Below are 57,671 nucleotides of genomic sequence, written 5' to 3'. Positions count from 1 at the left end.
CGAGTGATTCGTCCAAGCGTTGGAAACTCGCGGATTCTGGTTTGCTGTCACTCGGATTTGTATGGCGCGACGAATTTGAAGCCTTGGGTAAAGGGCAAGAGTTATATCGTTCGTTGCGGGATCAGGTTACGTGCCGAGGAGCGTTTGTTCATGACGCCCACACGTTGGCAGTCCCTGCTGCAAAGTACGTGCACCGATCCCAAAAGAGTGTCACGGTGCAGGCGTGGACTGGATTGTTTTATCTTGGTGACCTCATGGGCCCTTCGACCATCGTCGCGGTTGGACAATCACGTCACCTGGGCGGAGGGCTGTTGGTACCGCGTGATATTCCTGAAGATTTTGCACGAGCAATTATTGCGCTTCATGAGGAGTCTGAAGATGCAGCAAACTAAGTCACTTTCCATCAATCATTTTGACCAGTTTTTTGCAGCACTCAATGGTGGCCATGCACCGTTTTCGTGGCAGTGTGAATTGCTGCGTATGTTGGCAGAAACGGGGAAATGGCCTGATCGGATCGCTGCGCCAACGGGAGCCGGGAAGTCGTCGGTAGTAGATATTCACCTGTTTGCTAATGCGCTTTCTGCTGTCGGAGGCGGGGCACGCGTGCCGCGTCGGCTTTCTGTAGTTGTGAATCGTCGTGCACTTGTGGATAACCAGTACATGCGTGCGCAAAGCATTTTGGAAACAATGCGCCGAGTGCTATGTCATGGTGGCAATAATGAAGATGAAACATTGTTGCTAGATGTTGCTTTGGCACTGCAATCATTGCGTTCTGTAGAAGATGACGTTGTTGACCCCTTTGTTGTGGGGCATTTGCGTGGTGCTCTGAGCAGTAGAACAATTCCTGTTGATGATCCGAGTAGCGCTGCAGTGATAGCAGCAACTCCAGATATGTGGGGATCGCGGTTATTGTTCCGTGGATATGGAAGTGGGAAGCGGTCACGTCCTCGCGAAACTGCCATGGTTGCTATGGATTCCGTGCTGGTGCTGGATGAAGCGCACCTGAATAATCAGCTTCTCCATACCGCACGTAGAGTACGGGAACTTCAGGAGTATGGTGCTGAACTAGGCATTCCCAAATTACAGGTTGTTGAGACTACGGCTACGCCAGAGCATTCTGAAACCTTTAGCACCATCGGCGTCGACTCAAGCCAAGTGAATTCTGAGCGTGATGCTGAGTTGAAACGGCGAATGACTGCGCATAAAAAGCTGAACTATATGGGCGTCGATAAGTGGAATGGAAAGCCCGCGAACTCCCCTGTGGTCAGTGCAATTGTGGAGGAAATACAGCGTCTGCGGGAGAGCATTGGATGTTCCGGCACAATCGGGTGCATTGTAAACCATGTGGATACAGCAACAAGAATTACAGCAATGTTGCGTAAAGCAGGGTTGGCAGTGGAAATCCTTGTCGGAAGAATGCGCCCAGCAGATGTGGAAGCACTGAAACGACGCCGAGTGGGTCTGTTTACACCGGCTGGCGATCCAAATGTAGATGTGGTTGTGGCGACACAAACCATAGAAGTTGGCGTTGATATGGATTTTGCCGGGATGGTTACCGAACTGGCGCCGGGTTCGGCATTGGCTCAGCGCTTTGGTCGGGTAAATCGTCTAGGCAAACGCGATGAAACTGAAATCTCTGTTGTCGGACCGACCGGCGAAAAGTTGATTAAGGATGCGCATCCACCTTATCGAGGTGATGATCTAAAAACGGCACTGGTTTGGGTGCAGAAAATGTTGGATGTTGGCCATGTGAATCCTGGAACTGTGCAGAAGTACCCACCACCAGCGGCATCGACAAATAGGCTGTTGTTCCAGCGTCTAGAGTTTATTGAATTAATGAACTACGCACGTACAAGCGATGAGCTATTTGCTGAACAAGATCTTGGTTTGTGGTTGCGGGATTCACTTGAGACAGACACTATTGGCGCTGGAATCATTGTGAGGTCGCCTTTGCCTGATAGTGACGCTGCGTGCCTTGATCTATTGGCGGCCATACCGCCGAAAGATTCGGAAGTATTTCCAGCATCGCTAAAAGTAGTCAGGTCGGTTCTTGATGACCTGGTGATGCCAGAACATGAACGTTTCAAAGCCGAGTTGAAACAGCCGGAATTGCGTAGACGCGCATTCCTATACCGGGAAGAAAAAGTTGCTCTTTGTCTGCCCGGGATGGAGCTCCAGCCTGGGGACGTAATTATTATCGATGCGGGGCTGAAGTTTACTACCGAATGGGTGGCCGACCTTAAACCGCAAGATAAGCAGTCTCCAAATCCAGTTGAAGACCCTGAATGTGAGGTGTTTTTCTGGGGGAAAAGCGAAGGACAGAATGCTAGCTCATGGTTCCGGAAGTTCGCTGGATTAAGCCCTGATGAAGCGACTGAACTCTGGCGAGAAGCCGGGAACAATGATAGTGAGATTCTTATCCCCTCAGCGGTTATTGAATACCCTGGTATAGGGCAGGTAGTCGAGTGGTATGCGGTGCGGAAACGCTCGATTGAAACCGACGAAGAAAACCAGCAAGTGTGGACTTCTTCGAAAGAAATAGTTTCGCTGGAAAGTCATCAATCTAATGTGAAGCAGCGGGCTGAATCTTTGTGTCAAAAAATTGGTTTAGCAGAGGTGTTTGCTCAGGACGTGGTTTTTGCCGCTGCGCATCATGATGATGGCAAGGCGGATAAGCGATTCCAAACCATGCTTGGACGCCAGTTAAAGGATCCAGAATTAGCTAAAAGTGTAGACAGAACCCAGCAACAGGCGGCAATTGCGCGGCATCGAAGCGGTCTTCCACAGGGTTGGCGACATGAACAAATGTCGGCGCTACTGGTGTCTACAGATCGTCGACAGCACATTGAGGATATGGATTGTTCGGATGTGGCATTGCGAATCATCGGCTGCAGCCATGGGTGTGGACGTTCCGGTTTCCCTCATGCGTACGAGAATTTTCTACTACCAGAAACCGAGCCTGCATTACGGGAAGAAGCAAGGCGGCTGTTTGTGGAAGGCGAGTGGGATTCGATGATCTGGCATACCGATAAAGAATTCGGGCCGTACCAGATGGCCTACCTTGAGTACATTGAGCGTGCAGCTGACGCTCAGGTTTCAAAGGAGGGGCGGTAATGGCTACGCTTATGATCGGTGACGGTATCCAGTCTGCGTTGTCTCACTTTGCAATGTACGGGCTCGCGCTGCTTTGTGAAGAGAAATGGCCCGGTAAGGCCAGAATGCGGTGGACAAACGAAGAAAAACCTCTGGGAGAACTATCCGTTCCGGATGTAACTGAAGAAGCGATCGCTGAACTGCTTCTTGAGTATGCAACACACCTTGCAGCTCCCGATGCTTGGCCGCAAGTGCGTCATACATATGGAGCGAAAAAGAAAGCTGTTGAATTATCGCCAATGTCGCCTCGAATACGGGCAATGGATCCAATCGCAGATAGCGGCGATTGGCGGGAGCATCAGAAGCTTCGGCACCGTGCGATCGATGTGTGCTTCGAGTCCGCGGATTATGCTTCGTTGCAATGGATTGCTGCCCTAGGAGAAGCCGCATATTGGCGTTGTGATGGCAAAAGCAATCGACCAGATGAAGGTGCGTCTCGTTGGGAAATGAAAACGCGCAATCGTGGTGAAGAGTTCGTCAAAGATCGGTTGAGTCCTATGGTTAAAGAGCTCAGCCAATGGGATGTAAGCAGGATTTTTGCTGGGATTACAGGGCGAAGTGTTGACGATACGATCGGAAAGCAGAAAGTTGATTCACGTACCTCCACAGGATTGACGTCGCCAGCACCGACGGATGTGGCGTTAGCTTTTGCGGGTTTGCTAGGCATTGCTGCGTTTCCGTTGGTACACAATTCGGGCGGAATTTCTGTAACTCCTGGTGCCTGGCACCGAACAAGACTCCACCCAAGTCGGATGATTCTTCCGGTACCAACTGAGCCAATGAGTTTGGCACGATTGCGATCCATCCTCATGTCGGGTGAGTTAGCGCTAGTTACAGACAATATTGGCTCGATCCTGGAAGGGACTTCAAATACTGCACAAAACTCTCTTGAAGTAAAAGCAGCAATGCAGTGGCTTCGATTACGTGGAGTGACGGTAATAACCGTGTTTCCGATTCTTAAAACAGGGAGTAGCACAGCACCTGAACGCCAAGTTCAAAGAGGTGAATTGTGGCAGCTGTGAGCGCACAGAGCCAGGTTCGGGACACGGACGTCATTCCGATATCACTGGTTGTGCACACTGTGTTTTGCCCACGGCGAGCGTGGCTTGAAACCAACGGTGAGCAAACTGATACTGCACAGATGCAGCATGGACATTCCGCTCATAAAAATGTTGATCGTGTATCGACGTCGCGGAAGCACCAACAGCGTTCAGTTCCGGTGAGCTCGCCCTCACTGGGATTAGTCGGCAGATGCGATGCTATTGAAGAAATGTCAAATGGGGAGCTGCGTGTTGTTGAATACAAAGCGACGCCAATTAAACGGACCCCAAAAGTCACTGAAGCCAACAGAATGCAATTGGTTTTGCAAGGGATTTGCTTGACAGAAGAAGGCAGGAAAGTGACTGAATATGCAGTTCACTTCACTGATCACCATAAAACTGTATCTGTTGACATTGATGACGATGATCGTCAGAGAGCGCTTGAGTTTCTTCGGCGAACAAGAAAAATCGTTGAATCTTCCGTAGCTCCTCCGCCCCTTATCGATTCGCCTCTATGTAACTTGTGCTCGCATATTTCGGTTTGCTTGCCGGACGAGCACCATGGAAAAGTGCTCGAACGAAGAGTTCTTGCTTCTAATCCTGACAGTCAGATTGCGCATATCACTACTCAAGGCGCTCGAGCTTCAGTTCAGCGCGGGCGATTGCGAGTTGTCAAAGGTGACGAAGTGATAGGCGATGTTCCAATGGAACGTATTCAAGGCGTGGTTGTGCATGGGAACATTGATTTGTCGAGTGCCCTTATCCGAGAGTTGTTATGGCGGAATTCCACAGTTGTATGGTGTTCTAGCAGCGGTAGAGTCTACGGTTGGTCAAAGCCAGCGTACGGTCCGAATGGTCTAGCGCGCCTTAAGCAGCATGTGATGTCTGACCGTGGCAACTTGTTGATTGCGTCGGAAATGATTTCGTGCAAAATTGCTAATCAAGCCACACTTTTGCGGCGCAATGGACATGATTCTGAAACTGTAGAAACGCTTCGGAAACTTCAAAAGGATGTGTTAGAAATTGCCTCGCAACAAGAGCTTTTTGGACTCGAAGGTGAAGCTGCAAGTTTGTACTTCAGTTCCTTTTCTTCAATGCTCCGAGAAAAATCGTTACAAGAGCTCGATTGGCAGTGGATCGGGAGACATGGTCGTGGTGCAAATGACCACATCAATATTCTTCTGAACTACACATACGCGTTGCTTGTCTCTGAGTGCATCCGTGCGATCTTGAGTTGTGGTTTAGACCCGCATGCTGGTTTTCTCCATAGCAGTAATCGAAATAAGCCTGCGTTGGCACTAGATTTGATGGAAGAATTTCGTGCGCCTATAGCAGATTCTGTGGTCATCACACTAATCAACCGACACCAGTTAAGTAAGCGTTCCTTTTCTCGGATAGGTAATGTTCTGCGTCTATCAGAAGACGGGCGAAAGGCTGTTATTTCTGCATTTGAGAAACGTATCAACACGGAATTCCGACACCCTGTCTTCGAATACTCCGTCACGTGGCGAAGAGCAATAGAAGTTCAAGCACGTTTAGTGCTTGGCGTCATTGATGGTACTCAGAAGGTTTATCGAGGTGTGAAAATACGATGAGACGGAATGATGTGAGGAGGACACTAATCGCTTACGACGTCCCAGATGACCGGCGGCGAACGCGATTGGCGAAAAAGCTCCTATCATATGGTGACCGAATTCAATACAGTGTTTTCGTTGTAGATGCCATTCCTGCAAAAGTTATTCGACTGAAAGACGATATCCGGGAGATAATCGACAACACAGAAGACTCTGTTCTGCTTTGTGATCTCGGATTACTTCCTGATATTGGAGAGTCTCGTTTCAGCTACATCGGAGTAACACGACCAGTAACGGATAATGAAGCCATTATCATTTAAACCGAAAAGTGACCTGCGAGTGCCAGTAGCTCCACGTGAATCTCTGGGGCTGGCTCGCAGGAGCTTTTGCCAGCTCAACGTCATCGGTTCGATTTGACTAACGTTCTCGAAGGCGCGGCTCTCCAAAGTTAAGAAGGTTGCTCGCGGGCTGTCAGTTTTCCCAAAGGTCAGGCATAGTATAAAATCAGGGCAGTTTCCTCTACTTTTGTAGAGGACTTTCATTGAGGCTTCGCCTGAGCAATTCATTGATTCCGACACTCTGGCGTTTCCTCTACTTTTGTAGAGGACTTTCATTGAGGCACAAAGAAAAAGACGGCCAAAGATTCGTTGACCTAGTTTCCTCTACTTTTGTAGAGGACTTTCATTGAGGCTCGTCTAATCATTCGGGACGAATGTCTTACAGGGGAGTTTCCTCTACTTTTGTAGAGGACTTTCATTGAGGCTTGGCTTGGTACGCGGTAGCCATAGCCAGCCACTGCGTTTCCTCTACTTTTGTAGAGGACTTTCATTGAGGCCCGCTGTTGTTATTGATTTGCTACCTGCGAGTGAGGTTTCCTCTACTTTTGTAGAGGACTTTCATTGAGGCCGAGGACCCGGACACTTTTGAGCCGTGGGTGGACCTGTTTCCTCTACTTTTGTAGAGGACTTTCATTGAGGCTGGCGTTGCAATAGGGAAGAGGCGGACAGCATAGAAGTTTCCTCTACTTTTGTAGAGGACTTTCATTGAGGCACCGGATGCTGCGCCCTCAACGTTTTTGATGCGCGCGTTTCCTCTACTTTTGTAGAGGACTTTCATTGAGGCATCGGACAATTTCCAGCGGTGCTCAATAGCCGCATGTTTCCTCTACTTTTGTAGAGGACTTTCATTGAGGCGTGAACCGTTGGAACACTTTCTCAGAATCATGTGCGTGTTTCCTCTACTTTTGTAGAGGACTTTCATTGAGGCCCGCTGACTGCAACTGATTCCGCATTACGGTTTGTGAGGTTTCCTCTACTTTTGTAGAGGACTTTCATTGAGGCAGCGGAGGAATGTCGAAGGGCGAGTTATGGAAGATCAGAGTTTCCTCTACTTTTGTAGAGGACTTTCATTGAGGCCCGGCTTGTGCGGTGGTAGGGCCCCATAGTTCACGTTTCCTCTACTTTTGTAGAGGACTTTCATTGAGGCTTGGGTGAGCAAGGGACCATGAAGCAGATAATCGCCTGTTTCCTCTACTTTTGTAGAGGACTTTCATTGAGGCCAGCACGACCCCTTACGAACCAGCATTCAGACAAAAGTTTCCTCTACTTTTGTAGAGGACTTTCATTGAGGCGTATCAGGCACAGCCACAGTTTGTGGAAGTGCGGTGTTTCCTCTACTTTTGTAGAGGACTTTCATTGAGGCCCGTAAGCAAACTGTGCGGGTTGGTGTGGAGTTGGAGTTTCCTCTACTTTTGTAGAGGACTTTCATTGAGGCTCGATCTTGCAGGGTCCACGCGTGATATGAGTTTGGTTTCCTCTACTTTTGTAGAGGACTTTCATTGAGGCATCTACAATCTGTTCATCACTAGCCTTGAGGTGCAGTTTCCTCTACTTTTGTAGAGGACTTTCATTGAGGCCTATGCCAGAAGGTGTGGACGAAGAATAAGAAAACACGTTTCCTCTACTTTTGTAGAGGACTTTCATTGAGGCGCGGAAATGGCCACCCGAACCGCCGCCAACAACCTGTTTCCTCTACTTTTGTAGAGGACTTTCATTGAGGCCCGATAATTGGCTTGCCGTAACCGCGAATCTTGTTCGTTTCCTCTACTTTTGTAGAGGACTTTCATTGAGGCTCGGTAGCGACAGGTGAATTGCTCGATTCTATTGAGGTTTCCTCTACTTTTGTAGAGGACTTTCATTGAGGCGAGTCGAATCCCAGATGCACCACGCGTGGGGATTTGTGTTTCCTCTACTTTTGTAGAGGACTTTCATTGAGGCCCCGCTTGGTGTGGGTAGCCTCATAGCCGGGTCGGAGTTTCCTCTACTTTTGTAGAGGACTTTCATTGAGGCACGAAAAACGCCCTGTATGAGCGGATTCCTCAGCAGATGTTTCCTCTACTTTTGTAGAGGACTTTCATTGAGGCAGTGAAGGCAGTTCTCTCCAGCGCACGACGTTGGCGTTTCCTCTACTTTTGTAGAGGACTTTCATTGAAACATTTTTTAGCATGAATATTGGTTCGATTTCGGATATTCTATGCCCACTAAGCTTGTTGCACTTGAGAAGTTTGGTGAAGCGCAGGTGATGGAGGGGTCGTATCAAGCTGCCTTAACTTTCATCAGGCTCGCTAAAAGCTGAAATCGTTGACTAACTCGAACTCAGTTGATGTAGGTAGCGAAAACCTAAGCCTTAAACAATGAAACACCCCACACAAAAACATGTGCGGGGTGTCCACTTCGGGGTGGCTGACGGGGCTCGAACCCGCGACAACCAGAATCACAATCTGGTGCTCTACCAGCTGAACTACAGCCACCATTGCTGTATTTAGCAGCGAGGACTATAGTAACCCACTTTTGTGTTATTGCAAAAACTGCTGGTAGGTGTGGGTGGCATCGCGGGATGCTTGGAGTGCTTGGTCGGTGGTGAGCCCGGGGGTGGGGGTAAAGATGCTGCGCCGGTAGTAGTCGAGTTCGCGTATTGATTCGACAATATCGGCGAGCGCCCGGTGTGCCATACCTTTGGTTGGTTGGTTGTAATAGGCGCGCGGGTACCAGCGGCGGGCGAGTTCTTTAATGCTGGAAACGTCGATCATTCGGTAGTGCAGCGCGGCGTCGAGACGCGGCATATGGTGGCGTATAAATGAGCGATCGGTGGCAATGGAATTTCCGGCAAGCAGGGGTTGGGGTTCGCAGTGCTTTTCGACGAGCGCGACCACGGCGTTTTCGGCATCCTGCAGGGTGGTATTGGATTCGCGGATTTCATCTACGAGTCCGCTATTTAGGTGCATTTCCGTAACAAAGCCATCCATTTCTCGTAGTTCTTCTTCGGTGGCGTGAACTACAAGGTCTATGCCTTCGCTAATGATATTGAGTTTGGCGTCGGTAATTATGGCGGCGACTTCTACAATTACGTGGCGTTCCGGGTCCAGGCCGGTCATTTCCAGATCGATCCATACCAGGCGATCGTTTTTTGCGGTGATTTCCGAGCTCATTTATTGATCCATTTTCTTATACACTCGGCCCACCAGTGGGGCGATAATGCTTGTTGGGAACACAACGGTAATAATGTGCATTAACTTGGACAGCGGCCCGGGCACAACGCGGCGTCGATTAGCGGCAAGGGCGGCCAGGGTTTCTACTGAGCATGATTCGTAGGTGGTCCATAAAAACCCTGGTACTACACGATCTACAATTGTGATTTCTTCTGGTGGTATATAGGCCTCCCGCACGGGGCCAGGGGCAAGCAATGTACAACTTACGCCGGTACCACGCAGCTCATAATGCAATGCTTCCGTAAACGTATTAACTCCAGCTTTGGTAAATACATAGGTTGCATTATTTGGAATAGGCACATTCCCTGCAGTTGAGCCCACATTTAAAATCGCCCCGGTGTGGCGCTCTAGCATTCCCGGAAGCACTGCCTGCGTAAGCTCAAATACGGCGGTGGCATTGAGCTCAAATTGTTTCTGTTCGGCGTCCCAATCCTGTGTAATAAATGGGCCAAATGTAGCAACCCCAGCAGAATTTACAATAATATTAATTTCTCGTTGCTTGATTTCTTGAATTAATTCTGAGCGCGCTTGCCGGTCAGATAAATCGCAGGGTCGAACTTCTACAGAAACCCCATATAGTCGCGTAAATTCCTCTGCAAGATCCCGCAATATATATTCACGGCGAGCAACTAAAATCAAACTGTGGCCGAGTTTAGCTAAATCCCGTGCGATGGCCTTGCCAATACCTTGACTAGCGCCAGTGATAAGCGCCCGCGCGGAATCGCTAGGGGAGGGGAGCGACATACGAAGCCTTCCGGTTTAACTGCAGTTCGAAGTACATGCTACCTGGTCGTTCGGTAAGTGTTATACAGAGTCCTTAGTTATAGTGATCTCCACCATTTTTATTGCTTTTTGTGACTGAAGCAGTAATACTAGTGAATAACTACCCACTTGGTGGGTAAAGGATTGTGACCTGCCTCGGCGGGGCAAGACCTAAGCAATGCGGATTATCCGTAGTGCTTAGGTCTTTTTGCATTTTTACAAAAAATAAAAGGAGAAACAGCGATGGCCACTACGATAGATTTCCAATTATTGGCGCGGGAGGTAGTGAATGCGCTCGGGGGTGCGGAAAATATTCGTTCTGTGGTGCACTGTGCCACACGCTTACGTTTTGCTTTGGCGGATTCTTCCCGGGCAGACTTAAAAAAAGTCCAAGCGGTGCCTGGAGTTCTTACAGTGGTATATGCCGGAGGCCAGCACCAAGTTGTAGTAGGCAATGATGTCCCACTTGCCTATAATGCAGTGGTTGCACTTCCAGGGATGGGGAGTAAAGGTGGCAAAGAAACTGAAGCTCCAGCTTCTAAAAGTGGCAAGAAAAATCCCCTTGATGCCTTTGTAGATATTATTTCTTCAATCTTTACCCCGGTATTATGGGCGCTGGCTGGCATTGCGCTAGGTAAAGCCTTTTTAAGCATGTCGGTGCAATTCGGTTTGCTTAACCAAGAAACAACCGAGTATGTGGTACTAAATGCTGCGGTGGATGGGCTTTTTACCTTTTTGCCACTGTTCCTTGCAGTCACCGCTGCACGTAGATTCCGTGCGAATGAGTTTATTGCCATGGCAGTAGTCGCACCACTGCTTCACCCAGACCTAGTAACACTTATGAGCAGCAAAGAATCCCTGTCTTTCCTGGGATTGCCTTTAACTCCAATGTCGTATGCCTCCTCCGTAATTCCAGCAATTGCCAGCGTGTGGGCATTAAGCTATCTGCAACGAGGACTGGAAAAAATCCTGCCGAGCGCACTGCGAAACTTTATGGTGCCTGTGTTGTGTGTAGTGATTATGGTTCCACTCGTGCTGCTTACGATTGGCCCCCTCACAATGCTGCTTGCAAATGCAATTTCTCAAGGGCTTCTTGCAGTGTTTCAGGCGGCCCCATGGTTGGCAGGCGCAATTCTCGGTGGCTTCTGGCAAGTACTGGTGATTTTTGGACTGCACTGGGGCCTAGTTCCAGTCATGTTAAACGATATTGCAACAGTCGGCTATTCCACCATTATGGCTCCACTACTCCCAGCAGTTTTGGCACAATGCGCAGCGGTATTGGCTGTGGCAATACGAACAAAAGACGCAAAGCGACGTAAATTAGCTGCACCAGCCGCGTTTTCTGGGTTTTTTGCTGGCGTTACAGAGCCGATTATCTATGGCGTAAATCTTCCACTTAAAGTCCCATTTATTATTGGTTGTGTGTCAGGTGCAATCGGTGGTGCGATCGTAGGCATTGGGGGAAATGCACAAGATGCTTTTGTATTTCCCTCGCTCTTAGCATTTTCCGCATCTATGACGGTTGGTTCGGTGTACACCCAGATTTTTGCCTCAGGGTTGTCTATTGCACTTGCTTTTATTGGAACTTTTATTGCATTGCCGTCCGTGGAACGCAAGGAGGCACTAGCCGCTGAAAACCAAACCGAACTATCGGATATGGCACAAGCAATTGAAACTGGTGGAACTGTGCCAGTGCTACTCCCTGTTGAAGGAATAGTAATCCCGCTAGAGCAAGTTGCTGATCCAGTATTTTCTGGCGGCACAATGGGAATCGGCACAGCAATCCAGCCTAGTTCCAATGAATTTGTAGCACCGGTAAGCGGCAAGGTTGTATCTGCACCAAAATCTGGTCATGCGTTTGGTATTCGTACTGCTGATGGAATTGAAGTGCTGGTGCATATTGGAATTGATACGGTCAAACTGAAAGGTGAACATTTCTCCCCGCAGGTCCACCAAGGTGATGAGGTGACCCAAGGGCAGCCATTGGCTACTGCTGATTTACAAGCGATTACGGAAGCTGGCTTTGATACAACAACCATTCTTGTGGTGACCAATGCAGCGAAGTTCGCTGCAGTTCGAGTCCCCGAACCATCCGGTGCTTCCGCTATCCGCGGTGAGGCCGGGCTACTGATTACTCTCTAAGACCATTACCAGGAGCATAATTATGGAATTTCCAAATAATTTCCTTTGGGGCGGCGCTACCGCAGCCAACCAAATCGAAGGGGCCTATAACGTCGACGGAAAAGGTTTATCTATTCAAGACGTTATGCCAAAAGGAATCATGGCCCCACCAACTGAAGTGCCTACCGCCGACAATCTAAAACTCGATGCGATCGATTTTTATCATCGCTATGCGGAAGACATTGCAATGTTTGCGGAAATGGGATTTCAGGTGTTTCGATTTTCCATTGCCTGGTCGCGGATTTTCCCTCGTGGTGATGAACTAGAGCCAAATGAAGCTGGTCTTGCATTCTATGATCGCGTGCTTGATGAATTGGAAAAGCATGGCATTGAACCACTAGTTACGCTTAGCCATTATGAAACTCCGCTTGCATTGGCGCGGGAATACGGTGGTTGGCGGAATCGGGAGCTTATCCAATTTTTTGAGCGGTTTGCAGAGACGGTATTTCGTCGGTATCGAGGACGTATTCGTTATTGGCTTACATTCAATGAAATCAACTCGATTTTGCACCAGCCTTTCCTTTCGGGTGGCATTGAAACGCCTCGGTCAGAACTTACGGAAACTGAGCTTTATCAGGCAATACACCATGAGTTGGTAGCATCAGGGCGAGTTACCGAATTGGCACATGAAATTGATCCAGATAACAAAGTTGGTTGCATGGTCATCGGTATTCCGCGGTATCCACTGACTCCAGATCCTGCGGATGCTTACCAGGCTCTCTATGAATCCCAGCTTGATATTGCATTTGGTGATATTCACTGCCGGGGAGCGTACCCAGGTTACCTTTTGCGTCATTTCCGTGAACATGGTGTAGAGCTGGATATTACCGAGGAAGACCGCCGAGCCCTCAGCAATACTGTGGACTTCGTTTCATTTTCCTACTACATGTCTGTATGTGAATCAGCTGATCCAGACGTGCAGGTTCGTGGGCAGGGCAATATTACGGGTGGTATTCCAAATCCTAAACTTGAGGCCTCTGAGTGGGGTTGGCAAATCGATCCCGTGGGCTTGCGCACATTATTAAATACTTATTGGGATCGCTGGCAGAAACCGCTCTTTATTGTGGAAAATGGGCTGGGTGCTACAGATGTGCTTGTCGAAGGTCCCTCCGGGCCCACTGTGCACGATGATTACCGAATTCAATATATGAATGATCATCTTGTGCAAGTTGGAGAAGCAATTAAGGATGGGGTGGAAATAATGGGATATACCTCATGGGGATGTATTGACCTGGTATCTGCTTCAACCGCGCAAATGTCAAAACGCTATGGATTCATCTATGTTGATCGAGATGATACTGGGGCCGGAACGCTTCAGCGTTACCGAAAGGATTCTTTCTACTGGTACAAGGATGTGATCGCTTCCCGTGGAAAGGCGTTGAAACGCAGGTGAAAATACTCCGGGTGCTCAATAATAATGTGGTGCTCGCAACCGATGCCTCCGGTGGGGAAGTGATCCTCACCGGATGGGGTGTGGGGTTTCAAACGAAACCCGGGCGCAGTGTTGACCAATCCAAAATACAACGAGTGTTTCGTCCTGAAGATAATCGCTCAAGTGATCATCTTGGTGAGCAGCTCGCTGCTATACCACCAGATATTATTGCCGCCGCAGACGATGCCTTAAGACAGGTTGGGCGTACTCCTGGCACAGCGACCGTTGTGGCATTGTCTGATCACCTACACCAGGCGTCTCTCCGCGTGCACAAAGTGGTTGAGGAGCACCACCCTCTGGCCACGGAGGTTCAGTATCTCTACCCCGAAGAATTCAAAGACGCTCAACGCATTTTGTAATTTATTTGTAAACAGTTGGATTTTGATCTACCGGCGGTAGAGGCGGTAGCTATTACTTTGCATTTGGTCAATGCGGGTCTCCGGCAAGGTGATCTGACCGATACATACCTTATGACGGGCGTGTTTTCTCAACTTTTTGAGATTATTGAGCAGAGCTACGGAATTACTGTTCCACGGGAATCAGTAACAGCTGCCCGGTTTATTACTCATTTGCGGTACCTTTTTGTACGCGCCAGGCAAGGAACACAGCTGCAGGAAGGAATGGTGGTACTCAATCGCAGTTTGCAGCTAGAACATCCTGAAGCTATTGCTTGTGCTGGCCGGCTTGCCGCAGTGTTATCGTTACGGCTCGGCCAACCCCTTACAGATGATGAAGTGGCATATCTTGCGCTTCATATCGCCAGGTTAGTGGGGTAGTTTTCACCTTTAGGGCAGCACCCCACATTATGGTTGAAAGAAAAAGCGCCCCCTGCAGGATTCGAACCCGCGACCAGCCGGGTAGAAACCGGATGCTCTAATCCACTGAGCTAAGGAGGCTTGAAGGTTTTATCCTTCGTCTGGGAACTTTACCGCACACCCGTTTGCGGTCACTAATGTGGTGGTGAGTAGGGGAGTTGCGGGCAAGCTATTACCCTTGGTTGCATGTCTGACGTTGCTTTGGATACCCCCGCTGCTGCTGCGCCGTCGAAAAGCGGGCGGGTGCGTGCGTCGTGGCCGTTGTTTTTAGTGTTTTTCCTTACTGCGGGTGCGATCGGTGCCTTGATTGCATGGCAGTTTTTGGGAGCTTCACTTGCGGCTTTGGGGATTCCGGACCCAGGTCCATTGACCACCGCCGGGTTGCCGTTTTTGCGCGCCGGGGGGTGGATTCTGGCTTCATTGAGCGTGGGTTCATTTTTATTGGCGGGGTTTTTGGTATCCCCGCGGAGCGATCAATTACGCTCGGCGGAGCTAAGCGTTGATGGCGCAATTGCGGTGCGGACGGGCGCGGCGTCGGCAATTCTTTTTGGTGTGATTGGTTTGCTGATGGTGCCAATGTACCTTTCGGATGTTTCAGGCGAACCACTAACGCAGGCATTGCGCGTGGAAAATTGGGGGGTAGCTATACAGCAAGTATCGACGTCGCTTGCCTGGGCCTGGGTGGGTTTGCTTGCGCTGTGCACGGGCGCCGTTGGGTTATTTGTGCGCAAGTGGATTATGGTGCCGCTATTATTGTTTGGCTCGATACTCATGATCGTTCCATTGGGTTTAGAGGGGCACTCGGCTACCGGCGGAGACCACGACTATGGCACAAACTCCTACTTATGGCACGTGCTTTTTACAGTGCTGTGGCTCGGTGGCCTTATGGCACTTATTGCACACGGTTTGCGCCGTGGGCCGGATATTCATATCGCAGTGGCCAGATATTCTCGCATTGCTTTAGTGGCGGTTATTGTTATGTCGCTTTCCGGATTGATAAATGCTGCAATTCGCATTGAGTTTTCTGATTGGTTCACCACAGACTATGGGCTCTTGATTACCGCCAAATTTGTGGGTGTGATTCTACTGGCTGGTTTCGGATGGTTGCATCGCGCATGGGCAATTCCCCGGCTGCCGGAAAACCCACAACTTTTTCGGCAGGTTGCCATTGTAGAAGTCTTGGTCATGGCTGCCATTTGCGGTGTGGCCGTGTCCCTAGGGCGGACCCCACCGCCTCCACCTAGGGAACCCGACCTTAATACAATGGACATCCAGCTAGGCTACAAACTGTATATTGAGCCAGATATCTGGAATGTCTGGACAATGTGGCGTTTCGACATTGTATTTGGCACGCTCGCCATTCTCCTTGCCGCCGCATACATATGGGGTGTATGGAAACTTCGCCAAAAAGGCAAAGCATGGCCATGGGGCCGCACCGCATGGTTCCTTACCGGATGCCTTATGTTGCTAGTCACAATGTGCTCTGGAATTGGTATGAATATGCCTGCCACGTTCTCCATGCACATGGTGGGCCATATGATCCTTTCCATGGGGGTGCCCGTATTCTGGGCACTTGGCGGCCCACTTACTCTATGGCTCGATGCCTTGGAACCGGGTACGCCTGGCCGTCCCGGCCCTAGAGAATGGCTGGAAGTTGCCATGGATAATCCGATCGTTCGATTCCTTACTATCCCGGCCGTAAATACCCTGCAGTTTTTGATTATTTTCTATATCTTGTACCTCACCCCGCTCTATGATGTCGCAGTTTCTGAGCACGCAGGACACCTAGGCATGAACGTGATCTTTTTATGGTCAGGCTGGATGTACTACTGGGAACTTATTGGTGTGGATCCAGTCCCAGTTCGCCAAAACCCAATGGGCAAGCTTGCTTGGCTTACAGGCTCGCTGCCATTCCATATGTGGTTTGGTGTCACACTCATGCAAATGCAGACAATCTTGGCGGAAGAATTCTATTCCACACTCGGGCTGCCATGGGAGCTTAATCTACTGCACGACCAAAATGTTGGTGGTGGTATTGCATGGGCTTCCGGACAATTCCCGCTGGTAATTGTATTCGGCGCATTAGTATTGGCTTGGTATAAAGATGATCGCCGCCAAATGCGTACATATGACCGGCGTGCAGACGAGACTGATGATGCAGATATGGAAGCCTATAATGCCATGCTGGCAAAAATGAATGCGGGTTCGAATCCTTTTGAGGAGTACTACGAAAAAGACATCCGCAAATAGTACAGTGGGCGAGGCTTGTGCATTGCCGTATTACTGCGGAAAAGTCAAGCTCTAGATCTATTGAGCGTGCAGCACTTGTGGAAAAACCAGGAGTTCTCCACAAGTGCTGCATTGTGTTTCGGAAGGTACTAGGTCAAGGCCTGTTTTTGGTTCATGGTGGAGGTGAAAGAGTACGCATTGCATGTAAAGGAATAGGGAATATGGCACAGCAAAGTGTGACAGTAACCGGCCAAGTTGTGGGGAATCCGGTGATTACAAAATTAAATACGGGATCGGAGATTGTGCGTTTTCGAATTGCCTCAAGTAGGCGGCGGCTCAATGAAAAAACCAATGAGTGGGAAAGCTACGACACTCTTTACATCGGTGTGGAATGCTGGTCCCAATTAGCTCGAAATGTAAAAATGAGTCTTAAAATGGGCATGTCAGTTATTGCAACAGGAATTTTTGTAACAAGTGAATGGACCGATAAAGACGGGATAAAACAATCACGGATTGTGTTGAAAGCAGCACATGTTGGGGTGGATTTAAATAGGTATACCGTCAATTCCCTGCCCACGGTGCCAGTGACTGCTGTGGGTGATCGGCGGGTGGCGGCACCAAAAGTGTTTAACCCGGAGGCGAGCAACGCCTATGATCGAGACCTTACAAAACCAGAAGGCGATGCAGCTGCTGAATTGGATACACAACGCAACCAGGATTCTGCGCTCCGTGCGGTAAGCGGATAAAACTAAACTTGCCCCCCGGAGGTCGGACTGGCTTGTTGTTCTATGGTGCTTTTTTGGGGGGTGGGTGGGTTTGGGTAGGTGCGGAAAGGACCAGGGTAGGCAGATTTGTGTTGTGGGCTTCTGGTCTTGTGGTGTGAGCTGGGGAAATGTGGTGGTGGGTTGTGGGTGATGTGAAATCTGCCTGATTTCGGGGTGGTGGGGTGTCAGATCTGCCTGGTTTTCGGCGCGGATCGGCAGAAAATCCAGGGTTTTCGGGGTGAGTTGGGTGGTTTCCCGAGCCTTCGGGCCGCTTTCCGGGGTGTTTGATAGGCTCACCCTATTGAACTAGTGATGTTTTCAGTCCTACTGTCACGGATTCCATAAAATCGCCTGAAAAAATGGAATTTGTGACAGCAACCAACATTGTACACAATCGTTGACCTGGGGTTTGTCGCAGATTCCATAAAAACAACGAAAAACAACGAAAAAAAAGGAATTTGTGACAGGTTCCCTACCTATCGTGTCGCAGATTCCATAAAATCCGCCGAAAAAATGGAATCTGTGACAACACGCCCAGCCAGCGCCAAAAAAGACCAACCAGCCTTAAGTAAATCCCAGCTCACCACAAGCACACAACCAAGCCACCGGCCAAAACGAAGCCAAAACCAGGCCTTCATCAGCCCAGTCCAGCGGAATCCGGAACACCACAGTCACGCAAGCCCCAATGTTCCCAAAGGTCACACCAGCCACAAAGGGGCCTTGAGGTCAGCCACAGAGATCCCTCAAAAAGCCAAGCCAGTCCCAAACCTGGTACAGTGCAGTCCAACAAACGGGGAGCAGTTCAAACTGTATTCGGGCGGGCAATGGTTCGTGCGGTACCCTTTGATGTGATTGATGCCGAGTCTTATCCTTGGGTATTCAAAGTTTTCATTTGTTCCAACCGTAATTTCTATTATTTGTAAGGGGAGATATGGGCGAGTTCATCTACACGATGAAAAACGTGCGCAAAGCCCACGGCGACAAACTCATCTTGGATAATGTCACCATGGCGTTTTACCCGGGTGCCAAGATTGGTGTTGTCGGGCCAAACGGTGCAGGTAAGTCTTCGATTTTAAAGATTATGGCTGGAATTGATCAGCCTTCTAATGGTGATGCTTATCTTGAACCAGGTGCCACTGTTGGTATCTTGCTGCAGGAACCCCCTTTAAATGAGGAAAAGACGGTTCGGCAGAACGTTGAAGAAGGTCTTGGAGAAATCTTCCAAAAAAAGCAGCGGTTTGAGGCTATTGCCGAGGAAATGGCCACTAATTACACCGACGAGCTCATGGAAGAAATGGGCAAACTGCAGGAAGAGCTTGATGCTGCCGAAGCTTGGGAAATTGATTCCAAGATCGAGCAGGCATTAGATGCATTGCGGTGCCCCCCAGGCGATGAACCTGTGACGCACCTTTCGGGAGGTGAGCGGCGTCGAGTAGCATTAGCGAAGTTATTGTTATCTGAGCCGGACTTATTGCTTCTTGATGAGCCGACAAACCACCTTGATGCGGAGTCTGTACTGTGGCTGGAACAGCACCTGGCCAAGTACCCGGGCGCTGTACTGGCAGTTACCCACGACCGCTACTTCTTGGACCATGTGGCCCAATGGATTTGTGAAGTAGACCGCGGAAAGCTGTACCCCTATGAGGGTAATTACTCCACCTACCTGGAGAAAAAAGCTGAGCGTCTTGAAGTTGCTGGAAAGAAAGACCAGAAATTGCAGCGCCGCCTAAAGGAAGAACTCGCATGGGTTCGTTCTGGGGCAAAGGCACGCCAGGCGAAAAACAAGGCTCGCTTGCAACGTTATGAGGAAATGGTTGCGGAAGCCGAGAAATACAAGAAGCTTGACTTTGAAGAAATTCAGATTCCAACACCGCCGCGTCTTGGTTCTCAGGTAGTGGAGGTTTCCAATCTTCATAAAGGATTTGATGGTCGGATCCTTATTAAAGACCTATCCTTTACCTTGCCGCGCAACGGCATTGTTGGCGTTATCGGCCCGAATGGTGTGGGTAAATCCACGCTCTTTAAAACCATTGTTGGTCTTGAGCAGCCAGACTCCGGTGATGTGAAAGTTGGCCAAACGGTACAGCTTTCCTATGTGGACCAAGGGCGCGAAAATATCGACGGTGAAAAAACCGTTTGGGAAGTAGTGTCAGACGGCCTTGACTATATCCATGTTGGTCAAAATGAAATGCCGTCCCGTGCATACCTTTCGGCTTTTGGCTTTAAAGGTCCTGACCAGCAAAAACCAGCCAAGGTGCTATCCGGTGGTGAACGCAACCGGTTAAATCTGGCGCTTACCCTTAAGCAGGGCGGCAACCTGATTCTGCTGGACGAGCCCACCAACGACCTCGATGTGGAAACTCTGTCCTCCCTGGAAAACGCATTGCAACAATTCCCGGGCTGTGCCGTTGTGATTTCTCACGACCGTTGGTTCCTGGACCGTACCTGTACCCATATTCTTGCCTGGGAAGGCAATGTGGAAGAAGGCAAGTGGTTCTGGTTTGAAGGAAACTTCGAAGAATATGAAAAGAACAAGGTAGAGCGGCTTGGTGCGGATGCAGCTCGGCCATCTCGGGTAACGCACCGCAAGCTTACCCGCTAGACCAAGCGCCTCTGTTTAACTGACCCCACGGACTATTGAAAATATGCAAAAGCCGTGGGGTTACTCACGTCCACTGGAAATCCATGTTGGTCCGTTATATGTAAGGTTCCGGCCGCCATAAATAAGTTGAGCAACCTTATCAAGCTGATGCATATGGGTGGGGGAAAGCGTTATATCGAGGGAACCAACGTTTTCACTCATGCGGTGTGCTTTTCGGCTTCCGGGTATTGGAACTACCGGCAGGCCAAGCAATTCACCCTGGGTACGCAACCAAGCTAATGCGATTTGGGCTGGTGTTGCGCCGAGCTCCGCGGCTACCTGTTCGATTGCGGCGAGTGCGGCCCGGTTGGCGTCGAAAAACTCTTCGAATCTTGCCTGGCCGGCACGCATAGAGTTTTGGATATCCGCTTTTGTGAGTGTGCCGGTAAGAAACCCGCGCCCTAATGGGGCGTAAGGCACAAAGCCAGTACCAAGCTCACGCGCCGCCGGAACAATATGTACCTCCACATCGCGTGACCAAAGTGACCATTCGCTTTGCACCGCCGCGATGGGGTGAATCTTTGCTGCGGCGCGAAGTTCCTCAGCGGTAACTTCGCTTAGCCCTAGATGGCGGACTTTGCCTTTGTCCACTAATTCCGCCATAGCTGCAACGGTTTCTTCGATAGGGCGGGAAAGATCCCGTCGGTGCATATAGTAAAGGTCAATGTGTTCAATGCCGAGTCGCCGTAATGAAGCCTCGCAACACTGGTGAATATAGTCACGGTCGCCACGAACCTGATTGGCGCTTTTGCCTGCAAGCGCGCCTGTAATGCCAAATTTGGTGGCCAATTGAATGTGGTTACGGCGCCCGGGCAGTTTACGCAGTACCCTGCCGATCAGTAATTCGTTTGTGCCGGCGGGGCCAGTGGTGTGAGCTTGGGGTTTGCCATAGACATCGGCGGTATCAATAAAAGTAATTCCCATATCAATGACTTTTTCCAGGGTTTGTTCAGCATCGGATTCTTCGATGCCTCCGTATACATGGCTTAGTGCCATGCCGCCGAAGCCAATGGCGCTGACTTGAAGGCCGTTTCCAAGATGGATCTTTGGAATATTCATATATCTGTTCTCCGTTGTTCCTGTAGAGTCTTGGGATCTGTAATTGGTTGTTCCGAGCAGTCCAGTTGTAGTTCTATAAGCCTTTGGTAGTGGGCTATTTTGTCATTAAGATTCCGTAAATCTTGCTGGAGCTCTGAAATATGGGCTTCTAGATGCTTTTTATGTTTTTGCAGCAGTGCCATGCGGCGACCATGGGTGGCGGCACCTCCAATAAGTAGATTGCGGAATCTGCGGATATCGGCAAGTGGCATACCGGTGCGACGTAACCGCACAATAAGTTGAATGATTCGGGCATCTGTTTCGCTATAGCAGCGTCGGCCATCAGAGCTGCGGGTAATTGCCGGGATAATGCCTTGGCGTTCGTACCAACGCAGTGTGTCTTGGCTTAGCCCAGTAATATTCGAGATTTCTGAAATGCCCATGTCGGCGCCCATGTCGCTGCTCATGCGGCCGAGCTTATTCGTTAGAGTGCACTCCAGGGCAAGAGGCAAAGAGGCAAGAGGCAAAGAGGCATGTGGGATTATGCATTCATGGTTGCTATGCTTTCCTTTGCAAAAGTTATCTAGTTTGGTAACTTAGGTAAGTCTTTCGGTGTACCCTGTGGGGTTATCTGAGCTGCACATCCACGTATGGAAGGAAACTATTGGCAATGGCTGAAGCTACAGTAAAGTCTGGGCAGGTTGAAGGCGGTCTGATTCACACTAGTAAGGTGAAACTGCGTTGGTCGGACTTTGATCGCTTTGGTCACGTTAATAATGCTGCATATATTGAGTTGGCGCATGAGGCGCGTGCGAAATTCGCGGCTGATGGGTTTGGTAGCGGGGAGTTAGAAGAGCTTCCGGCGGTGTTTATCCGCCACCTTGAGGTAGATTATTTGCGGCCGATTTTGCCGGATACGGAAGTAGTGGAAGTTGATACCCAGGTCACCTATGTTGGCAAAACTTCATTTGCCACTACACAGCGGGTAAAAGACCGATTTGGCAAGCCCTGCTGCGTGATTATTTGCACGCAGGTGCTTATTGATATGGCCACCGGTATGCCTCGCCCAATCCGCAATGATGAAAAGGCTATTCTATTGCGAGGAAAATAATATGGCACAACTTCAAGTAACTGCTGGGCATCAAGGTGTAATTGCGATGCTACAGCGCGCCCAACGTATTGACGCCCAAACCCTTGCGCGTATTCGTCAGCGCAGTGAATTCGTTGATGTTTTTGTGCAAACCCCATTCGGTGTTTTTGGTTCTCGTACTGCCACCGGCAATGTGACCCCCGATGGTGCCGTGGTGCGCGCCTCTGAGTTGATTCATGCCCTGGATGGACAGGAACTTCCGGACGCTTCCGTGGGTTGGCAAGGCATATTGCCCCCACCAGAAGGTTTCCAGCTTATCGACCAAATCCCGGCCGCCGTTGTTATGGATCTCGCCCGCAAAGGCAAAGACCTTACCCGCCAGTTTTCTGGCCCAATGGGTCCTCCGGCATCATTGCTAAACCAAGAAGTGCTGCAAGTTATGGACGGCACGCACTCCGTAGGCATACCAATGCGTATGATATTCGCGGCTGTAAACCTAGGCTTTGTTCCAGATATTGAGGCTGAGGTTCCGCGCTATCTGCGCGTTTCTTCCCATCACCGCTGGGTGCGTCTCGACGCCGCGTTCGGCTCAGTGTGGTTTCCCCAAGGCGGAATTAACCTATTCTAGACCAAGCTGTTTGTTTTATTTACCTGGTGCTTTCGTTTTTTATGTACCGCTTAGTCTATTCTCGTTGGTATTAGTTTATCGACGAAAGGGTGCCGCATATGCCCGGCTTTTCTACAACCGCAATCCATGCAGGCTACGAACCTGATGCCATTGGCGCAATCAACCCGCCAATTTATGCATCAACAACCTTTGCGCAGGACGGCTTAAACCAGCTCAGAGCCGGCTTCGAATACACCCGATGTGGTAACCCCACAACAGCAGTCCTAGAAAAACTTGTCGCCGAACTTGAAGGCGGCCAATTCGGCCGCGCCTTTGCCTCTGGTATGGCCGCAACAGACGTTCTCCTCCGATGTCTGGTCCGCCCAGGTGACCACATTATCCTTGGCAATGATGCCTACGGCGGAACCTATCGCCTTATCGATTCCGTATTCGGTGCTTGGGGTGTCGAATACTCAGTTGCCAATATGAGTAACCTTGAAGACGTCCAGGCAAAAATCCAACCCAATACCAAACTCCTCTGGGTAGAAACCCCAACCAATCCTGCGCTAGGCATTGCCGATATTGCCGGATTGCGGAGCCTTGCCACGCAAATTAAGCTGGTAGTAGACAACACCTTTGCCACCCCCTACCTGCAGAAACCTCTCCAACTAGGTGCCGACGCAGTACTCCATTCCACCACCAAATACCTCGGCGGGCACTCCGATGTAGTCGGTGGCGTAGTAGTCACTGATAGTTCGGAACTCGATGAACAACTCGCATTCCTTCAAGGCGGCGCCGGTGCCATCCCCAGCCCCTTTGATGCCTACCTCACCATTCGTGGGATCAAAACCTTGCCGATACGTATGGCAGCGCACTGTGCAAATGCACAAGCGATTGCAGAATATTTAGAGGCACAACCACAGGTGGCAGAAGTGCTATACCCTGGTTTGTCGTCCTTCCCTGGACACGAGGTAGCCAAGCGGCAAATGAAAGACTTCGGCGGCATGATTTCCGTGCGCTTCCACTCCGAAAACGCAGCCCGCCACTTTTGTACTCACACGAAACTCATTTGCCTAGCCGAATCACTAGGTGGTGTGGAATCTCTTGTAGAGCATCCCGCAACTATGACCCACCAATCTGCCACAGGGTCCCAGCTGGAAGTTCCGCGGGACTTAGTGCGTCTTTCTATAGGCATAGAAGACCTAGACGATCTTTTGGCAGATATCGCGGCGGCATTGCCCGGGGCTTACTGAGTAGGAGTGTTTGTTGATAAATAGTGTTGCTGATGGGGTGATTGTTTTCACGATTACTTAGCCACAAAAGCCCAGGTCGTCCGGAACTGGCTAGGTTTGTTCAAAAAGTCCGCCAGTTACCTACCTTAGTTTTATAAAAGCCCAGGTCACAAAAACGCCAAAGTAGGTAAATGGCCAGGTTTCAAACCAAATGTAGCCAGTTCCGGACGACCTGCGATTTTCTCAAATTTCACCTGTGTTTCATTAAGCTCACAGAACCCAATAGTCACTGGAGCTTTAACTAGCCCTCGATTTTCATCCCACCAGCAAAAGATATAGTTCAATGAGTTTGTACTTCCAGGTTTAACAACTTGGCCATATGTAGCCGCGATCAAGAACTTTTACAAAAGAGCTATGGCGATATCAATTACTCTGAGTTAACCAGCATATTTGCCACCCGTTCCATGTGATCCCACATCGCTGCCCGATGCTGTTCATCCAAAGTTTCGGAATCGATCGTATCGATTGCATTTTTCATCAGCTCAAGCCAGCGGTCGCGTGCGGCGGTATCAATTGCAAATGGAAAGTGTCGCATACGCAATCGCGGGTGACCACGCTGTTCATTAAATGTTTGTGGACCTCCCCAGTACTGAGCCAGGAACCACCGAAGCCGGTCCTCGGCGCCCTCCCAATCGTCTGCGGGATACATTGGGCCTAAAATGTCGTCGACCCGTACTTGCTGGTAAAAGTGGTGAACAATCGAACGAAACGTTTGTTCGCCACCAACACTCTCGTAAAAAGATTCCATGAGTCTTACTTTATTCGGCCATGGTTACAGCTGGAACTTGATGTCTGCGAAGGGGTGTTTGGTTCAGTTCCTCGCCTCAGCTCTGGTTGGTATTGAACAGTTATCGGTTTTTACTGGCGCACGTCGCATTGCGTGAAAATCAGGCAGATTTAACGGCAAAAATCTGAGAATCAGGCAGATTTAACATTGCCCATGATGTGTTGCCGTGTTTTCCCAGTTCGTAGCATAGATCAATGGCTTTTCAGATAAATCTGCCTTTTAGCCCCGCGAAAACCGACCACTTTTGTACCACTCGGCTCAATAGCCAAGTTTTCTAAACGCCCCCATCCATCCCAAAGGTCCCATCCGCCCCAAAAACCACAAGCCTTATCAGAGTACAAGCGTTCCACGCTTTTATTGCAGTTTCCGCTGTAATTAGGGGCTCACCATGTGTTCGTTTGTGGTTTTCCACGGGTTACCAAGGGGCTCCCTAAGGGTTTTGCATTGGGTGGCAGATGTTTTGGCGAGTATCTACTGGTACTAATTATTGATGCTGGGACAAATATATTTTTGTCTTTGTTGGTGGCTCGATTGCTTGGATAGAAAGTTTCCATGCCTGGTTCTGGTTTGCTTTATGATGTGCGTTTGGCACTGGTGGTGTTGTGTTTACTTGCGGTTCCTTGGCTGGTGCCCAGCTGTATTAGTGGTGTTGTTTCAAAAGAGAATGTTGCTGCTGTGGGGGTGCAGGAAGTACGTATGGGGCGTGGGGTTGCGCGGTTTTCTGTGCCGGGTGGGTTTCGGCGTTCATTGGCTACGAATCGGGATTTCCGACTATTTGAGCGGGGTTCGCAACGGATTGGGGTTCGGATTGTAAGTGGGGTGCGTGATCCTGAAGCTGCCGCTTTGCGGTATGTGCATGATCGTATTGAGCATGCGCGTATCGACGCCCCGCTCCGTGACGCTCGTTTTCAGGGGTACCGGTGTCGTATTGTTAGGGAATTATCGGAGGAAGGGGAGTGCATGGTGGTGATTCACCGGAATTATTTAGTTGCGGTGACTTCTACAACCACGGATGCTAGCCCTCCGATTGATATTGAAGATGTGATGCGTAATTTGCGGGTGGTTCAGGAATGAGCGTGGTGTATCAGCCTCGGAGTGCCCTGTGGTGGGTCTTGGTGGTTTTTGGGTTGATTGGCACGAGTTCTCTTGTTCGCACTCTATTGCGGCTTGGTTCCGGTTCCTTGCTGGTGGGCGGATTGATCGTTGTTGTGGCTTCCATGGTTTGTGCGGCGATTATTCTGCATTTTGTGCGTCCAGTTCCAGTCGGTACCCATGTATTGGGCTTGGCGTTTGGGGCGGGCGCAAGCATTGCTACTTGGATAGCGTTGCAGGGGAATCAGGCATTTGTGTTTGTGTATTTTGTGATTCCGAATTATGCGGAAGCATGGCAGCCAGCCATTGCGGGACCCTTTACAGAAGAATGGGCAAAAGCCGTGGTGATTTTACTGCTGGTTTTGCTCACGGGCGTACCGCGAAGCCCCGCTACTGGTTTGGCGATTGGTGGGTTTGTGGGATTAGGTTTTCAGACTGCCGAAAATTTTGTGTACGTTGCCCACGGCGCAGTAGAGGATCCAAATAGTGATCTTGAAGGAGCCTTACTGGTCGCGGGTCTACGGTTTTTTATTGCTATTGCATCCCACTGGGTCTTTTCAGCTTTTGCGGGAGTCGGGGTGATACTGCTGTTAAACCGAATATTTATGCCCGGGGTCGGGCTATTGGTCCTAAGCTATGTGTGGCATTTTTTATGGAATACGCCATTGGAAATGCATGTGGGTTTGTGGATTATCGTCTCCAAAATGGTTTTTATTATTTCGGCGTTTGTGTGCTTTGCCCGTTGGGTTCGAGCTAAAGAAGCGGAGTATTCAATGCCTTTCGCGCACTCCGACTGTTCATAGCGGAACCCAGTTGTAGCAACCGCATGGTGCGTTCCGCGGCGTCGGTAAGCAATGTGGTGCCGTTTTGTAGGGCGTCCTGAAGGTTCATGGGGATGGTCATAATTGAAGCCACAGCCCCAATCCCAACATCATGCACACTTGGTGCGCCTTGCCCCAGTGAGCCTGCAATCGCAAGCACCGGGACGCCTGAAGATTGAGCGCGTCGGGCGATCTCCGCAGGTACTTTTCCGCGTGGTGTTTGAAAATCAATGGCGCCTTCTGCAGTAATTACCAAATCTGCCGCAGCGATCAATTCATCCAACGATCCGTTCGGGCCGGCTGGGACACGGCCCAAGAGGATATCGAAACGGTTGTGTAGTTTCGCGCCAAGGGCGGCAAGACCAGCGCCTAAACCTCCGGAAGCACCACTACCAGGGCCGGACAATAAATTTAGGCTTGGTGCAGGGCAAGCCGAAGTAAGTAGGGTAGCAAAATTTGTAAGGGCGGCGTCGAGTTGCTGAACTTGTGATGGCGTCGCACCTTTTTGCGGCCCGAATACCGCCGCGACGCCGCGGGGACCAGTAAGTACATTGTGAATATTGCAAGCCAGTAATACCTCAGAATCCTCCCAAGCAGGGTGCAATCCAGAAAGATCGATCGTGGCGGCATTAATCAGTGCCGAGCCACCAGCTGGAAGATCATTGCCTTCTGCATCGAGAATCCGCACGCCAAGGGCTTGCAGCGCGCCAGCACCTCCATCGCAAGTACCAGAATCCCCGCAACCAACGATAATGCGACGCATACCATGGTCGAGGGCGTCAGCAATAAGTTCACCGACGCCATATGTTGTGGTGGCACCAGGGTCGCGCTGGTCCTTAGGCACCAAACTCAAACCGGCCGCAGAAGCCATTTCAATGACCGCTGTTTGTTGCGGTAATCCAAGCCATGTTGCGGAGACTCGCTGCCCCACTGGACCTGTGACTTCGATCGTATTTGGGATGGCATCTTCACGGGCAGAAAGAATTTCAATAGTGCCTTCCCCGCCGTCAGGCACAGGGAAGATATCTACGCGAACTCCAGGATAGACCCGGCGAACACCCGCAGCGATTGCATCGGCTACCTCTACTGCGGACAAACTTTCCTTAAAACCTGACGGCGCTACAAGAATCCGTTCTGGCATATAAACACTCACAAATGCTCCAATCTTAAATAAAGATATTCAGCCCCAGTAAAGGCCAAATACCAAAGGCGAAAATTAAGCAAAGTGCTAGATGCAGCGGCAATAAAAATAATGAAACACGAAGTAATTGTTGGTCATTAAACACTGCTACATTCGCTTCTGCGCCGGTGGCTTTAAACATTGCCAATGGTTTTGCAGAAGCCGGTAATGTGTGGCAAAAACCTGCAGCAGCAGTAGAAATAAAAGCCGCTGCCAAAGGATTTACACCGATACTTGGTGCAATAACAATCACCAAAGGGATTAAGACCGCAGAACGCGCGGAACGAGATTGCACCAATAGGTGAGCCAAGGAAGAAACCACAATTACCAGGATAATAAAAATAATGCCGCCGACAACACTCTTGTGAGGCTCACCAAATACACTTTTTGCGAGTGCTTTAGCGGCTCCAGAGTCAGTTAATGCCCTGCTCATTGCCAGTGTAGCGGCCATAAAGAGCAAAAGCGACCACGGGATTTTTTTAATGGAAGTATTTAAAGAAACTGATCCGAAACATGGGCATGTAATGAGCAAACCTCCAATTAATGCAACAACCGCGGGGTGAATACCGTGGAGGTTTTCTGTACTCCATAAAACGATAGAAATTATTAATACTAAGAGTGTCCGAATCTCCCATGATGAAAGCGCTCGGGAATGCTCAGTAAATGCTTCTGGTTGAATATTAATTTCAGTTTTCCGTTGACTTTTTGTGGTGGTTAAAAACAACACCAGCTCAGCGGCTGTATGGGAGGAAATAAGCGCAAGTGGAAGACCAAATAATAGCCACTGAGTAAAGCTAAAAGCCTCAAGATTATTGGTGGTTAGAATCTGGTTTGTAATTAAATGCGCACCCGCTCCAATAAGGGAGCCTACCGCTGAAAATAAAATGGTAATTGGGAAGACCAGGCTGAGTGTTCGGGTGAGCCAGCTATCGCGGTCACCAAGCGAATGGGCAAGTGCTAAAAACACCGGAATTACTAATGCGGCTCGCCCAGAGGTTGCAGGAACTGCGTATACGGTGCATACGATTGCCAGGGTAATTAGATGCACTAATACCCGTGGGGAACTAACTCCTTTAGTAACAGCTACAGCCCCGCGTTCGGCCAGCCCAGATGCAGAAACAGCAGAGGCAATAATAAATGCGCCAATAAGCAGCCACATTGTGTCATCCCCAAGGGCGCTAAACAGTTGGGGGACTTCAATAATGCCTATTACGGCCAGGGCAGTGGCGGCGCTTAAAGCTACATAGGTATCGTCAATATCGGTAAAAACCCAAAACCATACTGCGATGGCAAATACCGTAAGCGTGATTTTAGTGTCAGAGCTAAAACTATCTGGCATCCGCATAAGCAGCGAAAGCAGAATAAGGAATCCTATTATTGGGGGAGCGATTTTTCGCCATGGTGGCAAGGTAAATTGTTGCCGGGGACGGTCATGATTTTGGGATGTAGGTGGTCGGGTTGACCACCGAGCAGGGGGGTCTGGTGCTTCTTCAATGGTGACAATTTTTATGGGGACGGTTGCAGAACAATCGTCGTTCATTGGTTTCACCTCAATCGGTACCCAGTGCCTCGAACAGTTTCTACGCGTTTAGCGCCTATTTTCTTGCGCAAGGTGCGAACGTATACATCAACTACATTTGATCCAGGATCAAAATCCATTCCCCAAACTTTGCTTAACAATTGTGCTCTTGAAAGTACCTGGTCAGGGTGTCGCAAAAATGTTTCTAGCAGGCTTGCCTCGCGACGGGTTAGGTCATGTGTTTTGCCTGCAACATGGACTCTTTGAGTTCTTAAATCAAGCGACAAATTACCGCGAGAAAGAATATTAGTATCACCGTCACGACTACTTCGGTCGGTGAGACGCAACTTGACTCGCGCCAAAAGTTCCGCAAATTGGAAGGGCTTGGGCATGTAATCGTCCGCCCCACCTTCTAGTGTACGTACACGATCCTCAATTTTCGTACGGGCTGTAAGCACGATCACAGGAAGATTATTGCGAGCCTGGCGGAGTTGGCTTAGCACTTCACCACCATCTACCTCGGGTAATCCAAGGTCCAGGATAAGAAGATCGTATGCTCCAGAATTCGCCAAGGCGAATGCTTCATCACCGCTATCGGTAATGGTGCATGCAAAGCCAGCCGCTGTAAGACCTCGGTGGATAAAATCTGCGATTCCGTGGTCATCTTCGGCAATAAGAATCCGGCTCATGGGGTTTCCTCCAGTATTTCTTGATCAATTATTTCCGGTGCTGGAATATCTAAACCAAAGGTGGATCCCACATTGACGGTGGACTCCACCCATGCGCACCCATTATGGGCATCGGCGATGGCGCGCACAATGGATAGCCCCAAACCAGCGCCGTGCTTATTACGGCTTCGGGTGTCTCGGCTGGCACCGTCTGCTCGGGTAAATCGATCGAAAAGTGTAGGGAGTTTATCCTCAGGAATACCAGGGCCTTGGTCCTTGACCCATAGGCGCAATAGCCGGTCACGGCCGCTATTTAAGAATGCGCTACCTAGTTCGATTTGGTCACCTGGCATCGTATGGCTAACGGCATTGTTATAGAGCTCTAGCATGGCCTGAGTAATCCGTTGTTCATCAAGGATTACTTCGCCTTCTGCAACGCCTGTGATCACAACATCACGGATCGCCATAACAAGTGCTTTTTCTTCAATATCGATAAGCAGTTCTGCTGCATCCACACGGGCGGTGGTAATAAAGTCAGAAGAGTTTGCAATGGCCAGGGTAAGTAAGTCCGTCACTATACGAGTCATACGATCTAGCTCAGTAATTGCTAATGCAACTGAGCGGTCGCGTTGTTCTTCGGTTGCTACTTCTAGTAATTCGAGCTGCCCACGGATCACCGTAATGGGGGTACGTAGCTCGTGTCCTGCGTCGTCGACAAATTGCCGTTGGACTTGGTATGCCGTTTCAAGTCGGTCCAGCATATCGTTAAAAGTAATAGCAAGTTGCGCGATTTCATCGTTTCCGGCTACCGGTACGCGGCGAGTTAAGTCAGTATCGGTAATGCCAGATGCGACCTTGCGAAGGTTACGTATAGGCACCAAGATTTGGCCTGCAACGAGCCATGCAATAAGTACTGTCATGGCAAGCCCACCTGCCCCAACACCTGCAATAATTGCGGTTTGTTCTGTGACTTTACGTTGGGATTCCGCAGTAAAGACAAGGACCGCAAATGAGCCGCTTTCTTTTGTATCCGTGACCACATCAACGCGGCCCCAGTGAACCGCGCCGAGCTCGGGGTCGTGGTACACCCCAGAGACCTCTTTGGAATCCATGACGTGGTTTACTACTTTCCCAATATTTTCTTTGTCTTGGGGAATATAGGTTTCCGTTAACGCCGAAAGGTCAATTTGCATTGTTGATTTATCGGCGCGACCCACCAGGAGCTCATCGGGGCCAACCATCTGCCTGGCGAGGTATAGCTCAATGAGTTCGTGGGTGTCTGTAAGGGGTTTGGAGGTCTGCGGATTCGTACCCTGTTGAACAAATGTTCGGAACTCATTGGTTTCAAGCTCAACCGATGAGTTCGCGGCTGACACCACTTGGGAACGCAGAATAGTGCGGGTAGTAAGCGTTACTGCCAATAAAGCAAGGAATACCGTGGCGACAATCCATAGGACGATACGCCATCGGACAGACGTGCCTATCCAATTCAAAATTAATCATCCTCGTCGTCAAAGTCGTCATCGTCAAAAATCACCGGTGGAACAAATGGTGGAATATGGATGTCGATTTGCGGCAAAGGAGGTAGTGGTGGTGGAGCGGGCGGTGGTGCAGCTGGCGGCGGTGGTGCCGGTTGCTGCTGATAGTTATCGGCAGGTTGAGGGTCCGGAATCACTTCTTGTGATGGCTCAACAGTGGGTTCCGGTTCGTTGGTAATTGTTTCCTCCGTTTTAGAAGGGGTAGTGGTTACCTTAAACGTGACTGGTTTAGGGTCAATCTTGGGTTCGGCTGTGCCGCCCGCGAGTGCTGTGCCACCTACGGCGAGGAGCACGAGGCCTCCAAGCGCACCGACAAGAGGCACAAAGCGTCCAAGATTTTTCATACATTTCAGTATGGGACGTAAAGGTGAAGCTCGTGTGAGATTTAAATGAAATACTCTTCATCATTGCTACCCCCGCACGAACCTCAACCATGAGTTTTTATGAGTTTTTCGACGCCGCGCCCCTAAACGCGGCCGTCGTACCTGCGGTTTCGTAGTGCGCGTTCAACTCGGGCACGCTCTTCCGAAATTGTACGAATTAACCCAGGCGGGTGTATAGCAGATTTGAGGAACTCCTCCGCGCGGGCGAGTCCAGCGTCGGAAATATCCCACGATGGATACGCTCCCGTAAGTGTTTTGAGCGCAATTTCTTTGGATTCTCCTTGCCATATCGAAGGTGCTAATACAAAGAAGCGCTCATTAAATTGCTCCAAATTCGGTGCCGAACCCGCCCATGTAAAGCCTTCAAGTTGATGGCGCAATTGCAGGTTTGTAAGCTCGCCACCGGTAATTGCCTCAAAAACCTTGAGTTTATTAGCCGGGGTATTTACTGCTGCGCGAGCACGTTCCGCAAACATTTGGCTGGTCGAGGAATTATCCAATTCGAGTTCTGCGGCAATAGCGCCTTCGATATCGGCTACTGCGCCGTGTGCAATACGTGCAGTCAGCGCTAACCAGCGCAAATCTTGATCGATAGTTAATCCTTCTAGCGAAAGATCGGTAAAGAATTGCAGGGCTTTATCGTTGAGCCGCACTCGTCCAAGGGCTTTTAAAAAGGCTAATTGCGCATCCGAACCTGGCATCGCTTGACGAGCACCAGACAATAACAGATCAACTACTTGATCTCGTCCAATTTCTTGTGCCCATGCCGGGTCGGCATAGGAATCCAGGGCAATAATGACCTGATTTAGAATGCGTTCTAGGACTGCGATTTCGGTTTCTGCGGTGATTCCGCGAGCAACCAGGGAAATAAAATCACGGGCGCGCATTTCCGCATTGCGGGTCATTTCCCAAGTTGCGGACCAACACAAGGTGCGGGGCATAGGGTCGGCAAAATCACCAATATGCTCGACTACAAATTGCAATGAATCTGGGTCGAGTCCAAGCAGGCAGTAGGTGAGGTCATCGTCATTGACTAATACAAGATCAGCAACTGGATATTCCAGCAGTTCGGGGATGGCGGTTGATGGCCCAGCAATGTCTACTTCGACGCGGTGCGTGCGTTGGACGCGGCCGTCGATAAGTGAATATAGACCGATGGCGATGCGGTGATTGCGTGGGTCGGCGCCGCCTTGTTCCACGCTAAAGGAAGCATAGGAGCCATTTTGTACCGTAAACTTTGGTCGCAATGTATTAATGCCGGTGGTGGTGAGCCATTGCGACGCCCACGATGAAAGGTCGCGCCCCGAGGCCTCTTCGAGGGTTTGCAATAGGTCCTCGAATGTGGCGTTACCGAATGCATGGTTGGCAAAGTGTTTGCGTACTCCGGAGAGAAATTCCTCCCGGCCAACATATGCCTGAAGTTGTTTGAGTATCGACGCCCCTTTGGCATAGGTAATACCGTCAAAGTTCTGCTCAACTGTTTCAATGTCCGTGGCGTCTGTAACCACTGGATGCGTGGAAGGCAATTGGTCTTGTTGGTATGCCCAAGACTTTTCTACATTGGCAAATGTAACCCAAGCATTGCTGTATTCTGTGGCCTCTGCCTGGGAAATCGCCGCAGACCAGGTAGCAAAGGACTCATTAAGCCAAAGGTCTCCCCACCAGCGCATAGTTACTAAATCTCCGAACCACATATGCGCGAGTTCGTGGAGGACGGTCTCTGCACGCCGTTCATAGAGATACCCGGTCACCTTTGAGGAGAACACGTATTCGTCACGAATTGTGACGCAACCAGCGTTTTCCATGGCGCCCATATTATATTCTGGGCAGAAAATCTGGTCGTATTTTCCAAATGGATATGCCATGCCAAAGTGGGCGTGGTACCAGTCAAAACCTTGTTTGGTTTCAGTGAAAAGCCGTTCGGCGTCAAGGTGCTTAGCTAGGGATTTCCGACAATAGAGGCCGAGGGGAACCTCAAGATTATGGGGTTGATCCGCGGGGGTTTCTGGATGGTGCGTGAGCGTACCGCTCCAATGATCACGGACCTCATGATAAGGTCCGGCGCAAATGGCAATAAGGTAAGTGGGAAGCAAATAATCAATTGTGGATGTGTGAATCAGCACATTTTCGCCGCTGACTTGTTGCTCCGCATTGGAAATCACCCGCCATCCTGCAGGTGTGACCACTCGCAGTGAATATGTGGCCTTCATATCCGGCTGGTCGAAACAAGCGAACACTTGCTTGGCAAAGGCAGTTTCGAACTGAGTATAAAGATAGGTCTCATTATCTACGGGATCCGTAAACCTGTGCATGCCTTCGCCGGTATGCGTGTACTCGCAGATTGCGGAGACTTCAAGGGTGTGCTCACCTTCTGTGAGTTCTAGGGGAATCCCATTGGAATCATAGTGCTCAGGGGTAATGTCTTTGCCGTCCAGAAGCACTGATTCAAGGTTGCCGCGCAAATCAATAAAGCTTGATCCTGCTAGCGAGCTAAACCGTACCGTTGTCCGCGATGGGAACGTTTGTTCGCCTTGCGTGAGGTCGAGAGAAATATCGTAATGGTCAACGCTAATCAGCGCGGCTCGAGCAGCCGCTTCCGCTTGCGTTAAATTTAATGAGGTCATGCTTACCAAGAGTAGTAAACAGAGTAAAGAGCGATGTCATAAAGGTGAATTCTTCAACAAGCCTCCCGCAAATGCGCTGCCTTGGCTAGCATAAGTGAATAACCAATATATCGACGCACTAGAAAGAACTACCTAGCACAAATAATCGAAAACAACCCTTGGAAGCATGGTGAGGACAGTGACCGATCGTGTCATTTTTTGGTTTGATGTAACCTGCCCGTATTGCTGGATCACATCCCGATGGATAAAAGAAGTAGAACAGGTTCGTGACATCACTGTGGAATGGCGTCCCATGAGTTTGTCTGTGCTTAATCACGGACGAGACATTCCTGGCGACTATATGCGCATGATGGAGGCGGCTTGGGCGCCAGCACGTGTGGTTGCGGCAGTTGCGGTTAAGGATGGGCTGGAAGCGCTTGATGCGTTGTATACCGCCCTGGGCACCAAGATTCATAATCAAGGCCATGGCCCGAAGTTCACAAAGAATGGTTACCACGAAATCATTCAAGAATCACTTGCGGAGGTGGGGCTTCCTGCCGAGCGTTTCGACGCCGCGACTTCCACAACATTCGATGGTCAGCTTAGGGATTTTCATAATGAAGCAATGGAAGCAGTTGGTGATGATGTAGGTACGCCGGTACTGAAACTCGGTGAAACAGCATTTTTCGGACCCGTACTTACCCGCATTCCGCGCGGTGAAGAAGCTGGCAAGCTCTTTGATGCCGCATTCCAACTTGCTGGGTACCCGCACTTCTTTGAACTTAAGCGGTCCCGTACTGAGCGCCCGGTATTTGATTAGCAACTAAGCTTTAACGTCGTGCTGGGCATCGCTGGATAGCCTTCTATCGTTACAAGCCACCCCCAAAAGGGTGGCTTTTTGTGTGGGGGAATCATGTATTTTCGCGAATTTTAAATCGAACTATGCCGCAATGTTACACGGCGAGAATGACCATTTATTACCTTGTTTATACATCATCTAATCTCCGAACGGGTGTTCGTGCATCTGTATCGATTCCTAAAGGTGGGCTTAGCGATATGTTGAATTCAGCATGAAATGCAGTGTTTTCCCAGTGTAAATTCACTATCTGTATTGCATGCAATGCATCGTAGGTTTATAAAAAGCTGACTGTTCTAATTTCGAAAATTTAACCATATTGCGCCAAAATGAAAAGCTTAATTTGCAAAGAAATAAAGAAATTAATATCATCTTGGCGAAAAGTTTATATAAATTTGATAACTGGAATGTACTTCCATGTCCGATAATCCTCCGCAATTTTCGCCTATTAAGGCGAGCTTTAAAGGATGAAAAAGATAGCGTGCGCAGCGTTAATTAGTTTTTGCTGGCGCGGGATTCTCTCTTGAAAGCCGGGTTTCGAGGCATTGCAAATTTATATAATCTGAAAGTAACGTTTATTTGCAATTATTTAAAGCTGGCGTATGTAGAGCTGTATTGATGCAGGTAGTAGCGATTTTTTCTGAAGATTTAGGGATTATAATCTAGATAAGTTTCTAGTTGCAATTAGATTTATTCATGGGAAAGTGAAATAACATGGCCATATTTAGTAAGGCAATATGAAATTTCTTACAGGTAAACTTAAAAGATCAGGTAGCGCTATTTATTTCGCTGGCGTACGGTCGGTTGTGTCGAAAGAAAGGAGGGAAAATGTACACCGAATTAGCACCAGCTGAAGTAGTAAACGGATCCCGTTGCTCCGCTTGTTCTGCAGGGGCACTGTGCGCCATTTCCGGTCCAATTCCGGATTTTGAATTTGGACTTGCGGCTGCCCTATTCCATCTTCGATAGGACAGCCGAAAGCCTTCCAACATCGCCAAGCGTTTCTTTCTTTGCGAGAACCATAACGCTTGGCGGTGTTAGGGACAATGATACCAAATTCTTGTCCCGCACCGTTTGAAATGCTCTAGGAGATGATCATGTATTTCATCATTAAAGCGATTCTTGCCCTTATTTTTATCGGATTAACTATCATGCTGTATATGCGAAGCGGGTTCGGCTTCGACGTGCTCACTGTGGGAGCCGCAGCTGTATTGCTCGTTATTGCTACGATCCGCTCAGCAGCGCAACCTAAAGGCACCGGAAAACCCGAGTAATCCAATGTTCGATTCGCAGCATGTACTTCAGTTGGCAGCCAAGGATATTGAAGTTTGGTACAAACCAGACGAAGTGATTGCCAAGGCTGCACAACTGGATATACCAAAAGGTAATGTTATTGGTCTTTTGGGTGGTAATGGTGCGGGTAAAACTACCCTCATCAAAGGTCTGTCCGGTATTCTTCCGGGTTGGAAGTGTTCAAGTTTTAATGCTGGAGGCACTGAATCATCCCCTGGAGCCCGAGCATTTAAGCAAATGCGATACACCGTATTTGCTGATGATCGAAGTTTTTTCGCATGGAACTTTCGGCAATATCTAGAATATGTTTGCGGAGTCTATGGACTTGAAGTGGATGAAGGACTGGTAGCTCACCTTGTAGCGGGATTCAATTTTGAACCGCATATTCAGAAGCAGCTACGAAACCTATCCAGCGGCAATAATAAAAAAGCACGTCTTATCTGTGCATTTGCAATTGCGCGCCCACTTCTTATTTTGGATGAACCTGTTGACTTTCTAGATTTTGTGGGTACGGAATTCTTATACGAGTGCATTACACAGTACGCAATGAACGGAAACTCGGTTTTCTTGAGTTCTCATATTGCGGAATCTTTTACCCGATGTTGTGACTATTTGTATGTGTTAAAAGAGGGCTCGCTGAGCGGGCTTCTTGACGTCCCGCGGGAGGCAGAAGATGTTATCAAACTCGTCTCTCAAAACTCATGATCTACGATGGTCGATTTCTGCCGTAGCTGCTGAGTTTATAAACCGCAGCGTATTTGTTACTTGCGTGCTTGTTGGCGCATTGCTGTACTTTATATCGGATTTAATTCCTACGGTGAATTACAGTCAGGTGTTCTTCGGACTAACCGTTGGTACAGTCTTTTTTGCCCGCACCATTAAAAACGGATGGCTAGACGACGAGCGCTTCGAGCAACTTCTTGTATATCCCTTTCGTGAACGAACACTGGTCATCGCATTTGTGTTATTGGCTACGGGGGTATTTCTCCTAGAAGCAGGCATTCCGATGCTTGTTTTTCTACTTACTGCTGGGCAAGGTAGTCGTATATTGCTGGCAGTGTTAATGGTATATCTTGTGCTCGTTGCAGCATTAATATTCGCAGCAAGCGCACTGCCATGGAAATATGCGGGATTGACTTCATATAGTCTGCCAATACTCATTGGAGTATTGGCCCAATACGTCAGCCCCTGGTTTGGAATAGCACTTGTAATATTCTGCCTGATAGTGGTGTTTCGATTCGCTCTCGTCATTCCACGCGCGTATAAAGCCGAGGAATTAAGGGTCGTTACATTTATTCGCTGTAAAACGAAAAACTACTTTCTTGCAAATGGACTTTTAGACCCAAGAGCATGGAGCAGCTTTTTCCTAATAAATGTATTTGCAGTGCTGATTGCCTATGTGATTGGCCAAGAGCAGGGGCCGATAAAGATTTTTTGGATTCTTGCTCTTGTAAATACACCAATGACAACAATATTGAGTAGAGAAAAAGACACGCTCGAACAAGTTCGATTGCTCGGTGACGAATGGAAGACAGCCATACGTTTAGGGAAAGTAATTTTTCCGATTTTTATACTCGGCATCGCATTTCAATGGGCGGTTGCGGCATGGTGGGGTCTATGGACGCCACTCGACATTATTTTTGGTTTATGCATCGCACTTATAGGGACAGTATTAAGTGTTTGGTTGGAATTTAAATTCCCGCTCACTAACACAAAAAGTGAACGAGACGTGTTCCGGCATCCGAGAAAGTACCTACCAGTACTTTTCTGCGGCGTACTGATGTTCCTCTATGAGCTCGCTACTGGAAACGCAGTGTAAATAATAACCTAAGGTAATCTCATGCAAATAGCGCTTAAACCTGCGCGTGAATTAAAAATCTTCTCAACCGCAAATGGAAACACAATTGCGTTTAAAAAACTAAACCAGCAAGGTCAAGAAATATGGGATGGGTTTGACGTAAATGACACAGCAGTATTGCTTCTTAAGCATCTAGAAAAATGTCAAAGCTCACAGGAATTTGTGCATTCGTTTTGTAATGAGCACCACCTTGATGAATTAAAATGCCGCCATTGGATAGAAAACTTCATCGCAACAATGGTGAGCTCATCTGTTATCCATGTAACGGATCTAACTCAAGCAGACTCAAAACCTGTAGTGTCCATCCCGGTCTTGGAATCTGCTAGTCCTTCGACACCTCGGTCCGTCATTATAGAGATCACTAATACCTGCAATGAATCTTGTGCACATTGCTACCTTTCTGCAGGTCCGAAGCGCAATGATCGTGTTACTTTGGAGTCCTTCCGGCGACTATGCAAAACAATGTCAGCTGAACACGTCTACAGAATCCAGCTCACGGGTGGGGAAGTGTTTATGCATCCTAAATTCCCGGAAATGCTAGAAATAGCGTTTGCTGAATTTTCGGAGGTTGGTGTGTTAACAAATGGCACAATCCTTACAGACAGGGTACTGCACCAATTGGTTGAGCATAAAGACCGCGTCACGGTATCAATCTCACTGGATTCAGTAAAACCGGAAACTCATAATAAGCTTCGTAACCATCGGAAAGCCTATGAAAAAACAGTGGCAAATATCCGGAAGCTGACTGAAGCTGGAATTTTCGTCCGTATTACTGCTGTACTTTTTGATGACAACCTCTGGGAACTTGATGCAATGGCAAAGCAGGCCCATGAGTTAGGTGCGAAAATGTTTTCGTTTAATTTCATTGAGAGCTATGGGCGTGGCAAGGATCTACTGGTAGAACAGCAAATACAAGAAGGAATCGAGTACGCGAATTACATCGAAAAAACTGTAGAAAAATACCGAGATATTATTCCAGTTTTTCAAGAGGAGGAGCGTAGCGAAGAAGCTGTTCGAAATCATTGTGGAGCCGGTACGCATTCGGTGGTTATTAGTGCCTCGGGGGATCTCCGTCCTTGCAACCTATTCCCAGAGACATTTGCATTCGGAAACGCGCTCGAGCGTAATTGGACAGATTTATTCTCTAGTGCAATAGCGCTAAAACTGCACGATATAACTGCGCCAAGTGAACACAGTGGTTGCGCGAATAACTGCGAGCACAAACAATACTGTAAAGGTTGTTTATTACATGCGTTAAGCATTAATGCAGAGCGGGATGATAAACAATACTGCCAGTGGGTGCGCAAACAAGATGCAGCGGAATTAGTGGAGCATTATAAAAAGTCTGTCTGAGGTTAAGTAATAATGAACCACCAACTTTTTATTTCGGATCTACCGCTGGCTCCGCACGAAGCAGCGTATGCGGAAGCAACACTGAGGGATTTTTCAAACCGATACAAAACCCCTTGGCGTTCGCAACTACAGCAAACACGATATGCACTCTTCGGAAATTTCTACACCGGAGTGTATTCGGTAGCCTTTTGTGAAGGCAGCCAACGACCACCCTGGACACTTGAGCTTGTGGGCAAAGAATTGAAATTTGTTTCCGAGGAAGAGTTCTTTGCCCACTACACTCCTCCAAAGACGCGGCTTGGATTAACAAGTTTCGCTGCTTGTGGGGGAGCCGTGCAACAGAAAACAATGTTGACCTTAGATCCGCTAGGAGTGTTTTCAGTCGAACGATTGTTGGCTTGGCGGATTTTGGCACACCTTTTTCAAAGCAATAACCCATATTCACCATTGCGTCACGTGATTGAATCTGGGGAATGTTACGACTGCCAGGTAGTGCTTGATGAGCAAACATTGCAGCTTAGGCTGTGCTTCGAATTTGCCTCGCCAAAAGACGTAACTGGTATTACAAAAAATATTGCGCAGGCAATGCATTCCGGCACATGGATTCAACACTCAATCCTTGGTGCAAAAGCAACAATGCTGCTGAATTTCCGGATGCAGCCCACTAAGTTCCGAGTAACTGGTTTACTTCGCTATCGGATGCTGGATCCAGAATGGAATGCGGAATATTTTGAAGCTTCATTAGCTGCCATCACACCAGAAGCGCTGCAATTTGAACTTGAACAAGCACATTCACATTGGGATTTTGTATGAAAACTTCAACCCTTATTCAACAAAAAACCCAGCAATTTGGGCCAATGTTTCTTAGCGGATTCCGTCACCATAAGGTGCTCACTGTTCGCTGGCCATTTGAGGTGAAAGTTGTAATTCTTGATTTACAGCTCTTTAGTGACTCAGTACCACCCTATTATTTGCACTTTTTAGAGCATTATTTACTGCGCGCTAATAGGAAATTACTACAAAAAATCTATTTTGTTGGTGGTACATGCAAAGCGTTTTCAACTCAGCACGCTATCCAATTTACGTTTATACTTCCTCCTGAATTTTCATTAGATATAGAGGAATTTTTATCTCAATGCTGTTCACCCGAAGCATGGGAATCGGAAACTAAGGTTCTGCGTGCGGAAATTGACCGCTACCAAAAGATTAAAAACCTCAACCTTCTAGGCTCGCCTGAAGATTTAGATGCGATTGCTCAAGATGACCTTGAAGCAATAAGAAACCAAGCATGCCTGGATTGTTGTGTTCTTGAGGCAGATTTGGCTGACAGTGGTCAACTTCTATTATGCGAGCTAGCTGGCAGTATACAAAGCAGTCCTATTGAAAATGACCGGGTGCTCCAGGGATTTTTACTGGGCTTGTACGGGCCTGAGTGGGATGGCAAAAACGCAGATATTTTTGCCATGGAGACAGTAAAGCACGATATTAGTTTAGCTCTGGAGCAACCTTTTTCGGTTATTCAATTACTTATGGGGTATTTGCGTGATGGATCCTCATAAACGATTGCTAATGCGGCTAAAGTACTTCGGGTTTATAATATTTGCATTTATCCTGTCATTGGTTTCAGTTCGTGTTCAAGCGACGGAACGCTCACTTGATGAGTTTAATGCTGCTGTTGCGTTTACGGCGATTGGTTGTTTCGTTTTTGCATCCTGTGTTTGTGGCTTAACATATTGCGTATTGTTTTGGGTGATGGGGCATATGCAAAAGGCGGACCCAATAAGAATTTCATTGGCGCTTTCCACGATTATTCCAATGGCACTTATCTTGCCGAGTCTAACGTTTATTCTTTTTCGAATTTCTGGTGTTGTACCGCCAGTGATTCCTGTTTCTCCCACATTATTTTCGTGCATTGTTGTCATAGTTAATTTGGCGATGTTTTTTAAAGCGATGCCACCAACGAAGGCCAGAATTAAAGACTGGAAATATTTGGCTTTTGTGGCGGCGGCGGTTCTATGTTCGTCGTACGTGGGGTCGTCATTGCAGCCGAATGACTTATTTCTATTGCTTCCCGGGCTTTTGATCGTATGGGTGTTAGGGGTGCTTGGGTTGCCGGTCTCTGCGCTAAAGATATCGCTTTTGGTCAGCGCTTTTCTTACTTTTGTTTTCGGTATAGGCATGGTTTCGGTGGAAATATTTACCACCAGTGCCATGGTCAGCGGTGGTTTGGCGCTGGCAGTGTCAATTGCTCTTGGCGGAATTATTGTGGGTGAGCATTTAAGCGTTGTTGGTGCGACGGTTCCGCAAGCGGTGGGGCGTCGATACGCATATCGGGGCGTTCATCGGCGAGGTTCACATGCGATGCCGTCACCGTCGCCGTCCATGTCGGTTCGATAGCCGGGTTGACCTTTATGGATTGGAGCGACGCCCGCATGCCACGCCTCTTTGCAGTTTCGATAAAGCGGTTCGTCTTCAGGTGCGGGGGCTGGTATTTCGCCAGGTGTCTCGGTGTTGCAGGTGGTTAATACACGCGCCATGGCGTCTTTTTCCGCTTGTGTGACCCATAAACCATAGTGGGTTTTTACAGTGATTTGGCGTTGTATGTATTCACAACGGAAGGCTTTATTCGGTGGGAGCCAAGTCGCGGCATCTCCGTCGCCTTTATGCTGGTTTGTTGGGCCGTCGACGGCGATAAGATTGCGGGGATCATTGGCGAAATCGCGGCGTTGTTCCGGCGTGAGCTGTTGTGCACCTGTTTGCCATGCATTGGATAAGGACACAATATGGTCGATTTGTACCGCAGGAGAAGTATGCTCGCCACGCTGGAAAGCGATTTGATGGGTGGTGTAAGGGTCGATCAATGTGCCGGTAAGCACTACGCAATCGCTGGTTCCAGGCTTTAACGTAATATCAACCAGATCACGTCGGAGAATATCATTCCTGGTATCGCAACCATTTCGGCCGCCTTCAACGGTCACGTCGTCGGTCCAAGCCTGGCCGAAGAGCTCCCGTTCATAACCGGTTTTGGGGGCGCGTCCTTTAACCGGCAAGGCATCAAGATCCGGAAACGACTGTGGGCCAGGGGCTGCCGGCCCACCCGGTTCGATCGGAAGCGGGGCACATCCATGAAGCAAAACCCCGAGTACTACCACTAGTGACGCACAAGCGCCCGCCATCCTCATGGATCACGATTTTACGTGATCCATCATTAACTTGCCTGCTTCCAAGCCTCGGGGATATATGCGCAGGTCGGGTCGGATGCGCGATAATCACCAGTAACTGCAAAAGCCGTGGAACGGGAACCACCACATACGCCATGAAACTCGCACACACTACATTTGCCATGCCAATTATCCGGGTCACGCAAGGCTTGGAATACCGGGGAATCGCTGTAGATAGTGTGGAAGTCTGTTTCCGTAACATTCCCACAGTGCAAGGGCAGAAAACCATTGGGATATACGTCCCCAATATGGTCAATAAATGCGAATCCTGATCCGGAATTTACCGCCATAGGAGCACGCGGTGGGCGCGGATTAATCGGCTGAGCACCAAGGAGCTTGGTGGTCTCTTCGGTGAGCTGTTGGTATAGCTCTCCGCCGGTAAAAGGTACCCCTTGCTTATTTTGGATCACCACGCGCCGGTATTGCGGGGCTTCTGTGGTTTTAATAGCAATGCGGGTGGATACATCCGCAAGCCAATGTAAGACATCCTCACGTTCTTGTGGGTCGAGGCAATTCAAGGCTGCTCCGCGGCCCGTGGGGACTAAAAAGAACACGTACCACATTTTCGCTCCCATATCCATGACCTGCTTTAATAGCGCAGGGGCTTCATGAATATTGCTTCGAGTAAGCGTGGAATTGATTTGCAAACGGTAGCCAAGTTTATTGATCTCTGGCGCCATAGCGAGTGTTTGCTCAAATGTTCCAGGAAAACCACGAAATGCGTCGTGTGTGGCGGCAGTTGCTCCGTCTAATGACATAGACATTGCTTTTGCCCCGGCTTCCCGCAAACCAGTAATACGTTCAACTGTGAGCTTTGGGGTGACCGAAGGTGAAAGGGAAACATTGAGCCCAAGGCCGGTACCATAAGCGACTAATTGTTCGAGATCGCCGCGCTCGAACGGATCGCCGCCGGTAAGAACAAGCAGCGGGCGAGGCTTGTCATATGACGCTAGGTTCTCCAGCAAGGCAAAGCCCTGCTCGGTGGTGAGCTGTTTTGGATTAGGTTCGTGCTGGGCGTCTGCCCGACAATGCTTGCATACCAAGCTGCAAGCCCTGGTGACCTCCCAAATTACAATAAACGGTTTGGTATTAATGTCATGCCGGACTGTGCGAACCACTGGCGCATGGGACATGAATAGCTCCTCTGGGTGAGAAAGTTTTACCCTTTAAGAATAAACACACATCAACCGAAAGTTGGATTCTGTGATGAAGCTCCGAGTTTTATAGACAGCGGGTAGGATTAGGATTATGCGCGTTTACCTTGGAGCAGACCATGCTGGTTTTGAAATGAAAAATGTGATTGCTGAGCACCTCAAGGAAATTGGACACGAGGTTATCGATTGCGGTGCTCACACATATGACGCAGATGATGATTATCCAGCGTTTTGTATAGAAGCGGCATTGCGTACCGTCAATGATCCAGGTGCACTTGGCATTGTTTTGGGTGGTTCTGGCAATGGTGAGCAAATTGCCGCTAATAAGGTCAAAGGCGCTCGTTGCGCATTAGCATGGTCTGAGGAGACGGCCCGGCTTGCCCGGGAACATAATAATGCCCAGCTTATTGGCATTGGTGGGCGGATGCATTCGCAAGAAGAAGTTTTAGCTATTGTGGACGCATTCCTTGATCAAGAATGGAGCAAAGCAGAACGCCATCAGCGGCGCATTGATATTCTTGCGGATTATGAAAAAACTGGAATTGCTCCAGCCGTACCTGAATAGAACCGTGTAACAGAAAAATCCCAGCACACTGCTTATATTGTATGCAAGTGCTGGGATTTTGACTTGGCCCTGGAGGTTGGACTGGTTTTTGTTTTATGGTGCTTTTTTTGGGGGGGGGTGGGTTTGGGCAGGGTTTGGGATATGGGGTGGGATACCCGAGGCGGATGTGGAAGGCTTTAGGAAAGTCTGGAACAGGCATAGGAAGGCCCAGCCGGGCCTGGGAAAGGCTCAGGCCGGCAGATTTGTGTTGTGGGATCTTGGTTTGGGGGTGTGAGCTGGGGAAATGTTGTGGCGGGTTGTGGGTGATGTGAAATCTGCCTTTGCTGGGTGGTGGGGTGTGTCAGATCTGCCTGATTTCGGGGCAGGTGGGCTGAAAATCCAGGGCTTCCCGGGGGGTTTGAGCTGGTTTCCTGGGTGAGTTGGCTGGTTTCCCGAGCCTTCGAGCCGCTTTCCGGGGTGTTTGATAGGCGTGCCCTATCAAACTAGTGATGTTTTCAGTCCTACTGTCACGGATTCCATAAAATCGCCTGAAAAAATGGAATTTGTGACAGCAACCAACATTGCGCACAACTGTTGACCTGGGGTTTGTCGCAGATTCCATAAAAACAGCGAAAAAAATGGAATCTGTGACAGGTTCCCTACCTATCGTGTCGCAGATTCCATAAAATCCGCCGAAAAAATGGAATCTGTGACAACACGCCCAACCAGCGCCCAACCAGCACCCAACCACCGCCCAACCAGACCCAAAAAGACCGGCCACCCCCCCCAACCCGACCAACCAATCCCCACCCAGCCCCAACCGACACAACAAACACATAAGCCCAACCACTGGGCAAAATCACCCCACATAAAGAACTCCCCACATAAAGAACTGGTCCGAGAGTCCAACATGCAGGGAGTATTTTATTTTTTGTATTGCGGCTAGAAAATATCCCCGCCGTCAAAACCGCCGTCAAAACCACCGTCTCCGCCGAACATGCCGCCGTCAAAGAATCCACCACTATCTTGGCCGCCATCGCCGCCGAACAAGTTATCGAAGAACCCGCCCCCTTCTTCAGCGCCAGCACCAGCACCTTCGTCAGCACCAGCACCTTCACCAGAGTCAGTGCCTTCGCCCACATTGGATCCAAGGTCCGCTGCGCCGGTGTCTGTCGCGGCGTCGTTAAGCCCCTCACCATAGCCTTGTTCGAATGCTGCAGCACTGTATGCAACCCCAGCCATGCCGTTAAACATGGCGGAGAATAGGAGTACTGAGCCGGCTGTCCAGATGCCTGTTCGTAGGGCGCTGGCCCACCAGGGTTCTGAATACCAGCCGGCAGGAACAGGGCGCCCGGCGACCATGCCACCAGGGTAGTAATTAGGAGTATTTGCGGTTGCTACCGGAGATGCAGTGATTTGTTGACCCTCATGGGTTATGGTGCGTTCTTCAGTAACCTTGCCAGCGGTACGTTGCCCTTCCAATGGCGGCAATTCGGGGCCGGCAGGCAGTCCCATGATTTCGCGGGCTGCATTGATGTAGTGGAGTCCTTCAAGGGCGGACTCTCGAGCCAATTCTGCTTGCCGAACAGTAGTGGCGGTACTAATTTGCGAAGATGCCGCATTAAATCGCTCTGAGGCGTCTGCAATGGCTTGTGTAGAGGCTGTATCGGTGCCAGCCATGGTAAGGACTTGCGAGCCTAAACGATCAATCCAACGCCGTGCGTCAGCAATGGCATCATCGAGTTTGACGCTTTCCAGCTGCTTTGTGTGCGATTGGGTCTTGCGCGACACAATAAACACGGCTGCGGCAATGGTGATTGCAATAAGCAGGAGGGCTGTCACTGAGGCAAACTCTCTTTCCAATCATTGGGTAAAGGGGGCTACCTCAACAACGTTCTACAACGTTGAAATGTTCCGCATGCTTTACGACGCCCCGCCCAGCATTCGCGCAGTCGTGCTCGGCGCGGCGTCTAAGGATGTACGGGTTAACTTTCTCCGGCGAGCTCAGCGGCACGTCGGCGCGCTTTTTCGCGGCGTTCATCCGTCCATTCGCGGACGGTATTGGAATCCCACAAGGTGAGTCCATGAAGTTTGGCTACAGGTTTTGGTGCACGGCCTCGGCCGGCATAGCTAGTGAAAGTACCGCGAGCGGTGCCAGAAAATGTGGCGCACTCAATGGCGGTCCAGAGTTCGGTGCCGGTATCGGCGTCAATGATCTTCGGTTGCATGGGGGGTACATTACGTGAAGACACAATTGGGTCATAAGTGAAAGCATGAAAATTTAGAAAAAAACCAAGAATTCAAACCTATTAAGTGAGTAAAATCACATATAGAGGCGCTACCCCCAAATGAGAGACCGTCAAATTTTCCTGGGGATTTGGCATATTCATCTCAAGCGTGTAACGTTGGCTGCCGAGCGTTACGAAAGTAAACGTTCAGGGAACGTCGTATAGTGGCTAATACCTCAGCCTTCCAAGCTGAAGACGCGGGTTCGATTCCCGTCGTTCCCTCCACTCCTTCACTGCAAAGAACTATCGCAGTGGAGGACTTTTTTTATGCCAATCCACCCGCGGGGGATGGGTGATAAATCGCGCTGGTAAGGCGTTATATTTCAAGGTTACGCTTTTGCTGAATGTGTAACGCGAAAAATGTACGCAAATGTGCTTTTCTAGAATCAAAAGTGATGGACCTGGATATGAACCAATGTGCGCCTTTAACATAAAAGATGAATCTGTCAAGTAGGATTTTTGTTGATAGTTCCTATAGAACCTTTTGTCTGTGCCCGTTTTTAGGGGATTTATATTTTTTGCTCAGGTCACGACCCTCTGGGGTGAGGGGGCCGAAGAAAACACCCAACGGTGGTTTCGTTATTTAAAAATGACTCAAGAATGTTGGTTTTCCGGTCGGCGGGGGTAGCTCGTTTTGAGATGTTCTCAACCTTCTTAAACCTGAAGTAGGCAATCGGATTATGCGGGGTGCAGAAACGTAAAAACAAGACAAACTTTTATGTCGTAGCGTGGCCGAGAGGGTGTTTTTAAAAACGCTTTGACCAGCGACTTTATTGCTTAAGTGACCCCCAACTAGGTATCTGTTTGCACAATATGTACACTTAGATCCCGTACCGCAAACAACAGCGATACAAAATCTAAATAACGGGGCGTGGCGCAGTTTGGTAGCGCACCTGCTTTGGGAGCAGGGGGTCGCAGGTTCAAATCCTGTCGCCCCGACTAGGACTCATGCAAAAGAGTCTTGGAGATGACGCGGTTTATCCGCGTCGTCTCTTTTTCACCACCGTTTTATACCCAGGAGAGTGGCTCGTGAAGAGTTCCGTCGAGCACCTGAACGATACACGCGTGAAGCTCACAGTCGAGGTTCCCTTCGACGAGATGAAGCCGGAGTTCGACCAGGCTTACGAAGCTATCGCGCAGCAAGTTTCCATTCCAGGCTTTCGCAAGGGAAAGGCTCCTCGTCAGTTGATTGAGGCCCGTGTTGGTCGCGGCCCAATCCTTGAGCAGGTACTCAATGATGTTGTTCCTTCTCGCTATGAAAAAGCAGTTGAGGAAAACAAGCTTGTAGTTCTTGGCTCGCCAGCCTTGGATCTCTCCAAAGTAGAAGACGACGAATTTATTGAATTCGTAGCGGAAGTTGATATTCGCCCTGAAATTCAGGTTCCAGACTTCTCTGAAATCTCCGTAGAGGTACCGGCGATTGAAGTCACTGATGAGAAGATCTCCGAACGACTCGACGTTTTGCGCGAGCGCTTTGCTTCCCTTACTGAAGTTGACCAAGTTGTAGCTGAAGGAAACTTCGTTACCCTTGATATGTCCGCTTCTGTAGATGGTCAGGTTATCGAAGAATCTGCAACCGAAGACCTCTCCTACGAAGTAGGCAGCAAAGACTTAGTCGAAGGTCTTGATGAAGCACTTATTGGCATGGCTAAAGGTGAAACTAAAGAATTCACCACCAACCTGGTATCCGGTGAATACGAAGGTAAAGAAAGCGCTGTTACCGTCACCGTGAAATCAGTGAAGGTCCGCGAACTCCCAGAGCTCGACGATGAGTTCGCAGAAATGGCTTCTGAGTTTGACACTATCGAAGAACTCAAGACCAATATTGCTGGCAGCCTCGAAGACGAAGGCAAAAACGAACAAGCTGGCAATATCCGCGACGAAGTGCTTAAAGCAGCTCTCGAGCAAACCGAATTCCCATTGCCTGAAGGCGTTGTTCAAGCCCAAGTTGATGGGCACTTGCAGCAACTCATGTCCCAGTTTGGCGGCAAAGAAGAAATTCTGGAGCAAATGCTGCAGATCCAAGGGACCACCCGTGAAGAATTTGATGCAGACTCTCGCAAGAATGCTGAAGAAGCAGTACGCACCCAACTCTTCCTTGATGTCCTCGCAGACCAAGAGCAGCCATCAGTAACTCAGCAAGATTTTACTGACCACATTATCTTCACAGCACAAAGCTATGGCATGGAACCAGAGCAATTTGTGAACCAGTTGCAGCAGTCCGGCCAGCTTGCGAATGTGTTCACCGACGTTCGACGCGGTAAAGCACTGGCTGCAGCTATTGCTCGGGTCACTGCTAAAGACTCCAATGGCGAAGCTATTGATGTAAAGAGCTACTTCGGCCCAGAAGAAGAAGCTGAAGCTGAAGCATAATTTCACTTAAAAACATAAAACTCCCCTCCAAGCTTGGCCAGGAAAGTAATAGCTTTCCGGTCTGGAGGGGAGTTTTATGTTTGCGCACAGTGTGCTCTGATGGTGGCTTAATCGCATAGCGGTTGTGCAAAAGGTGTTGGCGGGTACTTGGGGTGGCGAGTATGGCTTGAGTTTTATTGTTTACCGCGATTGACCTGCGGCTTGATACAAAAAGGGTAACTTTTTCAAAAACCCCTCCATTTTGTACCAACTGTTATTTGAAGCTACCCGAAGCATTCGCCCTAGCCCGGCAAGTAGCTACTTAAAAGCTTCGGTAGTGTGCTCCGAAATACTTTAGGTGGCCGGCACCACACACAGAACCTGTAATCAATGCCCAAAGCTATAAGGGTTACGCTGACAGCGAACAAAGGCTAACTTTGTGCCCAACCTGCGTTACATTGGTTGGCAGTGTATAACAGCAAATTTGGATTTTTAGGAGCGATATATGACGTCACCAGCCGGCATGAACCTTAGTGACTCTGTCTATGAGCGGTTACTTAGGGAGCGGATTATTTTTTTGGGCAGCCAGGTAGATGATGAAATCGCAAATAAACTTTGCGCCCAGATTCTCTTGTTGTCCGCAGAAGATCCAACCCGTGATATTTCGCTGTACATTAATTCGCCTGGCGGCTCTGTGACCGCCGGAATGGCAATTTATGACACAATGAAGTATTCCCCGTGCGATATTGCGACCTATGGGATGGGGCTTGCCGCTTCAATGGGACAGTTCTTACTTTCGGCTGGCACTAAAGGCAAGCGGTACGCATTGCCACATGCTCGTATTATGATGCATCAGCCGTCTGCGGGTGTTGGTGGTACGGCGGCCGATATTGCGATTCAGGCTGAGCAGTTCTCGCATACAAAGCGTGAAATGGCGGAACTGATTGCGGAGCATACCGGTCAATCTGTAGAACAAATCACGAAAGATTCTGACCGTGACCGTTGGTTTACTGCTGAACAGGCCAAAGAATACGGTTTTGTGGACCATGTTATTACGTCAGCAAAAGGCAATATTTCCAACTAATTCTTCTAGGAGAACAGCAATATTATGACCAACGGTATGCAGATGCCTTCTTCCCGCTATGTGCTTCCTTCGTTTGTGGAGCATTCGGCATTTGGGGCAAAAGAGTCAAATCCCTATAACAAACTTTTCGAAGAACGGATTATCTTTTTAGGCACTCAGGTGGACGATGCTTCCGCGAATGACATTATGGCGCAGCTGCTCGTCCTTGAAGGCCTCGATCCGGATCGCGATATCACCATGTATATTAATTCGCCTGGTGGTTCGTTTACGTCCTTAATGACTATTTACGACACGATGCAGTATGTCCGCCCGGATGTGCGCACTGTGTGTTTAGGGCAGGCCGCATCAGCTGCGGCGGTGCTATTGGCGGCGGGGGCTCCAGGTAAGCGTGCGGCATTGCCGAATGCTCGGGTATTGATTCATCAGCCAGCCACTGGTGGAATTCAGGGCCAAGTTTCAGATCTGGAGATTCAAGCTGCGGAAATTGAGCGCATGCGGAAGCTTATGGAAGAAACGCTGTCGCGCCATACTGGTAAGCCAGCCGAGCAAATCCGGATTGATACTGATCGCGATAAGATTCTTACGGCGCATGAAGCCGTTGAGTACGGAATTGTTGACCAAGTATTCGATTACCGTAAGCTCAATGCATAGGCACCTTTAATGCGCCTTTGATACGTCATTGTGGGTGTGGGTGATACCGGGACACGTTTCTGGTACCCACACTCTTGGCGTATTTAGGACTAAAGTGTGGGAAGGCCCTCAAACTTAGGTGCCTATCACTGGCACCTTTACCGATGATTGCGAGACGAATAGCTCCTCATGGCACATATGCAAGAAAGCGCAGACCTGTTAAAGTGCTCGTTCTGTGGAAAGAGTCAAAAGCAGGTGAAAAAGCTCATCGCTGGTGGTGGGGTGTATATCTGCAACGAGTGCATCGACCTTTGCAATGAGATCATTGAGGAAGAACTCAATAGCGCAGCAGCTGAACAGGAACGTAATGATAAGCTGCCGCGTCCTACAGAAATATGTGCTTTCTTGGATAAGTATGTCATCGGGCAAACCGATGCAAAGCGTGTGTTGTCTGTAGCGGTCTACAACCATTACAAGCGGCTTCGCGCGGAGGAGCAGCGTTCAATGTCGCGCCGCAATGAGGACGATGTTGAGCTGGCTAAATCGAATATTCTTATGTTGGGTCCCACAGGCAGTGGTAAAACTTACCTTGCACAGACCCTGGCGCGGCTTCTCGACGTCCCGTTTGCCATTGCTGATGCTACCTCGCTGACCGAAGCTGGTTATGTCGGCGAAGATGTGGAAAATATTCTGCTGAAACTGCTGCAAGCCGCGGATTTCGATGTTCAGCGGGCGCAACGCGGCATTATTTACATTGATGAAGTGGATAAGATTTCCCGAAAGTCTGAGAATCCATCGATTACTCGCGATGTTTCTGGGGAGGGGGTGCAGCAGGCACTGCTGAAAATCCTTGAAGGTACTGTTGCTGCAATTCCGCCGCAGGGTGGTAGGAAGCATCCAAATCAAGACTTTATTCAGCTGGATACTACCAATATTTTGTTTATTGTCGCAGGTGCATTTGCGGGCTTGGAAAAAGTGATTCAAGAACGCCGTGGACGTAAGGGATTGGGCTTTGGCGCGGATATTACGGCCGCTGCTGATACCGACGATGTGGATATTTTCCGCGATGTCCGCCCCGAAGATTTAGTAAAGTTTGGTCTGATTCCTGAGTTTATTGGTCGCCTGCCTGTAGTGGCCACCGTGGGTAATTTGGACAAAGATTCGCTTATTTCTGTGCTGACCGAGCCGAAAAATTCCCTAATCAAACAATACAAGCGTCTGTTTGAAATGGATGGCGTTGATTTGCGTTTTACCGATGAGGCTTTGGAAGCCGTTGCGGAATTCGCTTTAGAACGCAAGACTGGCGCACGTGGTTTGCGGTCTATTATGGAAGAAATCTTGGTGCCGGTAATGTTCGATATTCCGGACCGGGAAGATGTGAAGGCTGTATTGATTACGGAATCCACAGTGCGTGGGGAATCCGAGCCAGAGCTGCTGCCCCACAGTGCTGAAGACGAAGCATCCCGCACCACCGCATAGGAGTTAGCCGCGTCGTTTGCTGCTAAGGAATATAATTCCTCCGATGATCAAGACAACCACTACGAGCAAGATGCCGAATATGATTGCGTAATTAAGTAGTGTGCCCCAGCTACTTGTTTGTTTTACCTCCGCGTTAGCCGCGGTGGTAGACTGCGCGCTTGAGACATTGGTTGTGGGGGAGGCGTCTGCGGTAAAAGTAGGTCCTTCGACGGGGTTTCCAACTGGGGTGAAGGTAAGGCGGTACTTTACCGGAATTGATTGGGTATTCTCGGTGGCTTTTTCCTGGCGGAAGAGGCTATTGAAACTTATTTGCACGAAATGTTTGCCGCCGAGCCAGGCTGCTGATCGTTCCTTTATGTTTGCAAAAGAGATGGCCCGTTCGGTGCCAAATACTTTTGCCGCATTCTGTGCATTAATATCCAGGCTTCGAGAAGGGAGGGATTGATTGGAATCATCGTCCAGAATTTTCTGCGGCTGGCCGAGCTCATTCAATACTGAGATGTCTAGTTGCCGACCGGTCCGTTCAGTCTGGGTGAGTTCTTCGGCTGCCTGATCCTCCAAGATTTCAACGGTCACATCCAGCGCCTGACCCCAGGAGACTTCAGTGGGGATATACTGCGTTTCACCTTCGACTATGTCCGCGATCACGGTTCCGTGTGCGGGTTTTGCCTGTGTATCGGGGTAACTCAGCGGGGTGACAGATTCTGTGGTACGAGCCTCTGCGGGCTTGCCTAGGTCATCTTTAGTACGGTCTGGTGTGGCAGCTTTATTAAATGGGTCCCCGTAATCAGAAGGCTGTGCCGGGACTAACGCCAATGTCATGTCTAGGTCATCAGGGGCGTCGGCTGTTTCGTATGCGTGGAGGTATATGTATTCCCCTTCGCAATAATTGTCTTTTGCGCCTTGCTCTTTTCCGGTGATAAAAGCGGCGTTTGGACGGCTGCCCACAACATCCGATAGTCCAGAACGATCTATATAGCAGGCACTGCCAGAGCTGTCCTCTGGGGAGATAAAAAACCCGAAGGCATCTTCTAGTATTTTACGAGTTCCAAAGCTGGGGACTGTCGAATAACCCACCTGTAGGTGCATGCCGTTGGGGATCTTTATCTTGGCAAATGATTCTTTATCGCCACCAGAGGGGAGAATGGCATGGATGCGGGTTGGGTGTTGGAGGTCGCCGACGGTGATCTCGGGGGCGTCGCTAAGCTGCTGGGAAAACTTCACCTGTTTGTCCGAAAACTGGTATGAGACACCTGTGCGGGTAGCGGCCCGGGTTAGGTTTGCCTTAAGGCTCTCCGCGCTTGAGGCGTCAGAGTAGGTGCCGCCGGTAACATCGGCCACACAGGAAAGCTCGGCGCGCGCGGCGTCGTCAACCATAAAACCGATAGTGTGTACCACCAGGTCGGTGCCTTGCTCTTTCAGTTGCTTTGCGACGTCGCACACAGGTGGCGGTGCGCAGGTGTCAATGCCGTCGGAGACAAGAACGATTGAGCGCTTTCCCTCTTTTGGCAAAAGGTCATTCGCCTGGAGTAGCGAATTACCAATCGGTGTGTAGCCGCGCGGTTGCAATTCATTTACTTTTTGTTTGAGGTCGGCAATCGGTGTTTCCCCTAGGCGCGAAAGAACCGTAATGTCTTTGCAGCCAGCTTCTTTTTCCTCTTCAGAACTGCCAGTGCCCGTGCCATAAGTGAGCAAACCCAACTTCGATTCTTCAGGGGTTTGATCGAGAAAATCATTTACGGCTTGTTTGGCTGAATCCATACGGGATTGGCCGTCCACATCCTGTGCGGTCATAGATCCTGAAGCATCCAGCACGATCACGGTGGGGTCCATTGATGTGGCTTGAGCTAGGCTCACTGGCGCAAAAACCATCGCCAATAAAGCAGCAACACCAACTGAGCAACGGCGAATTCTTCGCATCGTACTATCCTAGAGTTGATTTAATAAACGTTAATGCAATAAAAAGGAGGCACACAATGAATGCCAGAGGAAATGCTACTCCTGGCATTTTTGTGCAATTGGCATTATGTGGATTTTGTAATTGAAAAGTTATAAACTTTGGTTGGATAGTGCGATATACCGTTAGTTAGCCGTAGATATCCCCATCCACGTCTTGTTCGTCACAGCCTTCGGGGTTGCAGTCATGGGGGTGGATATAGCTCATATCGCCCGTGCTTGGCATGTTGGAAGTAAGGAATGCCAATGCCGAGTCTGTGCATAGGCGGAGCATGCCAACGCTATTTTGTTTATTTTGCAGGTCCGCCTTGTACAACATTAAAAAGGTGTTCCGATTTGAAATACGGAACATGCAAAGCGATGCAATAAGGAGGTACACATCAAGTGCACTAATTCCCGGGCGGAACGCACCTGCGTCCTGTCCAAGCATAAGAAGCTTATCCATTTGTAAGAGCACACTCGATTGTTCTGTAAGTGCTTTTACGGTGTCTATTTCGGCGTAGGAGTAAAGATTCTCCATTAAGATAAGGCGTGCGGCATTTGGATGTTTTTCAAATTGCCGATAAATCACTTCCACTACTTTTCTTACGCCGTCTACGGGCACAGTGGATTCCAATTCCAGAGCTCGCGGTTCGGGCCTAAGTTGTGCGATTGCTAAATAAAAAGTCTGCAAATACAAGCCCTTTTTATCACCAAAGTGATAATGGATCATTCGCTTAGACATTCCAGACTCTTGGGCGATTGATTCGAGTCTAGTCTCGTCAAATCCTTTGGTAGCGAAGCTGTGCAGGGCAACCTCAACGACCTTATCTGTGGTGACTGCGCCAGCCTCAGTGTCGGTGAGAGGGGCGTTCATGCTTCTTCCTTTCTTATTGTCTTCTTGTGCGAATGAACCTTTTAAAAGCGTACCGTTTTACCAAATACCGAAATATACGTTAAAGAGTTTTGCTCGGGGATAGATAGTGCTCCAGATGTCTGTGTGGCAAAAGGATATGGGGGATCTTAGGTAATGATTTCATCGTGCCTTATTCCGCCGGTGTTTCAAGAGGCGGACAGGAAACCATTCTATTGCCGCAGGTCAAATTTTAAGATTGCGTAAATTCGGGGGTAGTTTTGCCAAAAATGCTGTAGAGAGCCGGTTGGAAGTTGGTCGAAAGCGTGCATCATAGGGGCCGATTCACAGCGTTTTATTGAGCAAAATACGTGAGTGACCTTGGCCACAAAAATATTCTTCCTTTCGAGGCTCGTTTTGGGGGTGAAAAGGGGGTGAAAACCGCTGGTAGTGACAATCGCCAGCGGAGAGTTCGGACAGTACTATTGTAAAAAGTTGCCGGATCAGTTCGAATCCCTTGCGGGTAATCCCTATGGGTGCTTTTTGGGCAATGCGAAGTGCGCGGGGAATCGCTAGAGTTGGTCGTGAACGACGGCCGAGAAGCTGAATATACAAGCCCAACGTGAAAAGCTAACAACCAGCCGTCGGAGGACATATCTCGTAGAGAAGAGGATCAACACATGACTCTTGCCCCAAAGAAGGTCGTTGTTACCGGCGCAGCTGGCCAGATTGCTTATTCGTTGTTATGGCGTATTGCCAATGGCGACGTGTATGGCAAGGATGTTCCATTGCAATTGGAGCTCCTGGAAATTCCTGCTGCTCTTGGTGCTACCGAGGGCGTCGCTATGGAGCTTCTAGACTCAGCATTCCCACTGTTGAAAGGCATCAATATTACGGACAAGGCAGAGGTCGCTTTCGATGGCGCAAACGCTGCATTCCTTGTTGGTGCAAAGCCTCGTGGCAAGGGTGAAGAGCGTTCTGCTTTGCTTGCTGCAAACGGTCGAATCTTTGGTCCGCAGGGTAAAGCCATTAATGACCATGCGGCTGATGATATTCGCGTACTTGTTGTGGGCAACCCAGCAAATACGAATGCCTTGATTGCTATGAACCATGCTAAGGACGTACCAGCTGACCGCTTTAATGCCATGATGCGTCTTGACCACAATCGCGCTCTGTCTCAGCTGGCCACCAAGCTCGGCAAAGATTCTGACGCTTTTGAAAAGGTTGTTGTATGGGGTAACCACTCTGCTACCCAGTTCCCAGATATCACCTGGGCAACTGTTGGCGGGGAAAAGGTTTCAGACTTGGTTGACCGCGAATGGTACCTTAATGAGTTTATTCCACGTGTGGCAAAGCGTGGTGCTGAAATTATCGAGGTTCGCGGTAGCTCTTCTGCAGCTTCTGCGGCTTCCTCTGCTATCGATCACATGCGCGACTGGATTCAGGGCACTGAGGCTTGGTCTTCCGCTGCTATCCCATCCGATGGTTCCTATGGCATTGATGAAGGTCTTGTTGCTGGCTTGCCAACGGTTGCCCGTAATGGCAAGTGGGAAATTGTTGAAGGCCTGGAGCTCTCCGATTTCCAAAAGGAGCGCATTGCCGCTAACGTCGCTGAGCTTAAGGATGAGCGTGACGCAGTAGCCGCTGCTGGGCTGATTTAACTCGTTGGCTATAAGCCGTCATCTTGGTTCATTCCAAGGTGGCGGCTTTCGTCTGTTACTGGTTTCCGGGTGACAGTTACCAGCAATAGCTCGGCCCTGGTCACAGGGTTTTCTAGATCAACCTCGCAAATTTCGGAGATTCGTTCGAGGCGGCTGCGAACGGTGTGGCGATGGATTCCTAAAGCTTCAGCAGTGGCAGTGATTTGGGCGCCGCGTTGTAGGTGCGTGGCTAAGGTAAGACGAAGATGGGTGTCATGCTGGCGGTCATGGTTTTCCAATCGTCCAAGGGTTTCATGTGCTCGTTGATCCAATGCGTCCATAACGGCGCTGCCACGGAGCCACGCAAGCGTATTT

Annotated in this window: 51 protein-coding genes, 4 tRNA genes and 1 CRISPR repeat array (2 of these 56 only partly in view); of the genes, 33 read left to right on the top strand and 22 right to left on the bottom strand. The window is 49.3% G+C overall.

Annotation, left to right across the window (positions count from 1 at the left end):
• The 5 genes in view from csb2 to cas2 are tightly spaced (each overlapping or abutting the next) and all read left to right on the top strand, a layout consistent with a single transcriptional unit that may run on beyond the window.
• Positions 1 to 392, top strand: the final stretch of a protein-coding gene (gene csb2 / locus CFREI_RS10615; RefSeq protein WP_035112602.1) for a type I-G CRISPR-associated protein Csb2. Its footprint begins 1,180 nt before the window's first position; only the last 392 of its 1,572 coding nucleotides appear in the window; its start codon lies off the left edge, out of view; its stop codon occupies positions 390 to 392.
• Complete coding sequence (gene cas3g, locus CFREI_RS10610) at positions 379 to 3,114, top strand: type I-G CRISPR-associated helicase/endonuclease Cas3g (RefSeq protein WP_027013651.1); 2,736 nt, start codon at positions 379 to 381, stop codon at positions 3,112 to 3,114. The genes csb2 and cas3g overlap by 14 nt, the downstream gene beginning before the upstream one ends.
• Positions 3,114 to 4,175 (top strand): hypothetical protein, encoded by a 1,062-nt coding sequence (locus tag CFREI_RS10605; protein ID WP_027013652.1) that lies wholly within the window; start codon positions 3,114 to 3,116, stop codon positions 4,173 to 4,175. Before cas3g ends, CFREI_RS10605 begins: the two co-directional genes overlap by 1 nt.
• Complete coding sequence (locus tag CFREI_RS10600) at positions 4,172 to 5,788, top strand: CRISPR-associated endonuclease Cas4/Cas1 (protein WP_027013653.1); 1,617 nt, start codon at positions 4,172 to 4,174, stop codon at positions 5,786 to 5,788. Before CFREI_RS10605 ends, CFREI_RS10600 begins: the two co-directional genes overlap by 4 nt.
• Positions 5,785 to 6,087, top strand: coding sequence for a CRISPR-associated endonuclease Cas2 (gene cas2, locus CFREI_RS10595; RefSeq protein WP_027013654.1), 303 nt, complete (start codon positions 5,785 to 5,787; stop codon positions 6,085 to 6,087). The genes CFREI_RS10600 and cas2 overlap by 4 nt, the downstream gene beginning before the upstream one ends.
• Before the next feature lie 192 nt (positions 6,088 to 6,279).
• Positions 6,280 to 8,260: direct repeats of the CRISPR family, unit length 36 nt; unit sequence GTTTCCTCTACTTTTGTAGAGGACTTTCATTGAGGC.
• Between the two features lie 243 nt (positions 8,261 to 8,503).
• Here the strand turns inward: cas2 and CFREI_RS10590 are convergent.
• The 3 genes from CFREI_RS10590 to cmrA all read right to left on the bottom strand — a co-directional run bounded on the left by CFREI_RS10590 (position 8,504) and on the right by cmrA (position 10,058).
• Positions 8,504 to 8,576: transfer RNA gene (locus tag CFREI_RS10590), tRNA-His, on the bottom strand.
• 45 nt (positions 8,577 to 8,621) lie between these two features.
• Positions 8,622 to 9,254, bottom strand: a complete 633-nt coding sequence (gene orn, locus CFREI_RS10585; protein WP_027013655.1) for an oligoribonuclease — start codon at positions 9,252 to 9,254, stop codon at positions 8,622 to 8,624.
• Positions 9,255 to 10,058 carry a mycolate reductase gene (gene cmrA / locus CFREI_RS10580; protein WP_027013656.1) on the bottom strand — a complete coding sequence of 268 codons (804 nt, stop codon included), beginning with the start codon at positions 10,056 to 10,058 and terminating at the stop codon, positions 9,255 to 9,257. It lies immediately after the preceding gene.
• Between the two features lie 261 nt (positions 10,059 to 10,319).
• Here cmrA and CFREI_RS10575 point away from each other — a divergent pair, with 261 nt between their 5' ends.
• The 4 genes from CFREI_RS10575 to CFREI_RS10560 are packed head-to-tail and all read left to right on the top strand — an operon-like array spanning position 10,320 to position 14,465.
• Positions 10,320 to 12,218: a beta-glucoside-specific PTS transporter subunit IIABC gene (locus CFREI_RS10575; protein ID WP_035112604.1), complete on the top strand. Its 1,899-nt coding sequence runs from the start codon at positions 10,320 to 10,322 to the stop codon at positions 12,216 to 12,218.
• Positions 12,219 to 12,240: 22 nt separating this feature from the next.
• On the top strand, positions 12,241 to 13,650 hold the full coding sequence (locus tag CFREI_RS10570; protein ID WP_035112605.1) for a glycoside hydrolase family 1 protein: 1,410 nt from the start codon (positions 12,241 to 12,243) through the stop codon (positions 13,648 to 13,650).
• Positions 13,647 to 14,048 carry a CAT RNA binding domain-containing protein gene (locus tag CFREI_RS10565; RefSeq protein ID WP_240483251.1) on the top strand — a complete coding sequence of 134 codons (402 nt, stop codon included), beginning with the start codon at positions 13,647 to 13,649 and terminating at the stop codon, positions 14,046 to 14,048. Before CFREI_RS10570 ends, CFREI_RS10565 begins: the two co-directional genes overlap by 4 nt.
• 15 nt (positions 14,049 to 14,063) lie before the next feature.
• The gene (locus tag CFREI_RS10560; protein ID WP_240483252.1) at positions 14,064 to 14,465 is read left to right on the top strand and encodes a PRD domain-containing protein; all 402 of its coding nucleotides are present in this window, start codon (positions 14,064 to 14,066) and stop codon (positions 14,463 to 14,465) included.
• 46 nt (positions 14,466 to 14,511) lie between these two features.
• On the opposite strand, the gene CFREI_RS10555 is transcribed toward CFREI_RS10560, so the two are convergent.
• A tRNA-Arg gene (locus tag CFREI_RS10555) sits at positions 14,512 to 14,585 on the bottom strand.
• Between the two features lie 105 nt (positions 14,586 to 14,690).
• Between CFREI_RS10555 and CFREI_RS10550 the strand changes: the two genes are divergently transcribed.
• Positions 14,691 to 16,754, top strand: coding sequence for a bifunctional copper resistance protein CopD/cytochrome c oxidase assembly protein (locus tag CFREI_RS10550; RefSeq protein ID WP_051256136.1), 2,064 nt, complete (start codon positions 14,691 to 14,693; stop codon positions 16,752 to 16,754).
• Positions 16,755 to 16,954: 200 nt separating this feature from the next.
• Positions 16,955 to 17,479 (top strand): single-stranded DNA-binding protein, encoded by a 525-nt coding sequence (locus CFREI_RS10545; protein WP_051256137.1) that lies wholly within the window; start codon positions 16,955 to 16,957, stop codon positions 17,477 to 17,479.
• A gap of 582 nt (positions 17,480 to 18,061) precedes the next feature.
• Here the strand turns inward: CFREI_RS10545 and CFREI_RS10540 are convergent.
• Positions 18,062 to 18,208, bottom strand: coding sequence for a hypothetical protein (locus tag CFREI_RS10540; protein ID WP_156907827.1), 147 nt, complete (start codon positions 18,206 to 18,208; stop codon positions 18,062 to 18,064).
• 220 nt (positions 18,209 to 18,428) lie between these two features.
• Here CFREI_RS10540 and ettA point away from each other — a divergent pair, with 220 nt between their 5' ends.
• Positions 18,429 to 20,099: an energy-dependent translational throttle protein EttA gene (gene ettA / locus CFREI_RS10535; RefSeq protein ID WP_027013660.1), complete on the top strand. Its 1,671-nt coding sequence runs from the start codon at positions 18,429 to 18,431 to the stop codon at positions 20,097 to 20,099.
• 60 nt (positions 20,100 to 20,159) lie between these two features.
• Here the strand turns inward: ettA and CFREI_RS10530 are convergent, their stop codons facing one another.
• Positions 20,160 to 21,197, bottom strand: a complete 1,038-nt coding sequence (locus tag CFREI_RS10530) for an aldo/keto reductase (RefSeq protein WP_027013661.1) — start codon at positions 21,195 to 21,197, stop codon at positions 20,160 to 20,162.
• The gene (locus CFREI_RS10525; protein WP_027013662.1) at positions 21,194 to 21,643 is read right to left on the bottom strand and encodes a MerR family transcriptional regulator; all 450 of its coding nucleotides are present in this window, start codon (positions 21,641 to 21,643) and stop codon (positions 21,194 to 21,196) included. Before CFREI_RS10525 ends, CFREI_RS10530 begins: the two co-directional genes overlap by 4 nt.
• A gap of 203 nt (positions 21,644 to 21,846) precedes the next feature.
• Here CFREI_RS10525 and CFREI_RS10520 point away from each other — a divergent pair, with 203 nt between their 5' ends.
• The 3 genes from CFREI_RS10520 to CFREI_RS10510 all read left to right on the top strand — a co-directional run bounded on the left by CFREI_RS10520 (position 21,847) and on the right by CFREI_RS10510 (position 24,126).
• Positions 21,847 to 22,287: an acyl-CoA thioesterase gene (locus CFREI_RS10520; RefSeq protein ID WP_027013663.1), complete on the top strand. Its 441-nt coding sequence runs from the start codon at positions 21,847 to 21,849 to the stop codon at positions 22,285 to 22,287.
• Between the two features lies 1 nt (position 22,288).
• A complete protein-coding gene (locus CFREI_RS10515) occupies positions 22,289 to 22,894 on the top strand; it encodes a DUF8185 domain-containing protein (RefSeq protein WP_027013664.1) in 606 nt (201 codons plus the stop codon).
• 98 nt (positions 22,895 to 22,992) lie between these two features.
• Positions 22,993 to 24,126, top strand: a complete 1,134-nt coding sequence (locus CFREI_RS10510) for a cystathionine gamma-synthase (RefSeq protein WP_035112609.1) — start codon at positions 22,993 to 22,995, stop codon at positions 24,124 to 24,126.
• Between the two features lie 406 nt (positions 24,127 to 24,532).
• Here CFREI_RS10510 and CFREI_RS10505 read toward each other — a convergent pair whose 3' ends face one another.
• Positions 24,533 to 24,913 (bottom strand): globin, encoded by a 381-nt coding sequence (locus CFREI_RS10505; RefSeq protein ID WP_027013667.1) that lies wholly within the window; start codon positions 24,911 to 24,913, stop codon positions 24,533 to 24,535.
• A 591-nt stretch (positions 24,914 to 25,504) separates the two neighbouring features.
• Here CFREI_RS10505 and CFREI_RS10500 point away from each other — a divergent pair.
• On the top strand, positions 25,505 to 26,026 hold the full coding sequence (locus tag CFREI_RS10500; RefSeq protein WP_027013668.1) for a hypothetical protein: 522 nt from the start codon (positions 25,505 to 25,507) through the stop codon (positions 26,024 to 26,026).
• Between the two features lie 2 nt (positions 26,027 to 26,028).
• Positions 26,029 to 26,847 carry a PrsW family intramembrane metalloprotease gene (locus CFREI_RS10495; RefSeq protein ID WP_035112611.1) on the top strand — a complete coding sequence of 273 codons (819 nt, stop codon included), beginning with the start codon at positions 26,029 to 26,031 and terminating at the stop codon, positions 26,845 to 26,847.
• Here the strand turns inward: CFREI_RS10495 and CFREI_RS10490 are convergent.
• From CFREI_RS10490 to pepN, 6 genes are all read right to left on the bottom strand, one after another.
• Complete coding sequence (locus CFREI_RS10490; RefSeq protein ID WP_027013670.1) at positions 26,798 to 28,018, bottom strand: glycerate kinase family protein; 1,221 nt, start codon at positions 28,016 to 28,018, stop codon at positions 26,798 to 26,800. The genes CFREI_RS10495 and CFREI_RS10490 overlap by 50 nt on opposite strands.
• 13 nt (positions 28,019 to 28,031) lie before the next feature.
• Positions 28,032 to 29,585, bottom strand: a complete 1,554-nt coding sequence (locus CFREI_RS10485; RefSeq protein ID WP_084170860.1) for an SLC13 family permease — start codon at positions 29,583 to 29,585, stop codon at positions 28,032 to 28,034.
• 5 nt (positions 29,586 to 29,590) lie between these two features.
• Entirely contained in the window at positions 29,591 to 30,253 is a 663-nt protein-coding gene (locus CFREI_RS10480) for a response regulator transcription factor (protein WP_027013672.1), read from the bottom strand.
• A complete protein-coding gene (locus CFREI_RS10475) occupies positions 30,250 to 31,725 on the bottom strand; it encodes a sensor histidine kinase (RefSeq protein WP_027013673.1) in 1,476 nt (491 codons plus the stop codon). The genes CFREI_RS10480 and CFREI_RS10475 overlap by 4 nt, the downstream gene beginning before the upstream one ends.
• 2 nt (positions 31,726 to 31,727) lie before the next feature.
• Positions 31,728 to 32,114, bottom strand: coding sequence for a hypothetical protein (locus CFREI_RS10470; RefSeq protein WP_035112614.1), 387 nt, complete (start codon positions 32,112 to 32,114; stop codon positions 31,728 to 31,730).
• A 122-nt stretch (positions 32,115 to 32,236) separates the two neighbouring features.
• The gene (gene pepN / locus CFREI_RS10465) at positions 32,237 to 34,777 is read right to left on the bottom strand and encodes an aminopeptidase N (RefSeq protein ID WP_027013674.1); all 2,541 of its coding nucleotides are present in this window, start codon (positions 34,775 to 34,777) and stop codon (positions 32,237 to 32,239) included.
• Between the two features lie 178 nt (positions 34,778 to 34,955).
• Between pepN and CFREI_RS10460 the strand changes: the two genes are divergently transcribed.
• The 8 genes from CFREI_RS10460 (at position 34,956) to CFREI_RS10425 (ending at position 41,675) form a co-directional block, all read left to right on the top strand.
• Positions 34,956 to 35,576, top strand: coding sequence for a mycothiol-dependent nitroreductase Rv2466c family protein (locus CFREI_RS10460; protein WP_027013675.1), 621 nt, complete (start codon positions 34,956 to 34,958; stop codon positions 35,574 to 35,576).
• Between the two features lie 864 nt (positions 35,577 to 36,440).
• Positions 36,441 to 36,581 carry a subtilosin A family bacteriocin gene (locus CFREI_RS10455; RefSeq protein ID WP_156907829.1) on the top strand — a complete coding sequence of 47 codons (141 nt, stop codon included), beginning with the start codon at positions 36,441 to 36,443 and terminating at the stop codon, positions 36,579 to 36,581.
• A 128-nt stretch (positions 36,582 to 36,709) separates the two neighbouring features.
• On the top strand, positions 36,710 to 36,886 hold the full coding sequence (locus CFREI_RS10450) for a hypothetical protein (RefSeq protein WP_156907830.1): 177 nt from the start codon (positions 36,710 to 36,712) through the stop codon (positions 36,884 to 36,886).
• Positions 36,887 to 36,890: 4 nt separating this feature from the next.
• The gene (locus tag CFREI_RS10445; RefSeq protein ID WP_035112616.1) at positions 36,891 to 37,610 is read left to right on the top strand and encodes an ATP-binding cassette domain-containing protein; all 720 of its coding nucleotides are present in this window, start codon (positions 36,891 to 36,893) and stop codon (positions 37,608 to 37,610) included.
• Entirely contained in the window at positions 37,579 to 38,724 is a 1,146-nt protein-coding gene (locus CFREI_RS10440; protein WP_035112618.1) for an Asp23/Gls24 family envelope stress response protein, read from the top strand. Before CFREI_RS10445 ends, CFREI_RS10440 begins: the two co-directional genes overlap by 32 nt.
• Before the next feature lie 21 nt (positions 38,725 to 38,745).
• A complete protein-coding gene (locus tag CFREI_RS10435; protein ID WP_027013677.1) occupies positions 38,746 to 40,116 on the top strand; it encodes a radical SAM protein in 1,371 nt (456 codons plus the stop codon).
• A gap of 12 nt (positions 40,117 to 40,128) precedes the next feature.
• Entirely contained in the window at positions 40,129 to 40,929 is an 801-nt protein-coding gene (locus CFREI_RS10430) for a hypothetical protein (protein ID WP_027013678.1), read from the top strand.
• Complete coding sequence (locus CFREI_RS10425; protein WP_027013679.1) at positions 40,926 to 41,675, top strand: peptidase M16 family protein; 750 nt, start codon at positions 40,926 to 40,928, stop codon at positions 41,673 to 41,675. The genes CFREI_RS10430 and CFREI_RS10425 overlap by 4 nt, the downstream gene beginning before the upstream one ends.
• A 75-nt stretch (positions 41,676 to 41,750) precedes the next feature.
• On the opposite strand, the gene CFREI_RS10420 is transcribed toward CFREI_RS10425, so the two are convergent.
• From CFREI_RS10420 to CFREI_RS10410, 3 genes are all read right to left on the bottom strand, one after another.
• Positions 41,751 to 42,329: a hypothetical protein gene (locus CFREI_RS10420; RefSeq protein ID WP_156907831.1), complete on the bottom strand. Its 579-nt coding sequence runs from the start codon at positions 42,327 to 42,329 to the stop codon at positions 41,751 to 41,753.
• A gap of 126 nt (positions 42,330 to 42,455) precedes the next feature.
• Positions 42,456 to 43,292 carry a GmrSD restriction endonuclease domain-containing protein gene (locus CFREI_RS10415; protein WP_420834542.1) on the bottom strand — a complete coding sequence of 279 codons (837 nt, stop codon included), beginning with the start codon at positions 43,290 to 43,292 and terminating at the stop codon, positions 42,456 to 42,458.
• 32 nt (positions 43,293 to 43,324) lie between these two features.
• Positions 43,325 to 44,470 (bottom strand): TIGR04053 family radical SAM/SPASM domain-containing protein, encoded by a 1,146-nt coding sequence (locus tag CFREI_RS10410; protein ID WP_027013681.1) that lies wholly within the window; start codon positions 44,468 to 44,470, stop codon positions 43,325 to 43,327.
• A 115-nt stretch (positions 44,471 to 44,585) separates the two neighbouring features.
• On the opposite strand from CFREI_RS10410, the gene CFREI_RS10405 reads away from it, so the two are divergent.
• Positions 44,586 to 45,056 carry a ribose-5-phosphate isomerase gene (locus CFREI_RS10405; protein ID WP_027013682.1) on the top strand — a complete coding sequence of 157 codons (471 nt, stop codon included), beginning with the start codon at positions 44,586 to 44,588 and terminating at the stop codon, positions 45,054 to 45,056.
• A 921-nt stretch (positions 45,057 to 45,977) separates the two neighbouring features.
• Here CFREI_RS10405 and CFREI_RS10400 read toward each other — a convergent pair.
• Both CFREI_RS10400 and CFREI_RS10395 read right to left on the bottom strand, forming a co-directional pair.
• Positions 45,978 to 46,877, bottom strand: coding sequence for a hypothetical protein (locus tag CFREI_RS10400; RefSeq protein ID WP_027011691.1), 900 nt, complete (start codon positions 46,875 to 46,877; stop codon positions 45,978 to 45,980).
• A gap of 143 nt (positions 46,878 to 47,020) precedes the next feature.
• The gene (locus tag CFREI_RS10395; RefSeq protein ID WP_027011692.1) at positions 47,021 to 47,263 is read right to left on the bottom strand and encodes a hypothetical protein; all 243 of its coding nucleotides are present in this window, start codon (positions 47,261 to 47,263) and stop codon (positions 47,021 to 47,023) included.
• 210 nt (positions 47,264 to 47,473) lie between these two features.
• Between CFREI_RS10395 and CFREI_RS10390 the strand changes: the two genes are divergently transcribed.
• The 6 genes from CFREI_RS10390 to clpX all read left to right on the top strand — a co-directional run bounded on the left by CFREI_RS10390 (position 47,474) and on the right by clpX (position 52,868).
• Positions 47,474 to 47,548 (top strand) — tRNA-Gly (locus CFREI_RS10390).
• Between the two features lie 640 nt (positions 47,549 to 48,188).
• Positions 48,189 to 48,262, top strand: a tRNA-Pro gene (locus CFREI_RS10385).
• 90 nt (positions 48,263 to 48,352) lie between these two features.
• Positions 48,353 to 49,696, top strand: coding sequence for a trigger factor (gene tig, locus CFREI_RS10380; RefSeq protein ID WP_027011693.1), 1,344 nt, complete (start codon positions 48,353 to 48,355; stop codon positions 49,694 to 49,696).
• A 484-nt stretch (positions 49,697 to 50,180) separates the two neighbouring features.
• On the top strand, positions 50,181 to 50,759 hold the full coding sequence (locus CFREI_RS10375) for an ATP-dependent Clp protease proteolytic subunit (protein ID WP_027011694.1): 579 nt from the start codon (positions 50,181 to 50,183) through the stop codon (positions 50,757 to 50,759).
• Between the two features lie 24 nt (positions 50,760 to 50,783).
• Positions 50,784 to 51,410, top strand: coding sequence for an ATP-dependent Clp protease proteolytic subunit (locus CFREI_RS10370; protein ID WP_035111289.1), 627 nt, complete (start codon positions 50,784 to 50,786; stop codon positions 51,408 to 51,410).
• Between the two features lie 168 nt (positions 51,411 to 51,578).
• Positions 51,579 to 52,868 carry an ATP-dependent Clp protease ATP-binding subunit ClpX gene (gene clpX, locus CFREI_RS10365; protein WP_027011696.1) on the top strand — a complete coding sequence of 430 codons (1,290 nt, stop codon included), beginning with the start codon at positions 51,579 to 51,581 and terminating at the stop codon, positions 52,866 to 52,868.
• Positions 52,869 to 52,871: 3 nt separating this feature from the next.
• Here the strand turns inward: clpX and CFREI_RS10360 are convergent, their stop codons facing one another.
• Together CFREI_RS10360 and CFREI_RS10355 are read right to left on the bottom strand one after the other, a co-directional pair.
• A complete protein-coding gene (locus tag CFREI_RS10360) occupies positions 52,872 to 54,788 on the bottom strand; it encodes a vWA domain-containing protein (protein ID WP_027011697.1) in 1,917 nt (638 codons plus the stop codon).
• A gap of 166 nt (positions 54,789 to 54,954) precedes the next feature.
• Complete coding sequence (locus tag CFREI_RS10355; RefSeq protein ID WP_051255770.1) at positions 54,955 to 55,680, bottom strand: TetR/AcrR family transcriptional regulator; 726 nt, start codon at positions 55,678 to 55,680, stop codon at positions 54,955 to 54,957.
• Between the two features lie 656 nt (positions 55,681 to 56,336).
• Between CFREI_RS10355 and CFREI_RS10350 the strand changes: the two genes are divergently transcribed.
• Positions 56,337 to 57,317 carry a malate dehydrogenase gene (locus tag CFREI_RS10350; RefSeq protein WP_027011698.1) on the top strand — a complete coding sequence of 327 codons (981 nt, stop codon included), beginning with the start codon at positions 56,337 to 56,339 and terminating at the stop codon, positions 57,315 to 57,317.
• Between the two features lie 8 nt (positions 57,318 to 57,325).
• Here the strand turns inward: CFREI_RS10350 and CFREI_RS10345 are convergent, their stop codons facing one another.
• Positions 57,326 to 57,671, bottom strand: the 3' portion of a protein-coding gene (locus CFREI_RS10345) for a PucR family transcriptional regulator (protein WP_051255771.1). The gene runs 1,157 nt beyond the window's last position; only the last 346 of its 1,503 coding nucleotides appear in the window; its start codon lies off the right edge, out of view; its stop codon occupies positions 57,326 to 57,328.

The sequence above is a fragment of the Corynebacterium freiburgense genome, assembly GCF_030408815.1.
Lineage (GTDB): Bacteria > Actinomycetota > Actinomycetes > Mycobacteriales > Mycobacteriaceae > Corynebacterium > Corynebacterium freiburgense.
The sequence above is the reverse complement of the archived record's forward strand: the minus strand, read 5'-3'. Positions and strand labels throughout refer to the sequence as shown.

Coding starts and splice junctions, on each gene's coding strand:
- cas3g (WP_027013651.1), top strand. CDS start 379: ATGCAGCAAACTAAGTCACTTTCCATCAATCATTTTGACCAGTTTTTT.
- CFREI_RS10605 (WP_027013652.1), top strand. CDS start 3,114: ATGGCTACGCTTATGATCGGTGACGGTATCCAGTCTGCGTTGTCTCAC.
- cas2 (WP_027013654.1), top strand. CDS start 5,785: ATGAGACGGAATGATGTGAGGAGGACACTAATCGCTTACGACGTCCCA.
- orn (WP_027013655.1), bottom strand. CDS start 9,254: ATGAGCTCGGAAATCACCGCAAAAAACGATCGCCTGGTATGGATCGAT.
- cmrA (WP_027013656.1), bottom strand. CDS start 10,058: ATGTCGCTCCCCTCCCCTAGCGATTCCGCGCGGGCGCTTATCACTGGC.
- CFREI_RS10575 (WP_035112604.1), top strand. CDS start 10,320: ATGGCCACTACGATAGATTTCCAATTATTGGCGCGGGAGGTAGTGAAT.
- CFREI_RS10570 (WP_035112605.1), top strand. CDS start 12,241: ATGGAATTTCCAAATAATTTCCTTTGGGGCGGCGCTACCGCAGCCAAC.
- CFREI_RS10550 (WP_051256136.1), top strand. CDS start 14,691: ATGTCTGACGTTGCTTTGGATACCCCCGCTGCTGCTGCGCCGTCGAAA.
- CFREI_RS10545 (WP_051256137.1), top strand. CDS start 16,955: ATGGCACAGCAAAGTGTGACAGTAACCGGCCAAGTTGTGGGGAATCCG.
- ettA (WP_027013660.1), top strand. CDS start 18,429: ATGGGCGAGTTCATCTACACGATGAAAAACGTGCGCAAAGCCCACGGC.
- CFREI_RS10530 (WP_027013661.1), bottom strand. CDS start 21,197: ATGAATATTCCAAAGATCCATCTTGGAAACGGCCTTCAAGTCAGCGCC.
- CFREI_RS10525 (WP_027013662.1), bottom strand. CDS start 21,643: ATGAGCAGCGACATGGGCGCCGACATGGGCATTTCAGAAATCTCGAAT.
- CFREI_RS10520 (WP_027013663.1), top strand. CDS start 21,847: ATGGCTGAAGCTACAGTAAAGTCTGGGCAGGTTGAAGGCGGTCTGATT.
- CFREI_RS10515 (WP_027013664.1), top strand. CDS start 22,289: ATGGCACAACTTCAAGTAACTGCTGGGCATCAAGGTGTAATTGCGATG.
- CFREI_RS10510 (WP_035112609.1), top strand. CDS start 22,993: ATGCCCGGCTTTTCTACAACCGCAATCCATGCAGGCTACGAACCTGAT.
- CFREI_RS10505 (WP_027013667.1), bottom strand. CDS start 24,913: ATGGAATCTTTTTACGAGAGTGTTGGTGGCGAACAAACGTTTCGTTCG.
- CFREI_RS10500 (WP_027013668.1), top strand. CDS start 25,505: ATGCCTGGTTCTGGTTTGCTTTATGATGTGCGTTTGGCACTGGTGGTG.
- CFREI_RS10485 (WP_084170860.1), bottom strand. CDS start 29,585: ATGAACGACGATTGTTCTGCAACCGTCCCCATAAAAATTGTCACCATT.
- CFREI_RS10480 (WP_027013672.1), bottom strand. CDS start 30,253: ATGAGCCGGATTCTTATTGCCGAAGATGACCACGGAATCGCAGATTTT.
- CFREI_RS10470 (WP_035112614.1), bottom strand. CDS start 32,114: ATGAAAAATCTTGGACGCTTTGTGCCTCTTGTCGGTGCGCTTGGAGGC.
- pepN (WP_027013674.1), bottom strand. CDS start 34,777: ATGACCTCATTAAATTTAACGCAAGCGGAAGCGGCTGCTCGAGCCGCG.
- CFREI_RS10455 (WP_156907829.1), top strand. CDS start 36,441: ATGTACACCGAATTAGCACCAGCTGAAGTAGTAAACGGATCCCGTTGC.
- CFREI_RS10450 (WP_156907830.1), top strand. CDS start 36,710: ATGTATTTCATCATTAAAGCGATTCTTGCCCTTATTTTTATCGGATTA.
- CFREI_RS10445 (WP_035112616.1), top strand. CDS start 36,891: ATGTTCGATTCGCAGCATGTACTTCAGTTGGCAGCCAAGGATATTGAA.
- CFREI_RS10440 (WP_035112618.1), top strand. CDS start 37,579: ATGTTATCAAACTCGTCTCTCAAAACTCATGATCTACGATGGTCGATT.
- CFREI_RS10435 (WP_027013677.1), top strand. CDS start 38,746: ATGCAAATAGCGCTTAAACCTGCGCGTGAATTAAAAATCTTCTCAACC.
- CFREI_RS10430 (WP_027013678.1), top strand. CDS start 40,129: ATGAACCACCAACTTTTTATTTCGGATCTACCGCTGGCTCCGCACGAA.
- CFREI_RS10425 (WP_027013679.1), top strand. CDS start 40,926: ATGAAAACTTCAACCCTTATTCAACAAAAAACCCAGCAATTTGGGCCA.
- CFREI_RS10420 (WP_156907831.1), bottom strand. CDS start 42,329: ATGGCACTGGTGGTAAATATTTCCACCGAAACCATGCCTATACCGAAA.
- CFREI_RS10415 (WP_420834542.1), bottom strand. CDS start 43,292: ATGGCGGGCGCTTGTGCGTCACTAGTGGTAGTACTCGGGGTTTTGCTT.
- CFREI_RS10410 (WP_027013681.1), bottom strand. CDS start 44,470: ATGTCCCATGCGCCAGTGGTTCGCACAGTCCGGCATGACATTAATACC.
- CFREI_RS10405 (WP_027013682.1), top strand. CDS start 44,586: ATGCGCGTTTACCTTGGAGCAGACCATGCTGGTTTTGAAATGAAAAAT.
- CFREI_RS10395 (WP_027011692.1), bottom strand. CDS start 47,263: ATGCAACCGAAGATCATTGACGCCGATACCGGCACCGAACTCTGGACC.
- CFREI_RS10375 (WP_027011694.1), top strand. CDS start 50,181: ATGACGTCACCAGCCGGCATGAACCTTAGTGACTCTGTCTATGAGCGG.
- CFREI_RS10370 (WP_035111289.1), top strand. CDS start 50,784: ATGACCAACGGTATGCAGATGCCTTCTTCCCGCTATGTGCTTCCTTCG.
- clpX (WP_027011696.1), top strand. CDS start 51,579: ATGGCACATATGCAAGAAAGCGCAGACCTGTTAAAGTGCTCGTTCTGT.
- CFREI_RS10360 (WP_027011697.1), bottom strand. CDS start 54,788: ATGCGAAGAATTCGCCGTTGCTCAGTTGGTGTTGCTGCTTTATTGGCG.
- CFREI_RS10355 (WP_051255770.1), bottom strand. CDS start 55,680: ATGAACGCCCCTCTCACCGACACTGAGGCTGGCGCAGTCACCACAGAT.
- CFREI_RS10350 (WP_027011698.1), top strand. CDS start 56,337: ATGACTCTTGCCCCAAAGAAGGTCGTTGTTACCGGCGCAGCTGGCCAG.